The organism is Janthinobacterium sp. GW823-FHT06H09 (assembly GCF_058794735.1).
On the sequence record NZ_JBXAHC010000006.1, the window covers coordinates 1 to 56,292 of the forward strand.

The window sequence follows — 56,292 nt, forward strand, 5'->3', positions numbered from 1 at the left end:
CGGCTGTAGCTCAGCTGGATAGAGTACTTGGCTACGAACCAAGGGGTCGTGGGTTCAATTCCTGCCAGCCGCACCAGAATACTGAAAATCAGACTTTGCCTGGTTTTGTTGTAACAAGTTTCACCTCCATGTTGTTAGTGGAATGTTGTAGAAGTTTTGCGGCTGTAGCTCAGCTGGATAGAGTACTTGGCTACGAACCAAGGGGTCGTGGGTTCAATTCCTGCCAGCCGCACCAGTATTTCCAAAATGGAGTTCGCTTCGTTTTGATGAAGGTTTCAAGCTTCGCGCCGTTCGGCGAAGTGTGTCAGAGTTTGCGGCTGTAGCTCAGCTGGATAGAGTACTTGGCTACGAACCAAGGGGTCGTGGGTTCAATTCCTGCCAGCCGCACCAGTATTTCCAAAATGGAGTTCGCTTCGTTTTGATGAAGGTTTCAAGCTTCGCGCCGTTCGGCGAAGTGTGTCAGAGTTTGCGGCTGTAGCTCAGCTGGATAGAGTACTTGGCTACGAACCAAGGGGTCGTGGGTTCAATTCCTGCCAGCCGCACCAGTATAAGAAGTAGTAAAAAAACCCGGAAAGTTTGCTTTCCGGGTTTTTTTTCGTCCAGCGAAAGGCAAGCCTGCAGCGCGCCGCCCCCGTCGCGGCGCGCTGCAGTGGCCGGGCCCCGTCAATTCGGATAAGGCTGGCCCGACGACGCCTGGTTGCCCAGGACGATGGTGGTCACCCACAGTCCGCCGCTGGTCACGGGACCGGTGAACTTGAACAGCGAGGCGCCAGATTGCGCCGGGTCCGCCACGTTCGACGCCAGCGCATTGAGCCCCGAGGTCGTGAAGGTGCACGAGGTTTCCTGTCCAACCGCATTTTGCTCCGCGTTCAGCACCGGCGTGGCGCCATTGAACAAGTACAGGCCGCAATTATCCATTTTCGATCCGTAGGTGGCCGACTGCGTGTAGTTGAAGGTCACCGCGCCATCGAGCAGGGCGGCGGCCGGGATGGACGACAGTTTCGCCGGCGTGATGCTGGTGAGCGTGGCGAACAGGCTGGCCTGGTTGGCCTTGGCAAACGCTTTCGACAGGGGCACGGCATTGATCTGGAACGGGAAGGCGCTGACGGCGCCATTCGGCGTTTTCAGGGTCCACACGTAGATTTTTCCAGGCGCCACTTTCGTTTCGTCGATGCAAGCCGTACCCGCGCCCAGGCCCGGCGTATTGGCGGGCAGGCTGGCCAGGTCCTGGCAGCTCTGGATGGCTTCCGCGTTATTGTAGAAAGTGCTGGCGGCGCCATTGCTGTCGGCCACCCGCATGTGGGTGTAGCCGGTGGCCGGCAGGATCAGCTGCAGCTTGCTGCCGGCCGTGCCCGGTATCTGGAAGTCGCCGAACGTCGTCAGGCCCGGTCCCCGCACGTCGATCTTGTTGACGGCCGGATTTTCCTGCAGCACGGTGTCGAGCTCGACGTGGGCAGCCCATTCGCGCGCAAAGCTGGCCGTGCCCGCCGTATCGACGCTGCGCTGGATGCGCGCATTCATGTGCATGTCCAGGTGGCCGCTGCCGGCCAGCTTCCAGCCGCCGGCGCAGCCGCTGGTGTCGCTCGTCTTGACCAGCTTCCAGTTCAGCATGCCCGCATCTGTTCCTATGCGTAACTGTACCCATGCGCTGCTGGGCTTGCCTGAAGTAAAGGCGATGGCCGTCGCCCCGGCACCGAGGCGATTGCCGATGAAGTCGGCGACGCGCGTCGTCGAAGTGCTGCTCGCGGACGTCAGCGTGGCGATTTCATCGGTGCTCAAGGGCTGCATGCTGACGCTGGCCAGGCCCAGCGCCTCGATCGTCAGGCCCGCATGGGCAGCCTGGTCCGCGCTGATCAGGGCGGACACAATGTCGGCCTTGCCCACCGCCGCGCCCATGTTGAAGCTGCTGTCGATGAACGGCGACACGGCCGCCGCCGACGGCACGACGAAGCCCGTCTTCGGATACAGGGCGCTGAGCGAGGCCATGCAGGCGCGGATTTCCGGCAAGACACTGGCCGCAGCCGTCGCCTTGGCCAGGTCGGCGTCCGATGGCGGCGTCGCTGCCGGTATCGTCGGCGCGCCGCCGGCGGCGGCCGGCAGGGTCACGCTGCCCAGCGCGCTGTTGGTGGCAATCAGGGTGACGGTGGCCATGGCGCCCTGCGCTTCCGCGGGCGCGACGAGGATCTGGTCCAGCACGGCGTCCATGCCCGTGCCGTTGGCAACAAAGGCGCCCGTCAGCGGATTGGTATTGCCGGTATTAATCGGTTTGATCATGGCGACGACGGCGGCCACGGCCGCATCGAGCCGTTGCTGCGTCGCGGCATTGGCCAGGGCCGAGGTGCAGGCGGCCGATACCGTATTGGCGACGGGGGCGCAGACGGCGGCCAGGGCCGTGCCGCCGGGCTGGCCCGACGCCGTGGAGACGATCAGGTCGGTCAGCGGCGTGATGTTGACGGTTTGTCCAGCCGCGGTGGCGATGGAATTGAGCGTCACCTGCTTGCCGCCGGACGAGCCGGTGATGCTGAGGAAAAACGGCGCCGTCATGCCGGCCACGTCCACCGTAAATGCCCCGCCGGTGCCGGTATTGACCGCCGTGGAGACTTTGCCCTTGCTATCGATGGCCACCACGCTGCCCGAGATGGGCGCGCCGACGGCGGCAGTGCCGCTGAGCGTCGTTGCCGGCGGCGGCACGACGGGCGGAACCGGGTCGGCGGGGCTGCTGCTACTGCCGCCGCCACAGGCGGCAAGAAGGAGGGTGGCCGCGCAGGCGGCGGCCAGAGGCAATTTATGCAAGTTTATTTTCATGACATCCCCTTGGTATTTTTTTTGGAATTACTGCTAGTAAACATTCTCAAAGTTTTCCATGAATTGCAATTTATTTTTCTTGAATGCATTAATAATGGCCAATCAGTCATCAGCGTGTCGGTTTTGCGCCGCAATCAGAACATCAATGTGATCAAAAATGCAAGTGACGGGGCGGCCGGTGAAATACCGGGGAGGGCGTCAATTGTGAAATATCGCCGCCACGCCCTTTGCCATTCTGCAAAGCCCTGCTATAATCTTGTCTTAGGCGGCTGTAGCTCAGCTGGATAGAGTACTTGGCTACGAACCAAGGGGTCGTGGGTTCAATTCCTGCCAGCCGCACCAGAATATCGGGGATCAGATTGTAAAATCTGATCCCCTTTTTCGTTTCCGAACGGATTTACGATAGGTCTTTGACGCCGCGCCGGTATTGCAGGCGAAACGCGCGCGGCGTGACGTGCCTGGCGGCGCGGAACTGGCGGTTGAAATGCGCGAGGTTGCGGTAGCCCGCCTCTTGCGCGATGACGGCGATGGCGAGATCGCTCTCGATCAGCTGTTGGCAGGCGCGGCCGATGCGCAGCCGCGCCAGGTACTCGCCCGGCGTGCAATGCGCGTGGCGCTTGAAACAGCGGTGAAACGCGCCCAGCGACAGGGCCGCCCGCTGCGCCAGGGTTTCCAGCGCGATTTCTTCCCGGAAATGTGCGTGCATGAAATCGAACACGCCGGCCATGCGCTTTTGCTGCCCATCGGGCAGCGGCGCCTGCGCCGTCGAGGCCAGCGGCCGCGCGCCCGTATCGCCCGCCAGGTCCAGCAGCACGTCGAGCAGCAGCGGCAAGCGCTGCGGCACGGGCAGGGCGTTCAGTTGCAGCAGTTTATCAGCGCTGCGCGCGCTCGTCCGCGGCGAAAAATGCAGGGCCGGGCCGGCGCGGGCCGCCAGTTGCCGCACGCCGTGCAATTCCGGAAAGCAGGCCGCCAGCCGCTCCAGCCATTCCAATGAAAACCATACGACGACGGCTAGCATCGGCTGGCTGCTGTCGATGCGCTCGCTGGCCGACCATGTGTGCGGCAAGTTCGGCCCCAGCAGCACCAGATCGCCCGGTTCGAAGTCGCCGAGGTGGTCGCCGATGTAGCGCTGCCCCCGCGCATTGACCGTCAGGGTCAGCTCGAACTGCGGGTGGTAGTGCCAGATGAAGGGAATGGTGTCGAGTTCGCGCCACAGCAAGCCCCAGGAGTGGCCCGCCGGTATCGTGACTTGTTCGAATAAGGGCGTCATTGTGACGTTTGAAGCGTATGAATAGTCAGGATAGTATCAGTATTGGCCGCTTGGCGCGCATTTCAGCCTGCCATGCCATCGCACAATCTGTCTCACACCAACACAGGAGACAGCGATGCAAGAAGATCGATATCAATACGGCGAAGACCGTCCCGGCAACCCGTCCGTGGCCTACACGGAACAGACCCAGCTGCGCGACATACAAAAACAGCTGCCCCTGCGCGTGCTGTCCGACAGCGATTTCCTGCACTGGCAAACCTATGGTTATGTCATCGTCAAGGATGCGGTGGCGCCCGAACAGGTGCGGCGCACGACAGATTTCCTGTGGGAATTCCAGGGACTCGACCAGCATGACCCCGCCACCTGGAACCGGGAGCAATTGCGCGACCACGCGATGAAAGAGCTCAACGGCTCCGGCATGGTCGAGGCCTATCACAACCAGACCCTGTGGGATAACCGCCAGACCCAGCGCGTGTACGACGCCTTTGTCGACATCTGGGATCGTCAGGATTTGTGGGTGACGATCGACCGCGCCAACCTGAACACGCCCAACCATGGCAAGCGCAAGTTTGGCGGTTTCATCCACTGGGATGCCGACACCACGCTCGACCCGCTGCCCGTCAACGTGCAGGGCGTGCTGGCCCTGTCCGACACCTCGCCCGAGAGCGGCGGTTTCCAGTGCTATCCGGAGCTGTTCAACAACTTGCTCGCATGGCGCAAGACCGTGCCGGCGGATCGCAACCCGTGGCAGCCGGACCTGGCGACGGTGCCGTACCCGATGGAATTCATCGCCATGAAGAAGGGAGAACTGCTGATCTTCAACAGCCTGCTGGCGCATGGCATCCGCCCGAACACGTCGACGGACCAGGTGCGGCTGGCGCAATACATTTCCTTTACGCCCGCCCAGCAAGACAACCAGGCCTTGCGCGACTGGAGGGTGCAAAGCTGGTGCGAACGCAGCGCGCCGCAGGGCTACGCGTTTCCCGGCGACCCCGAGGACAAGGAAAAGCTGCGCTACCCGCAGGCGCGCCTGACTGCGCTGGGCGAGAAGATCCTCGGCGCGCGCGACTGGTAAGCGAAGCGCCATCCGGCAGGCTTGCCTGCCGGATAGACAATTACCGGTAAATGCACGATCATGGTCCGACTAGCCATCGACCGAGGAAACGCATGAGTATCATCACCTGCATCGAAGACTTGCGCGTGCTGGCCCAGAAACGGGTGCCACGCATGTTTTACGACTACGCCGATTCCGGCTCCTGGACGGAATCGACGTACCGCGCCAACAACAGCGATTTTGCCAAGATCAAATTCCGCCAGCGCGTGGCGGTCAACCTGGAAAACCGCAGCCTGGCCTCGACCATGGTGGGGCAGGCCGTCTCGATGCCGGTGGCCCTGTCGCCCACGGGTTTGACGGGCATGCAGCATGCGGATGGCGAAATCCTCGCGGCCCAGGCGGCCGAGCGCTTCGGCGTGCCGTTCACCCTGTCGACGATGAGCATTTGCTCGATCGAGGACGTGGCGGCGAACACGAGCAAACCGTTCTGGTTCCAGTTGTACGTGATGAAAGACCGCGAATTCATCAACCGCCTGATCGACCGCGCCAAGGCGGCCAAGTGCGGCGCGCTCGTGCTGACGCTGGACTTGCAGGTGCTGGGCCAGCGTCACAAGGACTTGCGCAACGGCCTGTCGGCGCCGCCGAAACTGACCATACCGAATATCCTCAACATGGCCACCAAGCCGCGCTGGGTGGCGGGCATGCTGGGCACGAAACGCCGCGGCTTCGGCAACATCGTCGGCCACGCCACGTCCGTGTCCGACATGTCGTCGCTGTCGGCCTGGACGCAGCAGCAGTTCGACCTGAGCCTGTCGTGGGCCGACGTGGAATGGATCAAGCAGCGCTGGGGCGGAAAACTGATCATCAAGGGCATCATGGACCCCGAAGACGCGCGCCTGGCCGTCAACAGCGGCGCCGACGCGCTGATCGTCTCGAACCATGGCGGGCGCCAGCTCGATGGCGCACAATCGTCGATCGAAGCCTTGCCCGCCATCGTCGACGCCGTCGGCAGCCAGATCGAAGTGCACATGGACGGCGGCATCCGCTCGGGCCAGGACGTGATCAAGGCCGTGGCCTTGGGCGCGAAAGGCGTCTACATCGGCCGCCCGTTTTTATACGGCCTGGGCGCCATGGGCGGCCCGGGCGTGACCAAATGCCTGGATATCATCCGCAATGAACTCGATCTGACGATGGCGTTTTGCGGCTTGCGCGATTTGCAGCAGGTGGATAAAAAAATCCTGCTGCCGGGGACGTTTTAAGCGGCAATCCGCACGATATCAAAGCCTTCCGAGGCGTCGGGCGGCGTGAAGTGGCGCGTGATTTCATCAAATTGCGCGTCGCTGGTGGAGAACGGGTGCAGTCCGCTGTCATTGCGCCGGTGCAAGCGCGCCTTGCATTCCTCATCCTTCACGTCGAGGTAGTGCAGCACGTGCGGCACGCCCGCCTGCTGGAGCAGCTCGCGCATCCAGGCGCGGCTGGCGGGCGTATTCGCGGGGAAATCGAGCACGACGGACACGCCCGCCCGCAGCATCTGCAGGGCAAGAGGCGCGATGGCCGCGCGCAGCCGCGCCGCGCAGGCCACATAGTCGGCCAGGCTGGCGATCTGGCCCGGATACAGCTGCGCCAGCAGGGTGTCTTCGCTGATGCGCACGGTATGCGGCGCTTGCGCAAGCTGGCTGGTCAAGGTGGATTTGCCCGAGGCAATCTTGCCGCACACGAGGTGCAAGGTGGGGATAACGGGGGTGCTGGAAGTGGTGTGCATGGTCGCTCGCTGAAAGTGAAAACAAAGCCTGCGAGACGTCTTGATTATTTGTTGCCGATCAAAGCCGCCTTGCAGGCGGCTTGGTCAATGTCATTCCTGTCCAGCCACCATTTGTGAAATGGCGGCAATAATCGATGGCAGGGGCGGGAATGGCGATGGCATGGCGCAACGATGCCATGCGATGGATGGCGTTGTCAATGCTTGGTCTTTACTCGAATAATTGCCGGTACTGCGCATACGGTTCCATGCCCATGCTGGCGCGGCGCTGCTCCAGGCGCTGCGGATCGTCGATGGGGAAGGGCACCGTCTTGCCGGTGCTATCCGTGCGGAACTGGCTGCCGTACAGCTGCGGCAGCTTGTCATTGCTCAAGTCGCGGTCGATCGCCAGTGCCAGCTTCGAGGGCGTGATCTCTCCCCTTGCCGCTGCTGCGCGCATCAGCACCAGGCTGCTTTTGAGGAAGGCACTGGAGCCATGCTGGGCGATCAGCCAGGCGCTGCCCGCCGCCTTGTAGCCGACCATCGTTTGCGTGGGCCAGCCCTTGCTGGCGATGATGTGCCGCAAGCGTTGCTCGCGTGCTTCATCCGTGGCCAGCATGCGCTGGCGCGTGGCCAGGTCCGGCCCCGTTGGCGGGAATCCCGCGCGCAGGGCCTGGTCTTCCTGTTCCATGGTCCGCAATTCGGCTGCCAGCGCCGCCTCGGGCACCGCGGCCGGATACAGCAGGAAGTCCAGCGCGCCCGCCGTGGCCACGCTGAAGATGAGCTTGGGTTCCGCTTCCCAGCCGGGCGATTGCAAAAGCAGTGCCAGTGTGCCGCCTTCCGGTACATCAATGCGGTAGCGGCCATTTTCGACCGTGCCATGTATCTGCGGCTCGCCGTGCATGCGCTCGGCAACGATGCTGATGGCTTGCGGCAGCGGCGGGCCGTTGCTGCGGATGGTGCCGCTCAGTTCGAAGGCGCCCGCATGGACGCTCCAGCACAGCAGGATGGCAAAGCTCAGGCGTGGCATGGGAGTCCGTTCATGCATGGTGGATGTCGAGTTTGCTCCATACATCTTGGAACGCGGTGTCATCGAGCAGCCGCGCATGCGGGTCGTCTGCCTGGAACAGGCCGCCGATCAGCATGTCCTGGATGGCACCCGTGAAACCGCCATACGGCGAGGCGCGTCCCCACTGACGGTGCGTATGGGCGAAGACGACGGCACCTTGCTGCGCGGCCAGTTGTGCCAGCGCTTGCCGCAAGGTGGCGGCCGCTTCCGGGCCCATGTCCGTGGCGATGGCGCACACCAGGCGCTGGGTGAACTGCAAGGGCTTGCCTGCCAGTCCCAGCAGCGATTCATTGGCCAGGGCCAGGAACACATCGGGCGCCTGGTCGTCCTTTTCGCAGACGGTCCAGGTGGGCGCCCATGCTTCCAGGCTCATGAAGCGCGCTTGCGTCGTGGCCGGCGTGTGCGTCCACTTCGCGTGCGATTTGGCGTCCCAGCCCAGGCGGCCAAAGGGAATCGGCTTGCCCTTGGGATTGTACTGATGGCTGCGCACGCCGGCCTTGCCCCGCGCCTGCGCCATCAGGCCGTCGAGGCTGGCGGCAAACGGCGTCCATTGCGCCGCATCCCATAGCGGTATGGCATCGGGCGCGGCCAGCAGCAGGAATACCTCGTAATCACGTGAAAAAAACGCCATGCACAGTCCTTATCGTTGCAGTTGAGATATGGCGGCCCGCTGGCTGGGGCGCAGCAGGTAGACGCCGTACAGGCACAGGGGCAGCACGGCCAGCAGGGCGATATACGGCAGGATCGATGCGCCGTCTTCGGCCGGGTGCGGCAAGGTGGCCGTCACGAGTGCGTAGTCCCACAGTCCATGTACGAGCACCATGGGCCAGATGGAGCGGGTGCGCAGGCGGATGGCCGCATAGCCGACGCCTTGCAGGGTGGCCGCGACGGCTTGCCACAGGGCGCCGCTGACGTCGCCCGTGGCCAGGCCGTTGGCCGTATGGGCCAGGCCGAACAGCGCCGAGGACATCAGGACGGCGGGCCAGACGGCGTAGCGGTCCAGCATTCCTTGCAGCAAGATGGCGCGGAACATCAGCTCTTCCGAGACGGCCACCAGCGCCGCATTGCAGGCGACGATCAGCAGCACGCGCGGTTGCGGCCAGCCGCCGGCCCAGGCCAGCAACAGCATCAGCAGCGCATACAGCAGGGGCGGCGAGGCGAGCCACACCGTTTTCCACGGCTGCGGCGCGCACAGGCCCGCTTCGCGGGGCCGGCTGGATGCCAGCAGCAGCGCCAGTGCGAACACGGCGGCCAGCGCCCACGACAGGCCGATACGGCCGGTGACGGCGGCGCCCGGCAAGGCGTAGCCGGCCGATTCCAGCCAGCGGCCGCCCATGCTCAAGCCCAGCCAGACGGACAGTGCGCCCAGGGCAAGCGGCATGGTGAGGTGGATTTTAGGGATGGACATGGTCGGCTTCGGTGTTGGCTGCGTGTTTTACTGCGTGCATGAGCGGATCATGAAGTTGCATCAATGATATGGTCGAAATATTGCCATATTACATTAAAAGCACCGTCACAAAATTGCCACTTCGTTATAGTTGCATGGAATAATAAGCATTCGTCCGTTTGCCGCCAGACTGGAGCGCCATGACTTACAGCAAGACCATCACCACCGAACGCCTGATCCTGCGCAAGCCGCAGCCATCCGATGAGGCGGCCCTGTTCGCCATGCATGCCGACCCTGAAGTGATGCGCTATTTCAGCGAGCCGCCCTGGGACGATGCCGGCCGCGCCGCGCGCCAGATCGCCGAGGACAGCGCCGCCTTCGAGAACGAAGAGTTCTTCCGCTTCGCCATCGAACTGCAGCAGACGGGCGAGTATGTGGGCAGCTGCACGCTGTTTTCCGTGCACCGACAGAACCGCCGCGCCGAGATCGGCTATGCGCTGGCGCGTCCGCACTGGGGCCGTGGCTATATGCATGAAGCGCTGTCGGCGCTGATCGAGTACGCCTTCGTCGAGCGCGACCTGAACCGCCTGGAAGCCGATATCGACCCGCTCAACGCCGGCTCGGCCAGCGCCCTCGAGCGCCAGGGTTTCAACAGGGAAGGCTTTTTGCCCGAACGCTGGATCGTTGGCGGCCACGTCAGCGATTCGGCACTGTACGGCTTGCTGCGGCGCGAATGGGAAGCGCGGCGCAAGGATGCCGCGTGAGCGGGCAAGCGATCGACGCGCTTGAACGCTGGCTGGGTGCCCCCTTGCCGGCGCATTACCTGCGTTTTTTGCAGGATGGGCAAGAGAGCATGCGCGGCGAACAGGTATTGCTGTACGGCGTGGACAGCTTACGGGAACGCAATGAAACGTATGAGACGCAGCAATTTTGCCCCGGCTACATGACCATCGGCGACGACAGCGGCGGGCGCGCCGTCATGCTGGCGCTCGATGGCGTTGACCGCGCCGTGTACCTGGTGGACCATGGCTCGATGCAGCGCGACGATTTCGAGCGGGCCGCCGATGATTTCGCCGCCTGGCTGGCCGCCGACTGCCCCGTCGATTGACTATTCCAGGAGCCAACGATGAAGCCGGCCGACTTGCCCCGTTCCACCCATCCCCTCGTGACCTTGCGCCCGCTGGAACGCAGCGACGCGCCCGCCTGGTATGCCTACCTGGCCGACCCTGTCGTCGTCGAACACACGAGCTGGGACGTGCGCGGCATCGACGATTTGCAAGCCAATTTCGATGACTATGCATCGGCCCAGCCGGCTTCGCCCATGCGCCTGGCCGTCGTGCTGCGCGACGGCGGCCAACTGGTGGGCACCATCGGCTTCAATGCGATTTCTCCGCAGCACCGCACGGCCGAAATCGCCTACGACCTGGCGCCCGCCGTGTGGGGGCAGGGCGTGGCCACGTCCATCGTGAATGCCGTCGTGGACTGGGGCTTTCAGCGCCTGGGCTTGCTGCGTATCCAGGCCACCGTGCTGGAAAGCAACGAGCGTTCGCTGCGCGTGCTCGAACGCTGCGCTTTCGAGCGGGAAGGCTATCTGCGCAGCTACCGGCAAATCCGCGGAAGATCGGGCAACTTCTGGCTGTATGCGCGCCTTGCCGGTATTCCATGAGCAAAGCGCCCTTGAACATCCTGCTGGTGGAAGACCACCTGGCCATCGCGCGCCAGGTATTGGATTTCCTCGACGGTCTGGGCTGGCAGACCGATCATGCGGGCACGGGCGCGCTCGGTGTCGCGCTGGCCACGCGCAACCCCTATGACGTGGTGCTGCTGGACCTGAACCTGCCCGATATCGATGGCTTGCAGGTGTGCCGCGCCATCAAGGCCAGTGCGCCCCGCAATGTGCCGATTCTGATGCTGACGGCACGCGACTCTTATGAAGACAAGGCACGCGGCTTTCGCGACGGCGCCGACGACTATCTGACCAAGCCCTTCGACTTGCGCGAGGTGGCCTTGCGCTGCGAGGCGCTGGCGCGCCGGCAGCAGCTGCACGTGCACCAGGAAATGCGCGTGGGCCCATTCACCTTGCAGACGCGCGCAGGACGCGCCCTGTACCGTGACGCAACGCTGCCGCTGACGCAGACGGGTTTTAAAATTTTGCTGCTGCTGTGCCGAGAACATCCGCACGCCGTGTCGCGCTCGGCCTTGCTGCAAGCCCTGTGGGGCAGCCAGCCGCCGGACAGCGACGCCCTCAAATCGCATATCTATGCGCTGCGCAAGCAGCTGGAACTGGTCGGCGGGGCTGGTGCGGCGGGCGTGCTCGTGACCATCCCGCAACTGGGCTACCGCCTGGCCTTCGAGGCGGCGGCCAGCGATGGTTAGGTCAATCCGGCAGCGCCTGTTTGCGGCCCTGGCCGGCTTCACCGTCCTGCTATGCCTGTGCTACACGGGCCTGGCGCTGGTGATCGCCTACGTGACGGAAGACATGCTGGTGCAGCGCCTGCTCGAGCGCGAAGCGGCGGTGGTCAGCCAGCGCTTGCGCCAGCACGGTGAGCTTACGCCGTCTGGCCGCGACCTCATCACGGTCTATGGCCGCTACCTTGATTTGCCTCAAGCGGTGCGCGCGAAAGTGCCAGCATCTGCCCCGCGCGGCGAAGTGTTTACCACGACGGGCCAGCATTATCACGTGCTGGCGCTGGACCTCGCTGCCGCCGGCCAGCCGCAGCGCGCGTATCTGCTGGCCGACGTGGCGCCCGTGCTGGTGGTGCAGCGCCTGGTGCGGGAGGTGGGCGGTGTCGTCGCTGGCGTGGCGCTGGCGCTGATCGCCCTGGCCTTGCTGCTGGCATACTGGCTGGCGCGGCGCCTCGTGCTGCCCTTGCAGAGATTGGCGCAGGAAGCGCGCCAGCTGGCGCCCGGCGGCGCCGTCCATTTCAGCGAGCGCGATCGCCCCGACGAGATCGGTTTCCTGGCGCGCCGTCTGGAAACCGCGTTTGCCGAACTGCAAACGGTGTTGCGGCGCGAACAGGCATTCGCCCGCGACGTCAGCCACGAACTGCGCACGCCGCTGACCTTGATGCACAACAGCCTGGCGCTGGCCGGCGCGCAGCCTTTGACGGCAGATGGGCAGGCGCAGCTGCGCCAGGGCGTCGATGAGATGCGCGCCACCATCGAGGTGCTGTTCGCGCTGGCGCGGGCCGAGCAACTGCCCGGCGACGTGATGGAGCTGCGCGCCTGCATCGAGCAATGCCTGCTGCGCCTGCTCGACGAACATCCGTGGGACGCCAGCCTGCTGACGCTGGACTTGCCCGAGCGCCTGGAGGTCGTCGGCAATCCTCAGCTGACGATGTTGCTCATCAATAACTGCCTGGCGAATGCCCTGTTCCATGGCGGCCCCGCTTGCCGCATCCGCATCGCGTATGCGCAAGGTTGCTTGAGCATCAGCAATACCGTGCCGGCGGGGCAGCCGCGGCGCATCCAGGGCTTTGCGCACGGACAAGGCTTGCTTGGGCGCATGGCGCAGGCCATGCGCTGGGATATCCGTTTCCATCCGGGCGAGGCGCACTATCGCGTCGACATCATTCCCCTCCAGATACGATAAAAAGCAGGGAGATTTCACCGCGATTTCACCGGCGCCTGCGTAAGCTGCAAGCTCTTGATGAATGGAGAAAACTGCATGAAACTTCTTATCAGCCTGCTGGTGCTGGCGTGCACCAGCATCCCGGTTCTGGCGCAAGTGAGCAGCCTCGTCCACAATGAGGAAAAGCGCCGCTACATCGTCTATACGCCGGAGGCTTATCAAAGCCAGCCCCAACAGACCTTTCCCGTCGTCTTCAATTTCCATGGCGGCGGCATGAGCATGGCGGAACAGATGCTGTACACGCAGATGAACAAGGCGGCCGAGCGGCACCAGTTCATCGTTGTGTATCCGCAAGGTATCAAGCAAGACTGGAACGTGGGCTTCGGCATGGATTACCTGGCGGGCAGCGATGACGTCGGTTTTACGCAGGCGATATTGAGTAAACTCAAGCAGGATTACCGCATCGATGACAAGCGCGTGTATGCGACGGGCCTGTCGCGCGGCGGTTTCTTTGCCCTGCGCCTGGCGGCGGAACTGCCTCAGCATTTCGCCGCCGTTGCCTCGGTGGGCGCTCCCATGCCGGAACCCGTGCTGCAGCATCACAAGCAGAAGGACAAGGTGGGCATGCTGCTGATACAGGGCATGGCCGACAAGGTCGTGCTGTTTGAGGGCAAGGCCGCCAGCTACCTGTCGGCCGAAGGCACGTACGATTACTGGCGCAAACACAACGGCATCGACGGCGCCACGCCGCAGCCGCGCCTGATTCCCGGGCCTGCGGGCGACGCCACGCAAGTGAGTTGGCTGGAGCAGGGTGCGGGCGGCGCCAAGGTGGCCTTGCTTGCCGTCAAGGACGGTGGCCACACGTGGCCCGGTGCCGACGCTTTCAATGTTGGCCTGCCCATCGGCAAGACCACGCGCGCCGTCGATGCGAATGAGGTGATGTGGGAATTTTTCAGCAAGCACCGGCGATAACGCTGCGGGGACGCGGGTGCCTGTGGCACACTCTTGTCATCTTGAATCTTGCACAAGGAAATGATGAACAGCCACCCCGTCGCCATCTTTTGCCGCTCGCTGGGTCAGTTGTCGGCCATGCTGGACAAGCTCGACGCCCAGCCGCAGATCCTGGCCGCGCGGTTGCACCCGGACATGCTGCCGTTTGCCCAGCAAGTGCGCGCGGCCGTGAGCTTTTCGCTGCGCGGCTGCTGCCCGCTGGCGGGGCTGGAGGTGGCCGATTTCAGCGATGCCGCCAGCCTCCAGGAACAGATCGCACAGACCATGCGTTATCTCCAGGACATTCCCGCGGAGCGCTTCGAGGGGCCGCTTGACCGCATCTGCCGCGACCGCGCCGGCTTTGCCGACATCGCGCTGCCGGCCGGCGAGTACTTGAATCTGTACATCCTGCCGAATTTCTACTTTCACTTCAGCATGGCATATGCGATTGCGCGCAGCGGCGGCGCGCCCATCGGCAAGGGCGATTTCGACGGCTATCACGCGTATGCGCCGGGGTTTTCATTTGAGCGTCCCGCCGCGCCGTAGGACCTACAGCCCAGCCTCCTTCCAGGCAGACAGCCCCAGCCGCTTCAGCAGCCGGCCCGACAGCCCGCAGCTCCAGCAACTGATCTGGATTTGCCGGTGCCGCCCCTGGTCCGCATGCCAGGCTCGCTCGGCGTAAGCAAGCAGGGCCTCGCTGAGCGGGGAATGGTCGGCCACGGGCGGCAAGCGCGACATCAGTTCGAACACGCCGTGCGGCCTATCTTTGATCTGCAGCAAACCGGCCAGCAGCGCGCGCAGCACGGCGCCGTCGATGGAAGCGCTCGCTTGCGTGAAACGCTGCTGCCAGCGTGGCTCGCGCTGCGGCCACAGGGCCAGCAGCGCGGGCACGTCGGCGGTCCGCAGCTGCCCGATCAGTTCGTCCGCCTCCTGGAACAGGTCGAGGCGGTCGTATTCGTCGCCGTCCAGCCCCAGCAGTTCATCGAGTTCGTGCAAGACGCTCATGCCACCACGTTCACGGGCGCACCGCGTTCGAACGCTTCGATATTGCCGATCAATATGTCGGCCAGTTTTTGCATGGCCTCGCCGCTGGCCCAGGCCGTGTGGGGCGTGAGGATGAAGTTGGGCAGGCGCAAGTTCAACAGCGGATTGTCGGGCGGCGGCGGTTCCTTCGACAGCACGTCGAAGCCGGCGCCGGCGATCACGCCACGGGTCAATGCGTCGGCCAGCGCCGCTTCATCGACGAGGCCGCCCCGCGCCGTGTTGATCAGCAGCGACGTGGGCTGCATGCGCGCCAGCTCTTGCTCTCCGATGATGTTGCGCGTCTTGTCCGTCAAGGGCAGGTGCAGACTGAGCACGTCGGAGGTGGCCAGCAGTTCGTCGAAGCTCACTTCCTTTACGCCGTCTTCCTGGATCGGGGAACGGTTGTGGACGATCACCTGCATGCCGAAGGCGCGTCCCAGCTGGGCCACGGACTTGCCCAGCGCGCCGTAGCCGAGCAAACCCAGGCGGCTGCCGGCCAGGTCGCGGATCGGGTGGCCGAACAGGCAGAAGCGGTCCGACGCCTGCCACAGGCCCGCTTCCACATCGGCGCGGTAGGCGATGAGCTGGCGGCGCAGGGCCAGCATCAGGGCCAGCGTGTGCTCGGGCACGGTGGCGCGCGCATAGTCGCGGATATTCGCGACGACGATGCCCCGTTCGCGGCAGGCGGCCAGGTCGAGGATGTCCGTGCCCGTGGCGGCCACGGCGATCATCTTCAGGTCGGGCAGTTGCGCCAGTTCGGCCGCGCGCAGCGGCACCTTGTTCGTGATGGCGATGGTGGCGCCTTGCAGGCGGGCTACCGTCTGCTCGCTGCCCTTGGTATGCGGATATTCTTCCCAGCCGTGGGCGAAGGCGGGCGGGCGCACGGTGGCGATCAGGCTGTCGCGGTCGAGAAAGACGATGCGGTGCGGGTGCGGCGGTGTGCTTGCTGCGGTCATGGCTGGGCCTCGGTCAGGGCGGCACGCGCGGGCAGGGTGCTCTTGCCCTTCAGTTGCGTGGCCGGGTGGTTGGTAAACATGTCGGCGACCCATTCGACAAACACGCGCACCTTGGCGGACAGGTGGCGGTTGGGCGGATAGATCACGTGGATGGGCAACGGGTCGGATTCCCAATCGCCCAGCAATTCCACCATTTTGCCCTGTTCCATCAGGGGCGCAAGCATGAAATGCGTCATTTGCACGATGCCCAGGCCCGCCAAGCCGGCCGCCGCGTAGGCGTTCGAGTCGTTCAGGGCGATATGGCTGGGCATGGACATCTGGATGCGTTCGCCCGCGCGCGTGAAATCCCATTCAAAGGTCTTGCCCGTCTTGGCGGAGAAAAAATTCACGCCCCGGTGCTGCGCCAGGTCGTTCGGGTGCAGCGGCGTGCCATAGCGCGCCAGGTAGCCGGGCGCAGCGCAGGTGATGAAATGCAGTACGCCGACCCGGCGCGCGATCAGGTTCAAATCGCCCAGTTCGCCGCCGCGCACGGCGCAGTCGACGCCTTCCTCGATCAGGTCGACGGGGCGGTCGCTGCAGCCGAGTTCCAGCGATATATCGGGGTAGCGGGCGAAGAAGTCGGGCAGGGCGGGGATGATCAGTTCGCTGGCCAGGGCCGTGGGCGCATCCACGCGCAGCCGTCCGCTGGGGCTCAAGCGCGTGCGCGACAGCGATTCCTCGGCTTCGCGCACGTCCGACAGGATGCGCACGCAGCGTTCGTAATAGGCGGCGCCGTCGGAGGTGATGCTGACATGGCGCGTGGTGCGGTTGAGCAACTTGACCGACAGGCTCGCTTCCAGCGACTGGATCAGGGTCGACACGGTGGCTTTGGGCAACTGCATGTTTTCCGCCGCGCGCGTAAAACCGCCCGCATCGACGACTTGGATGAAAACTTCCATGGCTTGCAGCTTGTTCACTTGATTTCCTATCACTTTCTGCGTGATTATTCAGAATCCTGAACAATCAATTCGGCATTGCACTCTTTATCAGATTGTAGATCAAGTCTATAGTTGTTGTACTGCAGCATAAATGTGATGCCGCAGGAAGTACAACAGGAGAAACATCATGGGTCATCGGAATGGAATCTTTGCAGTGCTCGCTCTCGCTATGAGCTCGCTTGCTCTGGCCGCGATGGTATCGACGGATGCCTACTCGCTGGCGGCGCAAAGCGAAGCCAGCGCTTATAGCGCCCTGACCCATGAAGTGGGCGGCGTCGCCCTGTTGTGCCTGAACGACGCGGTACGCGATGTGGCGGTGCAGCCGGTGGTGGCGCAATGAGTATTGCCGACACCACGGCCGAACTGGCACCTGGCCAGGCGCTGAAGATACGCGACATCCAGGTGCAGGGCGCGCAGGATGCGCTCGGCGCGCGCGTCTACACGGCCGGCGTGCCGGGCGCCAAGCAGCCGAACCTGATGGTCTTCTTCCATGGCGGCGGCTTTGTGGCCGGCGACCTGGACGACGCGGACGACTTCCTGCGCTGCCTCGTGCTGAGCAATCCCGACCACGTGGTGCTGGCCGCGAACTATACGCTGGCGAAGGTGCGGCCATTCCCCGCCGCCGTGGAAGACGCGCATGCCGTGCTGCTGTGGGCGAAAAAGAACAAGTCCAAGCTGGGCTGGACGGGCAAGCAGATGGTGGTGTCGGGCATCGAAGCGGGTGCCAACCTGGCTGCCGTGTGCGCCATGATGTCGCGCGACCGGGGCGGCCCGCCCCTTGCGGGCCAGGTGCTGATCATGCCCATGCTCGACCCCGGCCTGTCGACCTGTTCGATGCGCCACTTGCCGACCTGTCCGGACCTGGCCGAAGTGGCCGATCAATGCGCCGCCGCCTATCGCGGCTACCTGCCGAATGCCGCTGACCGCACCCACCCGTACGCGTCGCCATTGCAGTCGAGCCGCCTGAAGAACCTGCCGCCAGCCTTGATCTTGTCCAGCGAAGATGACCCATTGCGCGACGAGGCTGAACAATACGGCAGTAAATTGATCGCCTGCGGCATCAAGACCACCGTGCGGCGCATGGCCGCCGCGCCGCTGCAAGACACGACCGCCCGTAATGAATGCGCCTGCAAGGTGCAGGTATTGAGCGAAATTAGCAGTTTCGTCGCCGGACTGGGGCAGGAGCCCGAGTCATAAAGCCGCCATCTGCGGCACTGCAAAAAAACTTACACTAATCAGTTTACTTTTTGAGTTTTGGTTGCTACACTACGCAGTGTAGTTCCCTTCCTGTCTGCGTTGTGCGTTCGCACAGCCAGCTTCGTCGTCCCCGTCCGCTTTCAAGCAGCAGGCGGCCTGTTTACCTTTGATCGAGCGCCGTCGGGCGCCATGGCACCACCATTCACTTTTTCAGCTGGGTTGCTTCCTGCCGCCCATACCATTAGAAATTTTCATAAAACAGGGAAATAAAATGAAAAACGTTCAACAATTTTCCACCTTAGGTACACTCATCAAGCCTCTCGCTGCCTCGCTCGCGCTGGCGGGACTGGTGGCCGTGAGCCTGGCCGGCTGCGATTCGGCCAATAGCAAGGTGCCCGACGCGCCAGCGGCCGGCGGCCCGCCCATCTCGGCCGCCGCCGTCGTTGAAAAACAGATCACGGAAACGCAGGAATTCTCGGGCCGCCTGGAAGCGATCGAGCGCGTGGAAATCCGCTCGCGCGTCGGCGGTTTCATCACGGCCGTCAACTTCAAGCCGGGCAGCGAAGTGAAGAAGGGCGATGTGCTGTTCGTCATCGATCCGCGCCCTTTCCAGGCTGAAGTATCGCGCGCCGAAGGCACGGCCGCCTCGGCCCGCGCCAAGGCGGAACTGGCCAAGCTGGAACTGTCGCGCGCTGAAAAGCTGCTGGCCGAAAAAGCCATCGCCCAGCGCGAATTCGACGAAAAGGCCTCGGGCCTGAAAGAGCTGGACGCGAATGTCCGCTCGGCGCAAGCCGCGTATGAAGCGGCCAGGCTGAACCTGTCGTACACGCAGGTGCAGGCGCCGATCAGCGGCCGCGTCAGCAAGGCGGAAATCACCGTCGGCAACCTGATCGACGCTTCCGCCATTTTGACGTCGGTGGTGTCGACGGACCGCATCTACGCCAGCTTCGACGGCGATGAAGATACCTACCTGCGCGTGGCCGGCACGGCGCAAAAGGGCACGCCCGTCACCGTCAAGGTGGGCCTGGCCAATGAAACGGGCTTCCCGCACGAAGGCAAGCTGGAATTCGTCGACAACCAGCTCGACCCGGCCACGGGCAGCGTGCGCATGCGCGCCACCTTCGCCAACGCCGAGCGCCAGCTGGTACCGGGCCTGTTCGCGCGCATCCAGCTCGATGGCGGCAACGGCCCGCACGCGCAAAGCACGGCACTGCTGATCTCCGACCGCGCCGTCGGCACGGATCAAAGCCGTAAATATGTCTACGTGGTGGGCGCCGACAACAAGGCCGAATACCGTGCCGTCAAGCTGGGCCCGAACTCGGACGGCTTGCGCGTGGTGCGCGAAGGCTTGAAGGCGGGCGAAAAAATCGTCGTCAACGGCCTGCAGCGCGTGCGCCCCGGCGCGCCCGTGACGCCGCAGATGGTGGCGATGGATTTCGACCCGACCGCGCCCGTCGCTCCCGCAAAACCTGAAGTAAAAGACGCCAAGATCGCCGCGAAAGCAGCATCGACTTCCAAGGAATAAACATGAATTTTTCCCGCTTTTTCATCGACAAGCCGATTTTCGCGGCGGTGCTGTCGATCGTCATATTCGTGGCCGGGCTGCTGTCGATATTCGGCCTGCCCATCTCCGAATATCCCGACGTCGTGCCGCCATCGGTGGTGGTGCGCGCGCAATACCCGGGCGCCAATCCGAAAGTGATCGCCGAAACCGTGGCCGCGCCGCTCGAAGAGCAGATCAACGGCGTCGAGAACATGCTCTACATGTCCTCGCAAAACACGTCCGACGGCGCGATGATGCTGACCGTGACCTTCAAGATCGGCACCAACGTCGAGCAGGCCGAGACGCAGGTGCAGAACCGCGTGCAGCGCGCCTTGCCGCGCCTGCCCGAGGAAGTGCGCCAGATCGGCGTGACGACCGTCAAGTCCTCGCCCAACCTGACCATGGTGGTGCATCTGGTGTCGCCCAACAAGCGCTATGACGATATGTACCTGCGTAACTACGCGGTGCTGAACGTCAAGGATCAACTGGCCCGTTTGCCCGGCATGGGCGACATCCAGATCTTCGGCGCCGGCGACTATGCGATGCGCATCTGGCTCGACCCGCAAAAGGTAGCGGCGCGCGGCATGACGGCCAATGACGTCGTCGACGCGATCCGCGAGCAGAACGTGCAGGTGGCCGCCGGCGTGATCGGCGCCTCGCCAGCGAAGAACTCGGACTTCCAGCTGACCGTCAACACGCAGGGCCGCCTGCAGACGCCCGAGGAATTCGGCGCCATCATCGTGCGCACCAATGCCGACGGCGCCGTGACGCACCTGAAGGACGTGGCGCGCGTGGAAATGGGCGCAAACAGCTACTCGCTGCGTTCGCTGCTGAACAACAATCCTGCCGTCGGCATGGGTATTTTCGAAGCGCCGAACGCCAACGCGCTGCAATTGTCTTCCGACGTGCGCGCCAAGATGGACGAACTGAAAAAAGACTTCCCGCAAGGCGTGGAATACCGCATCGAGTACGACCCCACGCAGTTCGTGCGTTCGTCCATCGAAGCCGTAATCCACACACTGCTGGAAGCCATCGCCCTGGTGGTGCTGGTGGTGATCATCTTCCTGCAAACCTGGCGCGCATCGATCATCCCGCTGCTGGCCGTTCCCGTGTCGATCGTCGGTACCTTTGCCGTGATGCTGGGCTTTGGCTTCTCGATCAACACCCTGTCGCTGTTCGGCCTCGTGCTGGCCATCGGTATCGTCGTCGATGACGCCATCGTCGTGGTGGAAAACGTCGAGCGCAACATCGAGGAAGGCTTGTCGCCGCGCGACGCCACCATCCAGGCCATGAAAGAGGTGAGCGGTCCCATCGTCGCCATCGCCCTGGTGCTGTGCGCCGTGTTCGTGCCGATCGCCTTCGTGCCCGGCCTGTCGGGCGAGTTTTACCGCCAGTTCGCGCTGACGATCGCCATTTCGACCGTGATCTCCGCTTTCAGCTCGCTGACCCTGGCACCAGCCCTGTCGGCCGCGCTGCTGAAACCGCACGATGCGCCGAAAGACGCGCTGACGCGCGGCATGGACATGGTCTTCGGCCGCTTCTTCGCCTGGTTCAACCGCTTCTTCGGCCGCGCCTCGCACCGCTATGAAGCGGGCGTGAAGGGTGTATTGGGCCGCAAGAGCGCCTCGCTGGGCGTGTATGCGCTGCTGGTCGTTGCCGCCATCTTCACCTTCAAGTCCGTGCCGGCCGGCTTCGTGCCGGCGCAGGACAAGCAATACCTGGTGGGCTTTGCGCAATTGCCTGACGCCGCTTCGCTGGACCGCACGGAAGATGTCGTGCGCCGCATGTCCGACGTCATCAAGTCGGTGCCGGGCGTCGAATCGACCATCGCCTTCCCCGGCCTGTCGATCAACGACTTTACCAACGCGCCAAACGCCGGCATCGTCTTCGCCACCCTGAAGCCGTTCGACGAGCGTACGACCAAGGAGCTGTCCGGCGGCGCCATCGCGGCCGAGATCAACAAGCGCCTGGGCGGTATCCAGGACGCCTTCATCATGGTCTTCCCGCCACCGCCCGTCAACGGCCTCGGTACCATCGGCGGCTTCAAGATGATGATCGAAGACCGCGGCAACCTCGGTTACGACGCGCTGTACAACGCCACCCAGGCACTGGCCGCGAAAGCGTACCAGACGCCGGAACTGGCGGGCGTGTTCTCGGGTTACCAGATCAACGTGCCGCAGCTGTTCGCCGACGTCGACCGCGTGAAAGCCAAGCAGATGGGCGTGCAGCTGCAAACGATTTACCAGACCTTGCAGATCAACCTCGGTTCGCTGTACGTGAATGACTTCAACCAGTTTGGCCGCACCTACCAGGTGCGCGTGCAGGCCGATGCGGCATTCCGTTCGCATGCGCAGGATATCGCGCAGCTGAAGGTACGCAATGACAAGGGCGAAATGATCCCGCTGTCGTCGCTGATGCGCGTCAAGGATAGTTACGGTCCTGACCGCGTGCAGCGCTACAACGCGTATGCCGCAGCCGATTTCAACGGCGGCGCAGCCCCTGGCGTATCGAGCGGCCAGGCGCAAGTCGCGCTGGAACGCATCGCCAAGGAAGTGCTGCCGCAAGGGATTTCGTATGAGTGGACGGAGCTGACCTACCAGGACATCTTGTCGGGCAATACGATGATCTATGTCTTCCCGCTGTGCGTGCTGCTGGTGTTCCTGGTGCTCGCTGCCCAGTATGAAAGCTGGACCCTGCCGCTGGCCGTGATCCTGATTGTGCCGATGTCGATCCTGTGCGCGCTGTTGGGCGTCAAATTGACTGGTGGCGACAATAATGTGTTCACCCAGATCGCGCTGTTCGTGCTGGTGGGGCTGGCATCAAAAAATGCCATCCTGATCGTGGAATTTGCCCGCGAACTGGAAGAGCATGGCCGCACCGTCGTGCAAGCGGCGCTGGAAGCGTGCCGTCTGCGTCTGCGTCCGATCCTGATGACGTCGATCGCCTTCATCATGGGCGTGGTGCCCCTGGTGTTCTCGCACGGCGCCGGTTCGGAAATGCGCCATGCGATGGGCGTGGCGGTATTCGCCGGCATGCTGGGCGTGACCTTCTTCGGCCTGTTCCTGACGCCCGTGTTCTACGTACTGCTGCGCACCCTGGCGCAGCGTTTTGAGAAAAAACCAGCCGCCGCTGCCGCCAAGCCTGTCGCCGCGCCAGCGCTGGACCTGGAAGGAGATATATATTGAAAACCAATGCAATCATCCGGCGCGCGGCGCCCGTCTTGAGCGCCATGGCCGCCGCAGTCCTGCTGGCCGCCTGCGCGGCGCCCGAGTTCAAGCAGCCGCAGATCGAGACGCCGGCGGCGTTCAAGGAAGCACAAACCTTGCCTGCCGTGCAGACGGCAGCCGACGGCACGCGCTGGAAGCAGGGCGTGCCGGCCGAGCGCCAGGCGCGCGGCGAGTGGTGGCTGGCGTTCAATGATCCGGCTTTGACTGGCCTGATCAACGAGGCCACGCAGGCGAACGCCAACCTGGCGGTCGCCGCCGCCCGCGTCAAGCAGGCGAGGGCGATTGCCGGCATCGCCGAAGCGGACCGCATTCCGCAAGTGGGCGTGAACGTGGGCGGCCAGCGCAACCGCGCTTCCGCCGTGTCGCTCGGCTTGCCGAACGGCGCGCCGGTGGCGGCGACCAACGTCTACCAGGCCAACCTGACGGCCAGCTACGAAGTCGATCTGTTCGGCAGGGTGGCATCGAACGTCAGCGCCTCGCGCAGCGATGCGCTGGCCGTGGAAGCGACTTACCGCTCGGTGCTGCTGTCGCTGCAGGCCGACGTGGCGCAAACCTACTTCCAGCTGCGCGCCACGGACGCCGAACTGGCGACCCTGGAACAGACGGTGCGCCTGCGCGAGGAAAGCGTGCATGTGAACCAGCGCCGCTACGACCTGGGCGACATCGGCGAATTCGACTTGTCCCGTGCCCGCACGGAGCTGTCGACCGTGCGCGCCGAAGCCATCGGCCTGCAGCGCCAGCGCGCCACCAGCGAGCATGCGCTGGCCGTCCTGCTGGGCAAACCTGCCGCCAGCTTCACGGCGGGCGTCAACCCGCTGCAGGATAGCGGCTTCCTGCCCGTGATCCCGGCCGGCATGCCATCGTCCTTGCTGGAACGCCGTCCCGACATCGCGTCGGCGCAGCGCACCATGGAAGCGTCGAATGCGCGCATCGGCGTGGCCAAGTCGGCCATGTTCCCCGCCTTGAGCCTGAACGCTTCCGGAGGCGGCGCGTCCGATACCTTCTCGGACATCTTCAAGTGGAGCAGCCGCTCCTGGCTGCTGGGCGCCCTGATGTCGATGCCGATCATCGACGGTGGCCGCAACAAGGCGGCCGTGAGCCGCAGCGAAGCGCAGCTGGAAGAATCGGTGGCGACGTATCGCCAGAGCGTGCTGGTGGCCTTCGCCGAGGTGGAAGACAACCTGGCTGGCCTGCGCATCCTGTCGGGCCAGACGCAGCAGATCGACGAAGCCGTCGTCTCGGCGCGCCGCTCGGCCGACCTGGCGCAAAAGCTGTACGACGCGGGCCGTTCCAGCTACCTCGATCTGCTCGATGCGCAGCGCAACCTGGCGGCCATCGAGCGCAATGCCGTGCAGCTGCGCGGCAACCGCGCCGTCACCACGGTGGCGCTGATCCGCGCCCTGGGCGGCGGCTGGGGTGAGACGGAGCCGCAGGTCGCGGCCAACTAGTATCCCGGCGATAAGCCAGCCAAGAACGGCGTCGTGCATTGCACGGCGCCGTTTTTTTATATGCGCGGACGTTGACGCAGCGTAGGTCGACTTAGCGCGCAGCGCGTAAGCCGACAACACCTGCGCCCTCAATCCAGACAAGACCAGCAAAATCAGTTGAATCCGTTTGCGGACAGGCCGCGTAAATACTCCTGCAATCACGCAAACGCAGTCATTCAGGAGATATCATCATGCGCACCATCGTTCCCGCAGCACTGTTCATTACGTCCATGCTGGCCGCCAGCGCCCCCTTTGCCGCCGATATGACGACCATGGTCGGTGGCCAGAGCATGTATCCGTCCAGGGATATCGTCGACAACGCCGTCAATTCGGCCGACCACACGACCCTGGTCGCCGCCGTCAAGGCGGCCGGCCTGGTCGACACCCTGAAAGGCAAGGGACCGTTCACCGTGTTCGCGCCGACGAATGCGGCCTTCGGCAAGCTGCCGGCCGGCACCGTCGACACCCTGGTCAAGCCGGAAAACAAGGCGACCCTGACGAAAATCCTCACCTACCACGTGGTGCCCGGCAAATACGACTTCAAGGCGCTGGCGAAGGAAATCAAGATGCATGACGGTAAAGCCACCTTGCCCACGGCCAGCGGGGGCAAGCTGATGTTCGCCATGAACGGCATGCACAACATCGTGGTGATGGATGAAGGCGGCAACAGCGCCAACATCAGCACCTATGACGTGTACCAGTCGAATGGCGTGATCAATGTCATCGACACGGTGCTGATGCCACAATAAGCGGACGAAAAAAAAGACAGGGAAAACCCTGTCTTTTTGCTTGCTGCGGCCGTGATTACTTGGCTGGCGCTGGCGCTGCTGCTGGTGCGGAAGCTGCTGGTGCGGCCGGAGTTGCTGGCGTTGCCGGCGTTGCTGGTGCCGCTTTCTTCGCCTTGTGATGCTTGGCTTTCTTGTGCGTCGCTGGCTTGACGGCTGCTGCCGGTGCTTCGGCCTTGACGACAGGGGCGACGACAGGAATCGGTGCCACTGGAGCGACTGGCGCGACGGCTGGCGTCTGGGCGAAAGCGGCGGTGGCGAACAGGCTGGCGATCAGGGTGGCGATAACTTTTTTCATGATGAGATCCTTGGTGTTTTTTCGGGTGAATGCAGTGGGAAGAAATTACTTCGCTGGAGCCGCTTCAGCGGTGGCCGATGCCAGCTTTTCGTCAGCCTTGGCCTTGGTTTTCTTGGCTTTGTGGTGGGCTTTGGCCTTGGTGGTAGCCGCTTCCGCTTTGGCGCTGGCGACGTCCGTCTTGGCGGCGACGACGGCTTTCGCTTCTTTCGCGTCCGCTTTGACGACCGTTTGCGCTTCCTTGGCATCGGCTTTTACGACGGCCTTGGTGTGGGCCGCTTCCACTTTGGCGGGAACCGAGGCTGCCGGGGTGGCTGCAGGAGCTGCAGGCGTCTGGGCAAAGGCAGCGGTTGCGAACAGGCCGGCGATCAGGGTAGCGCTCAGGTTGAAAATGCGTTTTTTCATGGTGCAGTCCTCAGTGGTGGTTTGTCTGGTAAGTCTGTTGGTGCCGGGATGATTCCCGTGTCACTGAGCATAAAACGCGGCCCCGGACGCTTACGTTGACGGTCATTACAAACGCTTACATCTGCGTGGCATCCGCTTTCAGGATGGCCTTCAGGATGTCTTCCGAACGGCGCTGTCCGTGCGCCTTGCCGTAGGCGCTGGATGCCACGCTCACCACCATGCGGCGCGTGGGAATCACATAGATCTTGTTGCCCCCATTGCCCGAGGCGAAATACACGGCGATTTGCTGTCCCCCGATATCCTGCGTCTTCGCGTACCAGAAATAGCCGTAGCTGTCGGCGTAGCGGTCGACGGCGCCGATGGCCACGCGCGGCGCCAGCGCCGCGTGCAGCCAGGCGGCGTCGATGACCCTCTTGCCGCCAACTACGCCATCGTCGAGCACCATCTGGCCGATCTTTGCCGTGTCGCGCGCCCGCAGCGACAGATTGCCCTGTCCCTTCGGATGGTTGGCCACGTCGCGGCCCCAGCTCCAGCGCCTGATGCCCAGTGGCGCGAACAGCACCTTGGCGGCGTAGTCTTCCAGGTCGGCGCCGCTGGCGTTTTCCACCACCCTGCCGGCGATGTACGCCCCCAGCGAGTTGTAGCGGTAGGCGCTGCCCGGCTTTGTTGCGGCCGGCACGCCGCGCACGAAGGCGGCGGGGTCGGGCGCGGCATCGAGCTTGTCTTCATTGCCGGGCGACTGTTCGTCTTCATCGAAGGCGGCCAGGCCCGAACGCATGGTCAGCACGTCGTCGAGGACGACCTTGCCCGCCGGGCTGCCGGCCACTTCGGGCCAGTAGTCGCCCACGGTTTTTGTCGTCGCCAGCTGGCCGCGCGCCACGGCCGCACCGGCCAGCAGGGCGGTGATGCTCTTGCCGGCCGAGCGGATGTCGTGCAGGGTATCGGCCGTCTCTCCGTTGTAATAGCGTTCGGCGACGATGGCGCCGTCGCGCAGCACGACGACGGCGCGCAGGTCGCCATGGCTGTCGCGGTCCTGGGCTTGCAGGACTTGCGCGATGGCGGCGGGGGCGCTGTCCTGCGCCAGGGCGGCGCAGGACAGGAGGAGGGTAGTCAGCAAGGATAAGGACAGGCGGCGCATGGACAGCTTTCGTGGCGATGGTCGGATCGCCAGTGTCGCCCAGTTGCGCCGTTTTGTGGCGTTTTACTGCGCCTGCTTGCTGAAGTTGGCATGCAGCGGCGCCGGCGCCTTGCCGGTCTGCGCCGCGCGGGCACGGCGTTTTCTGAACCAGATGATCAGGCCCGTTGCGCTCAGCATGGCCACCACCAGGCCCATGGCGGAAATCAGGATACGCCCGGGCAGGCCCAGGATGCGGCCCGAATGCAGGGGGAATTGCGCCTGCAGGAAGATGTCGCCGGCGCTGCCCGTGCCGGGCACCACGCCGCCGGCCGGCTTGCCGTCGCGCCCGTCGAAGTACAGCCATGCATTGCCCAGGCCGCCGTCGCCATGGTCGTTGTCCGCCGCGAAGAAACCGACGCCATACAGGCCGTAGGCGGAAGAATAAAACACGCCGCCGGCCGGCAGCGTCCAGCCCCGCCTTGCCGCTTCCGTCTTCGCCAGCGCCACCGCCTCTTCGCGCGTCAGCAGCGGTTCGATTGGATGCCCGGGCGGCTGCGGCGTGCGGCTGTCGAAGGCGTTCGGGCTGAGCGTGGACAACTTCGCCACCAGCGGACGCATCACCTGGGTTTGCAGATTCATCGACACGGACGTGACGGCCAGCACCAGCAGCAGCAACCAGACCCACACGCCGCCCGAGCGGTGCAAGTCGAAGTTCAGCCTGTGGCCCCCTTCGCGCCAGCGGAAGGCCAGCGACTTGCGCCAGCTGCGCCAGTTCGGAAACGACAGATACAGGGCGATGCCGCAGTCAAGGACCCACACGATGCCGATGATGCCCATGAACCACACGCCCAGTTCGATGCCCCAGCCATCGGGAATGTGCATGGTGTAGTGCAGTTTATACAGGAAGGGCAGCAGGTTTTCGCGCGTCAGCGAGACCGCGCCCCACTGGCGCGTGCCTTGGATGGCGCCCGTGGCCGGGTCGACGGCCACCTGGTTGAAGCCCGGCTCGAACGGCTTGCCGGTGGCCGGGTCGGGCCGGCCTTCCACCGCGATCAGCGCCGTGTGGCCAGGCTCGATCGCCGTGAGCGCGTAGTTCACGCGCAGGCGCCGGTCCTGCGCCTCGAGCTGGCGCGCCAGCTCCAGTCCCGATTTTGCGGGACTGGCATTGGCGGCGCTTGCGGCGCGGAACAGCTGCGGATTGAGCCAGGCATCGAGCTCGTGATCCCACGAGATCACGGCGCCCGTCAGGCCGGAAATGAACAGGAAGAGCGCCACCGCCAGGCCGAACCAGCGGTGCAGAACAACCATGGGAGGACGCAGTCGCATGGCGGCTCCCTAGTACTTCCAGCTCAGGGTGGCGCTGCCATTGCGGCCTGCCGCGTACAGCGACTGGGTCCAGTACAGGCTGGTCAGGTGCTTCTTGTCCGTCACATTGTTCAGGTTCAGCGACAGGCTGACGTTGCGGCTGATGGCATAGCTGGCCATCAGTCCCAGTTGCGCGTAGGCGCCCTGGTGCAGGGTGGTGCTGTCATCGACCTTGTTGTAGATGGCGTCCTGCCAGGTCAGGCTGGCGCCCAGCTTCAGCGCCGGCACGGCCGGCACGTGATAGGTGGTGGCCAGGTGGAAGCGCTTGCGCGGGATGAAGGTGCGCGCATCCTGGCCGTCTTCGCCTTCGATGCGCAGCTGCGCATAGCCGGCGTTCGCCTGCCAGCCTTTCGCCAGTTCGCCCGAGGCGTCGAGTTCAAAACCCTGCGACTCCGAATCGACGCCCTTGTAGAAGGTCTTGAGGTCGGGCGTGGTGCCGGCCGCTTCGGCCACGTTCTTCTGGCGCGTCTTGAACAGGGTGCCGGACAGGTTCAGGCGGCCGTCGAACCAGTCGCTTTTCAAGCCTGCTTCCAGGCTCTTGCCGGTGGCCGCCGCCAGGGTCTGGCCCGTGCGGTCGATGCTGCTTTGCGGGTTGAAGATTTCCGTATAGCTGCCGTAGGCCGACACATGGCGGCCGATGTCGTACACCAGGCCGAGATAGGGCGTGGTGTCGCTCTGCGACTTGGCCTGGCTGACGCCATACGCGCTGCCCGTGCTGTCGGCCTTGACGGTGTTCACGCCCGCCAGCAGCTTGGCGTTGTCGGCCAGGTTGAAGCGGGCTGCCAGGTAGGCATTCTTGCGTTCGTCCTTGTAGGCGCTGCCATCGGTGGAGGCGTCGAAGAGCGGTTCCGGGTAGGAGCCGTCGAAGGCCGTGCCGTTCGGCAGGGCCGTGCCGATGCCGCGGCCATAATACGACACGTCGTCGAGCGTGGATTTCGACCAGGCCAGGCCCATGCTGAGGTCATGCCGGCGCCCGGCCAGCGTGAATGTGCCCGTGGCGGCGACATCGAGCAGGCGCTGCTTGTTGGCCGAGGCATAGCGCGAAGGGTAGCTGAACAAGCCGTTGCCCGTGGCCTTGTCCGGCGTGCCGTAGACGTAGAACAGTTTGGAATCCGAGGTGGAGCGGTTGTAGGTGGCCGTGGCCGTCACGCGCCAGTCGGCATTGAACTGGTGCGCCAGTTCGGCGAAGGTGCTGTTGTTGAGGATGCTCCAGCGCGACCAGTCGGCCGACGTCGAGGCGGAAACCGGGTAGTCGGTGGGCGTGCCGTCCGTGTAGGCGACGGGCAGGGCGCCCCACATGCCGCCCCTGGCCAGGTTGTTCTGGTAGCTGTGGCCCACGGCCAGGCGGGTGTCCGGCGTCAGTTTCGCTTCGACGATGGCGTAGGCGACATCCTTGCGCGGCGAGTAGCGGTCCAGGTGGGAATCGCCTTCCTCGTGCGCGGCGACGAAGCGGGCCGCCACCTTGCCGTCGCTGCCGAGCGGCGTCGAGACGTCGGCATCGACGCGGCGCGTGTTCCAGGAGCCCAGCGTGACGCCGGCAGCAGCGGCCAGGCCCTGGGTCGGGCGCTTGCGCACGAAGTTGACGGTGGCCGACGGATTGCCGGTCGAGGAAATCAGGCCATTCGCGCCGCGCACGATGTCGACGCGCTCGAACAGCGCCGTATCGAGGTCGCCCATCACATTGCCGAAGACGAAAGGAATGCCGACGCCGTCGAACTGGAAGTTGGTGATGTCGTAGCCGCGCGCCGTGTAATAGGTGCGGTCCGTTTCTACCGCTTCCACCGTCACGCCCGTCGTTTGCGCCAGCACCTTGCTGGCGTTATCGAGCCTGAAATCGTCCATTTGCGCGCGCGTGACCACGGAAACGGCCTGCGGCGTCTCGCGCAGCGACAGGTCGAACTTGCTGGCCGAGGCGCTTTTGCGCGCCGTGTAGGCGTTCGCGTCGCTGCTGCCCGTGACGGTAATGGTTTGCATCACGGGCGTATCTTCGCCAGCATCATCGGCGGGGGCGCCGTCGGCGCCATGCGCCATGCCGGCGCCGAGCGCCAGTGAAATGGCCAGGGCCAGCGGGCGCAACGACAGCGCGGCGGGGGAGGATGGGGTGGACGGTGCGGCGGAAGGGGTGATGCGACCTGGCATTGAAACGGCTCCTGAATCAAGGATGAGAATGAGAATAATTCTCAATTCTATTTGATGAGGGGCCGGAATAGGGACTTTTTGTGACTGAAAAGCGTTGTTTTTTTACATCTTTACACGGTTTTACGTGGAAAGCTCCTGCTCCCGAGCGTAAGTATCGGTCATGCGCAGCCGATGCCAGCCGCGAAAAAAAAGACAGCCGAAGCTGTCTTTGATACTGCGGGCGAAGCCGCCACGGAAGCGCAGACCCGGCGGACGCGCTGCCGTGGCGATTGCCGCGATTACTTCGCTGGCGCAGGTGCTGCCGGTACGGTTTCTGCCGCTTTCGTTGCATCCGCTTTTACCTTGGCTTTGCTGGCTTTGTGATGGGCCTTGGCCTTGCTGACCTTGGCGTCGGCCTTGGCGCTGGCCACGTCGGCTTTCGCATCGGCGACGACGGCCGCTTCTTTCGCATCGGCTTTCACGACGGCCTTGGTTTCCTTGGCTTCCGCTTTTGCTACGGCTTTCGTGTGGGCCGCTTCCGCCTTGGCTGGAACCGGTGCTGCGGGGGCGGCAGGGGTTTGGGCGAAGGCGGCGGTAGCGAACAGGCTGGCGACGAGGGTGGCGATAACTTTTTTCATTGTATTGTCCTGGAGAGTGGTAAGCGATTGTCTGGGTGATTACTTGGCTGCTGCCGGTGCTGCTTCAGCGGTGGCCGAAGCCAGCTTTGCATCGGCCTTGGCTTTCGTGTGCTTGGCCTTGTGATGGGCCTTGGCCTTGGTGGTGGCCGCTTCCGCTTTGGCGCTGGCGACTTCCGTTTTCGCGGCGACGACGGCTTTCGCTTCTTTGGCGTCCGCTTTCACGACCGTTTGCGCTTCCTTGGCATCGGCTTTTACGACGGCCTTGGTGTGGGCCGCTTCGACTTTGGCGGGCACTGCCGGAGCTGCTGGGGCTGCGGGCGTCTGGGCAAAGGCAGCGGTTGCGAACAGGCCGGCGATCAGGGTAGCGCTCAGGTTGAAAATGCGTTTTTTCATGGTGCAGTCCTCAGTGGTGGTTTGTCTGGTAAGTCTGTTGGTGCCGGGATGATTCCCGTGTCACTGAGCATAAAACGCGCCCCGGAAGCTTACCGTTGACCTTGTTTACACTTTCTTACAATCAGGTGTTTTATAGGATGTTGCTGCATGATGCTGGCATGAAAATGAAAAAAGACAGCCGAAGCTGTCTTTTTGTGTGGCGCAAAAAATGCGCTGTGGGGATTACTTGGCTGCTGCTGCGGTCGCTTCAGTTTTGGCTTCGTCAGCCTTGGCCTTGGCTTTTTTCGCTTTTTTGTGGGCTTTGGCTTTGGTGACGGCGGCATCGGCCTTGGCGCTGGCGACATCGGCTTTCGCATCGGCGGCAACGGCGGCTTCTTTCGCATCGGCTTTCACGACGGCCTTGGTTTCTTTGGCTTCTGCTTTAGCCACTTCCTTGGTGTGCTTGGCTTCGGCCTTGGCCGGCGCTGCTGGTGCTGGGGTTTGAGCAAAGGCTGCGGTAGCGAACAAGCCGGCGATCAGAGTAGCGACAATGTTGACAGTGCGTTTTTTCATGATGCAGTTCCTCGAGAAGTGGGGTTGTAGTTCAGGAGATGCATTTCCCCTGTCACTGAGCCAAAAACGCGCCGTGCGGCAATTGCGTTGACACGTTTTCTCTCAATTACAAACACTTACATTTGCCGGGGCAGGCGCTCTGTTAGCTGGCGTACCGCGCCTTGGCCCCTGGCGGCCTAGACTCGATGCCATCGTCACCGCATGGGTCCGCCATGAAAGCCGCCTTGAAAACCTATCAAGCCAAGCGCAACTTCGCCGTCACGCCCGAGCCTGCGGAGGGCGGCGAGGCGGCGGGCGGCGGGCTTACCTTCGTCATCCAGAAGCATTGGGCCAGCCGCCTGCACTATGACTTTCGCCTGGAACTGGACGGCACGATGAAAAGCTGGGCCGTGCCGAAAGGCCCCAGCTACGACCCGCGCGACAAGCGCATGGCCGTGCAAGTGGAAAACCACCCGATTGCCTACGCCAGCTTTGAAGGCACGATCCCCGAAAAACAGTATGGCGCGGGCAAGGTCATCATCTGGGACAAGGGCACGTGGCAGCCCCAGCCGGCCACGCCCGATGCGCGCAAGGCGCTGGCGGCCGGCGAGCTGAAATTCACCGTACATGGCCACAAGATGCACGGCAAGTGGGTGCTCGTGCGCATGAAGGGCAAGGGCGAAAAGCAGCCCGCCTGGCTGCTGATCAAGGAAAAAGATGAATATGCCCGGCCGGCGCTGGAATTTTCTGTCGTCGACGAATTCCCCGACAGCGTCAAGCACAAGGCCATGCCCAGGCGCAAACACAGCGCGGAGCAGGCGGCTGCGCCAGCCGCGAAGCTGCCAGCCGCCCTGTCGCCGCAGCTGGCCACGCTCGTCGATGCGCCGCCGCCAGACGCGCAAGACTGGATGTTCGAGGTGAAATTCGACGGTTACCGCATCCTCGCGCGTTGCGATGGCGAACGGGTCAGTTTGATCACGCGCAATGGCAACGACTGGACGGCGAAACTGCCGAAGCTGCGCCAGGCGCTGGAAAAGCTGGGCTTGCCGCCTGGCTGGTATGACGGTGAAATCGTCGTCAACGACGCCAGCGGCCACCCGGATTTTGGCGCCTTGCAGCGCGCCTTCGAGGCGGACACCACCAGCGAGATTGTGTATTACCTGTTCGACGTGCCGTTTTTCGACGGCCACGATCTGCGCGGCCAGCCCGTCGAAGCGCGCCGGGCCTTGCTGGAACAGCTGCTGCAGCGCTTGCCCGCTTCGCCGCTGCTGCGCTTCAGCGAAGCGCTCGACGCCAAGCCCCGGCAATTGCTGGCCCACGCCTGCCGCCTGGGGCTGGAAGGGGTGATTGGCAAGCGGCGCGGCTCGCCCTACGTCACGCGGCGTTCCGGCGACTGGATCAAGCTCAAATGCGGGCTGCGCCAGGAATTCGTCATCGGCGGCTATACGGCGCCGCAAGGCGCGCGCGAAGGCATCGGTTCGCTGCTGCTGGGCGTACACGATGACCAGGGCAAGCTGCGCTATGCGGGCAATGTGGGCAGCGGCTTTGACGATGCGGCCTTGCGCGACTTGCGGCGCCGCCTCGACGCCCTGACCATCGAGACGAGTCCGTTCGCGGGCAAGGCGGGCGGCGTGCGCCAGCCCATCTGGGTCAAGCCGGCGCTGGTGGCCGAGGTCGGTTTTGCGCAATGGACCAGCGGCGGCGCCGTGCGCCACGCCGTGTTTCACGGCTTGCGTGCGGATAAACAGCCGGCCGCCATCGTGCGCGAGCGGCCACAGCGAATCGACAGGGAGAAGACGATGCCAAACCAATCCAGGCCGGACAGCGTCTTGCCGGCCAGTTTCAAGGTCAGCCATGCGGACAGGGTGATCGACAAGGACAGCGGTGCCAGGAAGATCGACCTGGTGCGCTACTACGCGCTCGTGGGCAAGCTGATGCTCGTGCATTTGCGGGGCCGGCCCGTGTCGCTGGTGCGCGCGCCGTCCGGCGTGGGCGGCGAGCTGTTTTTCCAGAAGCATGCGGACACGTCCGCCATGCCCGGCGTCAAACAGCTCGACCCCGGCCTCGATCCCGAGCATGCCAGCATGCTGGAAGTGGCCAGCGTACAGGGCCTGTTGTCGGCGGCGCAGTGGAACGTGGTGGAATTTCACACGCAAAATGCACTGGCCAGCGCCTACGACACGCCGAACCGCCTGGTGTTCGACCTGGACCCGGGCAAGGGCGTGGCCTGGCCCGCCATCCGCGAAGCGGCCGTGCTGCTGCGCGCCTTTTTGACGGAACTGGGCTTGCCCGCCTGGCTGAAAACCAGCGGCGGCAAGGGCTTGCACGTGGTCGTGCCGATCCGCCCGAAACACGACTGGGATACCGTCAAGGCGTTTTCGCAAGCCATCGTGGCGCACATGGCGCAGCTCATTCCCCAGCGTTTTGTCCTGAAAAGCGGACCGTCCAACCGGGTCGGCAAGATCTTCATCGATTATTTGCGCAATGGCCGGGGCGCCACCACCGTGTGCGCGTGGTCGGCCCGCACGCGTTCGGGGCTGGGCATTTCCGTGCCGCTGGCCTGGGAGGAGCTCGACCAGCTGAAGGCGGGCGACCAATGGAACGTGGGCAATGTCCACAGCCGTCTCGACGTGGGCAACGCGCCGTGGACTGGCTATGCGCGCAGCGCGAAAGGGCTCGATGCGGCGATGAAAAAGCTGGCCTTTACGCCTCCGGCTTGAATGTCACGGTGGCGCGCGCCAGCTGCAGGGCTTCGTCGATGGCGGCGTTGAGCTGGGGAATCTCGACGGGTTTGGTCAGGTAGCGGAAAAAGCCCGCGGCCAGGCCATGCCGGATGTCGCCCTTCATGGCGTTGGCCGTCAGGGCGATGACGGGAATGTGCGCCGTGCGCGGATCGTTGCGCAGAATGCGTTGCGCCTGGTTGCCGTTCATGCCGGGCAGGTTGATATCCATCAGGATGACATCGGGCTGGCGTTCCAGCGCCAGCGCGATGCCCTGGCGCGCATCGGTGGCCGAGATCATGCGCAGATGCGGCAGGAAACTGACGATGTCTTCCACCAGGCGCAGGCTGGCCGGATTGTCTTCCACGTACAGCAGCAGCGCCTGGCCGCTGGCGTCGTCCCCGGCGTCGCCGGCAGGCTCGGATAACCCCTCCGTGTCCAGAGGCATGCTGTCGGGCGGCGCGGCCATGGTGTCGAGTTCGATCCAGAACACGCTGCCCTCGCCAAGGCAGCTGTGCACGCCCATGCGTCCGCCCATCAGTTCGACCAGGCGCTTGGTGACGACCAGGCCGATGCCCGTGCCTTCTTCGCTGCCGGCCTCCTGCCCCAGGCGGTTAAACGGCTGGAACAGTTCGGCCATCTGCGCGTCGTCCAGCCCCTTGCCCGTGTCGCGGATGGCGATGCGCACGCACAGCGCATCGGGCTGCGAAATTTCCAGCTCCACCTTGCCGGCCGGGCGGTTGTACTTGATGGCGTTCGACAGCAGGTTCAGCAGCACTTGCTTGAGGCGCGTATGGTCGGCCCTGAGCGTCAGCGCTTCGCAGGCGGGAAAGATCAGGTGGATCTGGCGCTGCTGCGCCTGTTCTTCCACCATCACGCGCACTTCCTCGATCAGCGCGGGCAGCGTCACCGCTTCCATCGACAGGCTCAGGCTGCCTGATTCGATCTTCGCCAGGTCGAGGATTTCATTGATCAGGGTGAGCAGGTGGCGTCCCGAGGTGACGATGTTTTGCACGAAGGTGCGTTTTTGCAGCACGGTGGCGGGCAAGGCTTCGTTGGCCAGCAGCTGGGCAAAGCCGAGGATGGCGTTCAGCGGTGTGCGCAGCTCGTGCGACATGCTGGTGAGAAAACGGTCCTTCGCCTGGCTGGCCCGCTCGAGTTCGACTTTCTGCTCGTTGAGCGTGCGTTCGATGCGCTTGCGCTCGGAGATGTCGCGGATGGCCGACGACACGAGCACGCCTTCGTCTGTTTCCAGCGGCGACAGGCTGATTTCGACGGGAAATTCGGTACCGTCGCGGCGCAAGCCGTACAGTTCCAGCCCTGCGCCCATGGAGCGGGCGCGCGGCGCCGTGGAAAACGCATGGCGGTGGCGCGGATGGTCCATCGCGTAGCGGGCCGGGATCAGCACTTCCACATTGCGCCCGAGCAACTCCGCGCGCGAGTAGCCGAACAGGCGTTCCGTCTGCGAGTTGACGAGCACGATCTCGCCATCGCCGTTGACGATGACGATGGCGTCCGGCGCCGATTCGAGCAGGCCGCGGAACTTCTGCTCGGCGCGGCGGCGGTCGCTGACGTCGCGGATGGCGCTGATGACGAAGGTGCCGATCTCCGTCTGGATGGGCGACAGGCTGATTTCGACGGGAAACTCGATGTTGTCCTTGCGCAGGCCCAGCAACTCCAGGTCGGCGCCCATGGTGCGCGTGCGGGGCTGATCGAAATAGCGCGCGCGGTGCGCCACGTGCGAATGGCGCAGCCGTTGCGGCAGCAGACTATCGATTTGCCTGCCGTTCAATTCGCCTTCCGCGTAGCCGAACAGGCGCTGCGCCTGCTGGTTGGCCAGCACGATGGCGCCCGTGGCATTGACCATGATGACGCTGTCCGGCGTCGATTCGAACAGCACGCGGTAGCGCACCTCGACGAACTGGGCGTCGCGTGCCGCCTTCAGCAAGGTCGTGTCTTTCATGGTGGAAATCAGGTAGCGGGGGGCATCCGCCCCGGCCTGTGCGACCTGGCATGCGACATCGACGTGGATGAGTTCGCCATCCTTGCGCCGCCGCAGCGATTCGCGGTCGTAGCTGCCATGCAGGGTCAGCTGTTCGTCGATCAGCTGTGCCGCCTCGGCTTGTCCGGGCAAGGAGATCAGCTCCCACAGCGTGCGGCCCAGCGCTTCGTCGCTGCCATAGCCGAAGATGCGCTGGGCACCCACCGTCCAGCGCACGACGGCGTGCTCTTCGTTCGTGATGACAACGCCGCCAGGGGCGCCGCTGAGGATAAGCTGATCTAACTCGGCATCCATTTTTTTCCGCACGCGAGACAGGGCTTGCCGGCTGGCAGGCCTGTGCATAACGTAGCGAGAAGCTTGATCAAAGTCAATGCATTTATAGTATTGACTATTCTCGGTGGCGTGGGGCGTACCTCAGGCCGCCTTGCGCCTGGCGGACGCCGTTTTGCGCGCGGGGGACGCGGCCGTCCGCTTGCGGACCGGCGCCGCGGACGCCTTCTTGCCCAGGCTTTGCTGCAGCAGGGCGACCAGGTCGATCACATTGCTGGCGTGTTCCTCTTCCGGTTCGGGGGCGGGCGGCGTGATGGTCTTGGTCTGTTTCGCCTTGATTTTCTTCTTGACCAGCGCCAGCACGTCTTCGCGGTAGCTGTCGTGGTATTGCTCCGGTTCCCACGCTTCGCTCATGCCTTCCACGAGCGACAGGGCCATCTTGAGTTCCTTGTCGGAAATGCCGGCCGCCTTCAGGGTGCTGGCGGGCAAGTCCAGGTCATCCGTGGGGCGGATTTCATCAGCGTAGCGCAGGGTGTTGAGCACGATGGCGTCGCCCACGCAGACGAGCGCGCACAAATGCTGCTTGGTGCGCATGACTACGCTAGCGATACTCACTTTGTTAGCTTTGCGCAAGGTTTCGCGCAGCAGCGCATAGACTTTCTCGCCGCCCTTGGCGGGCAGCAGGTAATACGGGTGCTCGTAAAAGGTCAGCGGCACTTCCGCCGCATCGACAAAGGTCAAAATGTCGATGGTTTGCGTGGCCTTCACGTTCGCCTGCCTTAAATCCTCGTCGGACAGTACCACGTACTCGTCCGTCTTGTATTCATAGCCCTTGACGATGTCGTCCCACTCGACTTCCTTGCCCGTCTGCTTGTTGTAGCGCTTGTAGCCGATGGGCGCGAAGTCGCGCCGGTCCAGCATGGACAAGTCCAGCTCGTGGTCGAGGCTGGCAGAAATCAGCTCGACGGGAATGTGCACGAGCCCGAAGCTGATGGCGCCTTTCCAGAGTGCGCGCGCCATCGGCTAGTCTCCCACGCTGCCGGTGACGGGCAGGACGATGCCGCTGATGTAGCTGGAACAGGCGGGCGAGGCCAGGAAGACGTAGGCGGGCGACAGTTCCTCGGGCTGGGCCGGGCGGCGCATGTCCGTGTCCTGGCCGAATTTCTCGATCTCCTCGGGCGACTTGTCGGCCGGATTGAGCGGCGTCCACACGGGGCCGGGTGCGATGGCGTTCACGCGGATGCCCTTGTCGAGCAGGTTGCCGGCCAGCGCCATGGTGAACGCATGGATGGCGCCCTTGGTGGTGGAATAGTCGAGCAGGTGCTTGGAACCCTGCAAACCCGTCACGGAACCCGTGTTGATGATGGACGCGCCCCGCTGCAAGTGGGGCAGCACGGCCTTGGCCATGTGAAAGTAGCCGTAGACATTCGTTTTCATGGTCAGGTCGAAGCGTTCTTCGCTCAGGTCCAGCAAGGATTCGGCGTGCTCCTGGAAGGCGGCGTTGTTCACCAGCACATCGATGTGCGTGAAGCGTTCCAGCACCTGGCTGATGGCTTGCTGGCAAAAGCCCTGGTCGCGCACGTCGCCGGGGATCAAAAGACAGCTTTGGCCTTCCGCTTCCACGTAGCGCTTCGTTTCGTTGGCGTCCGCGTGTTCGTTCAGGTAAATGATGGCGACATCGGCCCCTTCGCGCGCGTACAGCACGGCCACGGCGCGCCCGATGCCCGAATCGCCGCCCGTGATGACGGCCACCATGCCGGCCAGCTTGCCGCTGCCGCAGTAATCGGGCGCCAGGAAGCGCGGTTTCAACTGCATTTGCCCCTCGATGCCCGGTTTGTCCAGGTGCTGGGCGGGCAGGGGTGTGCCTGGCTGGCTGCGGCTGCCCGTCTGTACGGGCTGCTTGCTGTCCTGTTTGCCTTTTGCTACGGCATCACGGCCATCCTGCTCCTGCTGGATGGCGCGCTGCAAGTTGCCGGCGGACTGGTCTTTGTTTTCGTTCATGCTGGCCTCCCTGGAAACGAAGACCCAGTATCGGCGCGGCGCCGGCATCAAACGGTGCGCTTGCTAACAGAGTGGCGCAAACGGGCGTAAAGTTATATGATGATTGACATAAATGTAGGAGGGAAGCATGAAAGTGAGCAGGGAGCAGGCGGCGCTGAACCGCGAGCGCATCGTCGACGTGGCGGCAAGATTGTTCCGCGAAAAGGGCTATGACGGCATCGGCGTGGCCGACCTGATGAAGAACGCGGGCCTCACGCATGGCGGCTTCTACGGCCATTTCGCGTCCAAGGAAGACTTGATGATCGAGGCGTGCCAGCATGCCTTGAACAAGTCGCTGGAAGGCTGGCGGGCGAAGGTCGCCAGCGACCCGCAGCGGGCGCTGCCGGCCATCATCGACAGTTATCTGACCACCCGGCACCGCGACCAGCCGGGCGGCGGCTGCCCGGCGGCGGCCATGGGCGTCGACGTGGCGCGCATGTCTCCCGGCGCGCGCCCCGTGTTTACGCAAGCCACGCGGCAGCAGTTCGCGCTGCTGGAAGGCTTGCTGCCCGGCGGCGCGCCCGATGGTGCGCCGGAGCGGCGGCGCCAGCAGGCCATTGCCACGTTTGCCGCCATGGTGGGCGCCATGGTGCTGGCCCGTTCCGTCGATGACGAAGCGCTGTCGGCGGAAATCCTCGATGCCGTGAAGGCGCAATTGCTGCCAGACTGATCGCGTTCCCCCTGTCAGCCGGCCTCGTCGCATGATAGGCTTCGGTTTTCAGATTTTGGGATCATCCATGCTGCTCTGGCTCAGGCAATACCGGCGTCCTCTGTTGGCCGGAGACATCACCGCCGGTATCGTTGTCGCCATGATGATGGTGCCGCAAGGCATGGCTTACGCCTTGGTGGCCGGTTTGCCGCCCGTCGTGGGCATTTACGCCAGCATCTTGCCGCCCGTGCTGTACGCCTTGTTCGGCAGCAGCATGACGCAATCGGTGGGCCCCATGGCCATCGTCTCGCTGATGACGGCCGCGGCCCTGGCGCCGCTGGCCGACCCCGGCTCCTCGCTGTACATCGTGCTGGCCGCCCAGCTGGCCTTCATCAGCGGCCTGGTACTGTTGCTGTGCGGCGTGCTGCGCCTGGGCTTCATGGCCAGCTTTTTGTCGCGTCCCGTGATCAGCGGTTTCAGCAATGGCGCCGCCATCCTGATCATCTGGGGCCAGATCACGCCCCTGCTGGGGGCCACCTGGCCACACTGGCACACGCCCAGCCTCGTGCTGGGGCTGTCCGGCCTGCTGTTCCTGTGGCTGGCCAAGCGCTACGCATCGCGCCTGTTGCAGCGCTGCGGCTTGAATAAAGTCGCCGCCGACGTGGGCGCGCGCCTGGCGCCGATGGCGCTGGTGCTGGCCGGCATCGCACTCGTCGCCTATGGCGGCCTGGAAGCGATGGGCGTGCAGACGACGGGCCACGTGCCCAGCGGCTTGCCGGGGCTGAATCTGGCCACCTCGGGCGCCCATTGGCGCACCTTGCTGTCGCCGGCGTTGCTGATCGCCTTCATCATCTTCCTGATGAGCATGTCCGCCGCCCAGACCCTGGCGCAAAAGCGCGGTGAAAAACTGCAGACGAACCGGGAACTGCTGGGCCTGGGCGCGGCCAACGTGGCCAGTGCGCTGTCGGGCGGCTTTCCCGTCACGGGCTCGATTTCGCGTTCGGCCGTCAATTTCCAGGCGGGCGCCAACACGCCCCTGGCCAGCATCATCACGGCGGGGCTACTCGCGCTGGCGCTGGTGGCGCCCACGGGCTGGCTGGCCCTGCTGCCGCTGCCCGTGCTGGCTGCCACCATCATCTTTGCCGTCAGCAGCCTGCTGGACTGGGATACCTTGAAATTGTCGTGGCGCTACGACCGCAGCGATGCGCTGGCCCTGCTGGCGACGACGGCCGGCGTGCTGGTGCTGGGCGTGGAAGCGGGCGTGGTGATCGGCGTGCTGTTGTCGATGGGCACCCTGATCTGGCGCGCCAGCCGCCCGCATATCGCGGTGCTGGGGCGCATCCCGAACAGTGAGCACTTCCGCAACGTGGAGCGCTACGAGGCGCAGACCTTGCCCGACGTCTTGCTGCTGCGCATCGATGCGGGCCTGTTCTTTGGCAATGTGGAAGCCGTCACGGAGCGCGTGGAAGACGAGTTGCGCGGCCACCCGACGGCGCGCCACCTGGTGCTGGTGCTGTCGGCCGTCAACCAGATCGACAGCACGGCCTTGCTGGGCTTGATCGAGCTCAACAGCACGCTGGCCAAGCGCGGCATCAGCCTGAACCTGGCCGAGGTGAAGGGCCCCGTGATGGACCGTTTGCGCCAGAGCAGTTTATTGAAGGACCTCAGCGGCAAGCTGTACCTGAGCACGGCGCTGGCGACGAACGATTTGAGCGGGAGCACAGCATGACAATGGAATTGAATCTGCATGGCGAGCCGCGTGCGATCGGCAGCGTGCTTGCGCTGGAACAAGCGCTGCAGGAAGCGCGCGCCCTGGCCCAGTGCGAGCTGTGGCTGACCATGGCGAGCGATGCGGAGCAGGGCCCGGCCCTGTGCATGCTGCGCAATGGCGGCAACGCCTGGCTGATGTATCTGTCGGGCCAGGATGACCTGAGTTTTCACTCGCTGGGCGACGAGGAGGCAGACGGCGTTTGCAGCTATCTGCTGGCCAATGGCCAGGTGGATGAGTATCCGGAAGCGTGGTGCATTGATGTGGAACACTGCCAGCGCGCCTTCGTCGATTTTTTCAGGACGGGCGGCGCGCGGCCGGCCGCCATCGCGTGGGAGGCGGATTGACATGCCGCACACCATCATCGCCGACATCGACAGAGACTTGCTGGCCGCACTCGACGCCAGGGCAGGTTTATTGACGCTGCGCGCCATCCTGCTGCGCTACAAGGCCAGCGGTGTGACGGCGGCACAAGTGGCCGGCTTGCTGCAGGAATTGCGCGCGTCTGTGCAGGACGGCGTGCAGGATGAGGCGCGGGAAGACGTGATACTGGACGCCCTCGACATGGTGACGGGCTGGTGCGCGCCGCATCTGCGGGTATGGGACGAGGCAGGGGAAAACCGTGCATCCTGAAAAGTTCAAGCAGGTGATGGGCCAGCCGTCCGCCGAACGCCATGGCTATTTTGTGCGCAAGGTAGCTGATACGCAAGAAGTGTGGGGCTTGTACCACGACGGCTGGGCCACGGCGCACGCCGACGGCAGGGTGGCGATACCGTTCTGGCCGGAAGCGGCATACGCGCAAGCGTGCGCCAGCGGCGAGTGGGAACATTTCCAGCCGCGCGCCATCGCACTCGACGTTTTTTTGACCAGGTGGCTGCCGGGCATGGCAGGCAACGGCCAGCTGGCTTCCGTGTTCCCCGTGCCGCAAGGACCGGGCGCCATCGCGGCGCCGGTTGATCTATTGATGGATTTGCAACGTGAGGCAGAACAATATGAGTGAGGGCAAGGATGAACGCCTGGACGCTTGGTACGACGGCTCGGCCATCTGCCTGATCGCCGTCGGTGCGCACGGCGATCCGCTGGACCTGGGCGACGACGAAGTGCGCGCCCTGATCGCCAAGCTGCAGCAATGCCTGGCCGAGTCCGAGGCAGGCGCGGTGCCTGACTGAAAATTCAGGCGGCCGCCAGCGCTTTTTCCATCGCCACGCTGGCCAGGCTGATGCCGCTCGGGTGCGCATAGGCTTCCGCGCGCAAGGCAACAAAACCGGCGGCCCGGTAAAACGGCTCCGCATTGAGCGAGGCGGACAGGTGTAAATGGGCAATGCCGCGCTGGCGCGCCAGCTGCTCCAGCGCCGCCAGCAGGCGCTTGCCGATACCGAGTCCCGCGCGCGCGGGATCGACGAAGACGGCATCGACTTCCTGCTTGTCCGCATCGAGCATGGCGTAGCCGGCGATGGCCTCGTCCTGCATCGCCACGATGCCGCCACCGGCAGCCAGCATGGCGCCATACGATGCCGGCACGGCCGAGGCGGTCCAAACAGCAATTTGTTCCGGCGCATAGTGCGTGGCGCAACTGACGCGCACGGCCACCGTGCGCAGGGCCCACAGGGCGTCGATGTCGGAGGGCAGGGCGGGGCGCAGGGTAATGGGCATGGGGGCTTTCCGGGCAAAAGGAGTATGCTAGCGCAATGCTGCCATATGTGCCAGCATGCTTTCTTGTTACTGCGCGGGCTTATCTGAATCGATATAGTAGGAACCGTGTGGTGCTCCTGGTACCTTGACGCGGAACTTCAAGCCAGATAGCAGTTGGTCCCACAAGGCGATAGCTTCATCATCAGTGAGTGATGCGGCCTTAGCTGCGCCTACTGTGTTGTAGGCAACCTTGGTGTACATATGCGCCTCCAGCACAGATGGATTCGCGACATCACGCGGCTTGCCGACCAAGGCCCATTCAAAATCGTGTACGCCATCGGCTCGACGTATTAGCGACTCCTCACCCTGCCAATGTTGCACTTGTCGTTTGCCTTCACGCAGCAAGGTGCGGCTGGGATAGTTCTTGCCTTGTCTTTTCTTTGCTATATCAATACGTCCCAGTAGTGATAGTTCAGTGTGCATTTTTTCATACAACTCATCCGAATAATCCATATATGCATTTTTATTTGAGCTTACTGAAAATGTGACATCAGGGAAACTGGGAAAATGCAGGCCTGCACCAACTATTTCTTGTTCGTCATAGCTATTTCCCTTAATGAAACCGTAAGGGATGCAATTTCCCGGTTCTGCCGGCATGTCAGAGTCTTCACGTAATCGCAAATTATTTGCGCGAGCTATTTGTTCGATAGTGGTATCTATTTTTGTTTTTCCTTCCTGGGTCGAATCTCCTATGGTAAAGGTTATATTTCCTTTGGTAATGTATGTGTTGAAATATACATTCCCTGCATCTTTGGTATATTTATCATCAAAATATTGAACCTGCCAGCTGTCTTCGATTGGGAATTTTCCACTGTAGATAATTTCAGAAGTTGGATTTTTGAATTTTATTCTTTCAATATCCTCTGAAACCTGTTTATCACGCCCTGCCAATCCATCGGTTCTTATTTCAATCGTCGATGGTAGTGATGTTTCCCCAAAAATCAATTCTGTCTCTTGCGGTATACGCAGAGTATAGCGTCCAAAACATACCAATTTCGTTTTCAGAAAGAGCACTTCAAGACGTTTGGTAAGAGCGATATTTTCTGACACGGCTTTCTCCTCGATTTCACTTCGTGCTTTGCAAGGTTGAAATAATCCAAACACTAAAATGATGGTGAAAAGAAATAATATTTCCTTTTTTTTACTAATCATGGTCAAGTCCATTTTGCAGTTTTTGCGATTTGTATAATGGAATAAAGCATTGAGGCAAGTACCTTGGGATCTGAATAACTATCTTGGTGTCCGTAATCAGTTCCATCTTTCACTCCATGAATAAATAATCTTTCCTTTTTAAAACACTTCTCTAGATTTTTTGCGGGGACTGTGTCATCGCCAGCAGCATTGGCTGGCATCAGCTTCAATCGTAGTTTTTGAGAGCCAGCTTGAACAACAAGCTCATTTTTGGCGTTGTCTCCGTGTAGTATCCATTTCTCGGGAAAGAGTGACTTGGTTTTTCCTTTGTCGTCTGCTATCCCGCTGTTAAGGCCATCGATTACTTTGAATGTGACATTGCCATAACTTAAGCGTTTCGGTGACGCGCAATAGCTTGCATAAGTAAGAGGGTGAAAGGTATCTTTTATTGATTCCAAAAATTCAAACGCGTTTTTAAGTCTGCCATTAACTCTCATCAAACCACCACCATTTTTTTCCTCTATCTTTGCCGGATTTATCCATTCCGGATTTATCAGCCTCCACCACGCATTAGGAGGCTGCAAATAAATAGCATCCAATGCTGTAGCACCTTCGCGCGGCCAGCTCCACAGTTCTTTGTCTTGCTGATCTACCACCCTGAGCCACTTTTCACCGTAGACGATGCCAGGCATCATCTCCAGTGGCGCCGGGGCATTTGCCAGAATGGCGGTCGCATGGATGCCGTTGATACCAAGTACCTCAGCTTCGTATTCACCCGCAGTAGTGTCTTTTTCCTGAAAGCCGAAGCGCATGCGTTTATATGCTCCGGCGGCGCCGATGGCGGGCATAACACTGTGATAAATGCCAAGTATTGTCAGGTCATTGTCATTGACTATTTTTCCATAGTCGGGATGTATCAAGGCGCGGGCCAGCAGGCCACCCATGCTGTGCGTGACCAGAATGACTTCATGACATTTGAAGCCTCGCTCACGATAATTTTTGACCACGGCTCTTAGGCGTTTGGCAATTGTCACGGCAGTGACACCATTGCTCTGCACAAAGTTGTAGCCCATGGCGTGAACTGGATACCAGCATGCCGCGATTCGTTTCAAGTCTTCTTCAGTTATGGGATTGCCTGATACGCCACCAAACGTAGAAGGGTCTTTCATCACCGATGCACTCAAGCCACTTGTCCCGCGCCAGACTGGATGCAGCTTTCCGCCCAACACTAAATTGTTCATGTGTTTTTCAGTGTGTTGGAGCATGGAGCCATAAGCTCCATCAAACAGTACTTCGCTCCAGCCGCGCCATCGAGCCACCTGCGCTGGAGCTGCGGACGCTTGTGGTTTCCCTTGTACAGGACGATTGCCGGGGTTAATTCTGTTCGAGCCCATCAAAGGTGGAATGGCGGTCAAACTATCGGGAACATTTTGATGGCGTATATCGGATGCCATTGTTTCTGGTCCCTCCGCGTCAAAACGATCATTCTTCTCTGTGTAGTGGTAATATTCGACTTCAGTTTCGCTGGGGTCAAACACCAATTGACGTTGTTGAGGCGTAGCCTCTCTGAACCATCCGCCCAAACCAGTTCCAGCGGCAACATCTGCCATTCCACCGACCCCCATCAAGTCGTCAGGTCGCCACGCTCGATTATCCGGGCGCTCCAATCGTTTTTGTCGCGCCTTGGACATACGTAAGTTGCTGCCCATGACACCTGGCAGAAAAATGATCGGTATCACTTTGCCGGGTGGCTTGGCGACTTCATGGCGTGCTGTATCGCTGGTTATGGTCATCAGCACTGGATACTCAGCCCATCCGCCCACACCCTGTGTAAATTGCCTTGAATGATTACCTCGTTTGTTCAGCTCATCATTGTCACTCATGGCAGTTCTCCCTTATAGCGAATGGTGTAGCTATCCATGCCGGTGGATTTTTGTAGTTGCGTGGAACCGTCTTCCGCGCTTTTGCCGGCCATGTTGCCGTCATCGCGCAGGATTTCAAAAGCAAGGCCAACGGCCGGTGTATCGTCGACATTCACCAGCAACACTTCCTGGTCAAAACTGCTGTGTGGCCGTTCATTAAATTCCTGCGACACGCTCTTCGGCGCCAGGGTCTCCAGGTTGCCGTTGAAGAGCACGGGGGAGGAGGTGAAGAACTGCACCTTGTCGCTGATTTCCAGCATGTGGTTGGCGCCGTGCAGGCGCACGCCTTTCTTGCCCTTGATGTTGACCCAGTCCGCTTCGCTGATCAGCGACAGCACTTTCCTCGCAATGACTTCGACCTCGTCGCTGTGCGCTTCGATGGACACCTTGCCGCTGGCGGCGATCAGCTTCATGCCGGCCTTGTGCACGAACAGGCTGAAGCTCCTGGCGATGCTGGCAAACATGCTGTCGCCGCTGGCGAGTGAAATATGCTTGCTGCTGCTGAGTGCCACATGCTCGCTGGCGGCCAGGTGGATGGACTGGGCCGTGCTCAGTTCGATGCCGGCCGGGCTGGCCAGCACCAGATGTGGTTCCGATAATTCCGGGAAATCGCCGCCGCTGCCCTTGATGGCGGCGTTTTGCCGTTGGATGGCGTCGGCCACGGCGCCTTGCTGTGCGGTACTGTCCTGCGCGCCCGCATCGACGGCCATGCCGGCCAGTCCCTCATGCAGTTGGCGTGCCTGCGCCAGACGGGACTGTGTTTCGTCGAGCTGTTTGACCGATCCCGTTCCTGCTGATGTTTCCGTGGTGATCAGCATGCCTTTGGCGGCGCGCAGGGCGCCCCAGGCATTGCTGGCCAATTCAAAGCCCGCGCCGCGCGCTTCCTTGCGGCCGGCATTGTCGTCGATGCGGGTGATGTTGCCCAATGAAAGCCTGCTGTCCTGGTGCTCGCTGCGCAGCTGTGCCTGGATCGCGCCCTTGGTGTCGTCGAGCACCAGGTGGTTGGCGCTGCGAGCGCCCAGTTCACGGCTGCGCACGCCGGACAGCGCGCGTTGCTGCGGCAATTGCCATGGCGGTGGATTGGCGCTGTTGTAGACCACGCCGATGACGATGGGATGGTCGATATTGCCGTCCTGGAATTGCACGACCACTTCCTGACCCACGCGCGGCAAGGCGATGTGTCCCATTTGCGCTCCCGCCATCGGCATCATGACCCTTATCCACGGCGAGCTGCGCTCATCGAATTTGCCCAGGCGGTCCCAGTGAAATTGCAGGCGGATGCGTCCCAGGGCATCGGTATGGATGTCTTCCCCGGCCGGCCCGACCACCAGTGCCGTCTGCACGCCGGCAACCACGCACGGTGTGCTGTTGTAGCCACGGCCCGGGCGCCAGCGGATGTCCCGCCGCACGCACACCAGCGTGTTCGCATAATCCGATGGCGCGCTGGGGCCCGCTTGATAATTGTTGCTGGCGATATGCTCGGCTGACAGGATCAGATACTCGCGTTCGGCAATACTGTCCGGGCGTTCCTGGCCAGGCTGATAGCGCTTTTCCTCGGCGCTGAAATGTCCATCGAGACGGAAACAAAGGCCGGGCTGCGCGCCACGGTGATTGCCTGCCGCCTCGAAATACTGGCGCAGATGGTCGCTTTCTTCCATGCGGCGCTGTGCCAGGGACTCTCCATCATCGACATTGCTGTAGCCATAGGCGCCCGTATCTTCATACAACTCGTGGGCAAATACGTCGCCCTGGCGATTCAGCGAGTAGCCGCTGGCAAGGCGTGGCTGCGGATTTTTATAGTCGAAACTGGCCAAGGTCAGCTGCCCGGAGCCGATCCTGCGCACGGCTTGCCATTGTTGCAGGCCATCGTCTTCCAGGGAACCCGACTCGGCGTGAAAGCGCATGGCGCCGTCGCCGGATGCCGTGGCGATCATGTCCGCCAGGGTGCTGTTGTCCGCGAGCCACAAGGTGTGGCCATCGGCGCGGTGCTCGTACCAGTAATGCCAGCCGAGGGCTTCCCAGCGCCGGTGCAGGTGGTTGTAATCGGTTTCATTGTGCTGGTTGGCGCAGGTAATCTGTGGATCGTCGCCATGGATGCTGGTTTTCCAGTCGCGCTGCCCGTAGTGCGCGAACGTGGTTTCGGTCAGCTGCATCACGCTTTGGCCATGAAAGGAGACGTTGTCCTGGCGCAACCGGGCAAAGGCCAGCCACGGTTGCAGCACCATGCGGTACCAGGCAAAGCCGCCGTCGGCGCGCAGCAGGCAGAATTCGCCCACATAGCCGTTAAAGTGGCGCAGCGTGCCATCGTCGCGCACCATGGAAATGGTGACCATGCGGCCCATCATGGCCTTGAGCGCGATGTGCGCGTCGTCCGACAGCAACTCGGTTTCGAAACGGAAATCGCGCGATACTTCTTCCCTGGCGGTCAGCGAATTGACCAGCAGGATGGCGCCGGCCGGTCCATCGTCATGGGGGAAATCGATCTTCAGCAGGCGCCGCTCTTGCGCGGCGAGGTCGAAGGCCGATAGCGCCGCTTGTATGCTTGCATGCATGGCCTGCCTCCCTTATAGCGATGTGATCAGGCGGGCGCCGCAGGCGGTGGCGTCGCCGTCATAGGCGTACGGCTTGCCCATGTGCTTTGCGCCGGCGCCGTCTGGCGTGATGGGAAAGCTGCCCTTGCACTTGGGGCAGAAAGTCATGTCGTCGGCCAGCGCCGCCGTCTTCCCCATCACGGTGCTGCCCGACGATGCACTGGTGACCTTGCCGCCGTGATCGGTTGCGTCTCCTAGCCGGATGACGCCGCGTCCCGCATGTTTCATGCTTGCCTCGCTTTCAGGGATAAACTGCTCAAGCCAGTTGCAGCAAATAACGCACCTGCGCGCCGCGTACCTTGCCTTGCGCCGTCTGCAGGAACGTCGTCCAGCCAAGGCGCCTTCTTTCCGAAGGCTTGGAACTCAGGAGCAGGGGCCGGATGCACGGCGGACTCAGTATCAGCCGCACTTCGTATTGCACATCCGGCACGCCAAACAGCGCCAGCATCTTTGCCAGTGCCGCCGCACCTGCGCTGTGCGGCAGGAAGCGTTGCAGGCCGGCAGTATCCAGCGGGCCGATATGCAGGCAGACGCGCATGTCCTGGCGCCACAGCCGCAGGCCAAGCGTTGCGCCGCGCGCCAGAACGAAGTTGACACTGCCCAGCAGGCTGCGCCGGTTTTTTTCCAGATAGTCCCAGCCTCCGACAAATTGTTGCAGGGTGACGGGTACGCCGCAGTATTCGGCCAGCACGGGGCCGATCGCCTGAGCTGAAACGGGGCGGCAGCGCAGCAGGCCAGCGTACCAGGCTGCGACGTCCTGCGTCACGGCGCCGGCCTCGCCGTTCGATGGCAGCGCATCGCGCGGTACGCCAGCGAGCGCCGTCAGCAAGGGCAGTTGCGCATCTTTTGCATGGGTCTCGCGTGCGGACTCCAGGCGATATTTTTCCCATGCCTGGCAATACAGCGAGACCATGCGGTGTGAAAAGATGTCGAGGAAGGCCGAGACGCCGGCGTCCTTGCTCGACAGGCGGCAGGCGGCGATGCGTTCCGAGTGATGCAAGGGTAAGGTGCCGCTGGCGCCCAGAAAACGCATGAAAGTCGGTGTCAGGATCAGTTGTTCATGCTCGTCGAGCGAGAGCTGCTCGATTTCGCTGGCTGGAAAGTTCAAGGACAGGCTGTTCTTGAAGCGCAGCACCTGGCTGAAGGCTTGTGCATGGGACACGTTCTGCTGACGTAGCCAGCACAGCAGAATACGCACCGCCTGCACGAACTGGTAGCGGCAAGGCTCGGCGAGCAAGTGTTGCATTACACCAGATTCTGCAATCCGCTTCTTGGTTTGCATCGGATCAGCTCCTCTCCGCTTTGCAGTGACAGCACCACCAGTTCGATGAAACTGTTGATTTGCACATACAGTCCAAGAAAGTGGTCGATCACCTGTACAAACAGGTGCATGCCGCTGCCGATAAAGGCTTCCTCGTCCAGCGTGATGCGCACTTCCACGCCATGCGCCAGCGAGGTGCCGCGCCGGTGCCGCAGCCATGTCGTGGTTGGCGAGTGCGCCAGCGCGACGATGCCGCCTATCTGGCGTTGCGAACTTGCCGATTGGGACAGGTCGTACAGCGTCAGCATTTCGCGCAGCGCCGGCAGTCCCTCCTGGACCAGTGCGTGATGATTCAGCGCCAGATGCGAAATCAGGCGCCAGTGCAGACCTGCGCCTGGCGAAAAGCGTCGCGGCTGGCTGGGGCGTCGCAGCATGTGCAGCGCGGGTCCGCCAGCGCACGGTTGCAAGTCTCCTTGCGGCTGGCCGTATTTGAGTGCAAGGGGAAGATCGCGGTTGCTGCATGTCAGCGACAGCGACAAGCTGGCCTTTTCATGGATCAGGGGATTGAAGTCGCTGTCGATCAGCGTGATTTTCTTTTCATGACCCGGGCTTTTGATGGCCAACGCCGTATCGTGGCGCATGATCCAGTAATGGCCCTGTTGAGACGTACCCTCGCCATGCCGCAGGCTGTACAGCGGGCGGAATTCGGTCAGCGTGCTTTCGCCGCCGCGTTGGCGCAGCAAACGCACGGAGTCGATGGAGACGACTTCGTAACCATGCGCATGGGTGGCATGGGCCAGCACGGGATAGTCGGTTTTCTGCCGGGTGACGGAGATCGGTACGCCTTCCTGGCGGAAGAGATTGACCGCCGGACTGCAGCCCAGCTTCAAGTTTTCGCTGGAAATGCTGGACAACATGCGCGCCGTCGCGGAATCGGGTCGCAAACCGGCCATGCACAGATGGAGGGTGAAGCGCTGGCAAGCAAGCGGCAAGGCGGCACTCAGCGCCGCGATATCGATATCAAAGAAATTGAATTTTTCCGGATACGCAAAATACTCGCTCAGGATGCGGTATGCCGGCTGCGAACGAGCACCGAACGGTATCAAGGCATCCGCGTCGGCGAAGCCGACGGGGGTCAAAGGGACGGCGGGCAAGGCTGTCCATTGTGCCGCGTCGGCCGACACAAAAGCACAGACGGTATGCATGAACAAGGCATCGCGCAATGCGGCGGAAAAAGAAGCCTCGCCATCGATGAAAACGCGCAGCGACTCGGGCGCCGCACCGGGATGCCGGATGCCGATGTTCAGCGAGGCGCTGGCCGATGCTGGCAGGCGTACGCCCGGTGGCGCCTTGATCATCGCATCGAAAACGGCGCTGTCCAATACCGATGCGCCGGTCGTCATATCGTAGGCCGTCTTGAAGCGGCAGCGCACGCCGCGCACGGGCGCTGTATCCATTTCACTGCCGGCAGGCAGGTGCAAAGCACCCGCTCCGGCCGCCGGGGCGCACTGGCGCACGATGCTGCAGGATGGAAAGGGACGCAGGTAGTGCGGGAACAGGGCTTCGAACAAGGCTTCGGTAAATTGCGGATAGTCGTCATCGAGCCGTTTTGAGATGCGTGCCGCCAGCATGGCCACCGATTCGATCAAATGTTCCACATGCGGATCTTCGCAAGATTCGCCGGACATATGCAATTTGCCGGCGATTCTCGGATAGCGCTCGGAGAATTCACGGCAATGTCGCCGCAGCATCACCAGTTCGCGTTCGAAATACGGCAGCAAGTCTTCCATCTTTCTTTTCCTGTGTCTTCGCGGCGGAATGGCCAGTATCCGAGCGTTTGCTCCAAGGAAAATTGCGTTTGCGCAAATAATTGAACAGGGTTACTGCGCAACATCAAGGACTTCCACGCTGGCAACCTCAGACTGGCAAAGCAGAAAGATTCCAACGGTCAACACGGAGAACGCAATGACATTGCCATCCAAATTACTTTGGTCCGAAGGCCTGGCCATCGGTCCCCAGCAATTCCAGCAGCTGGACCGCTACCATGAAGCGCGCCTGCAACGCCTGGCCTCACTCATCAATCCACATTTATGGGGCGTGCACGGCGTCAGCTGGAATGCGGATGCACTGGCCAACAATAGCCTGCGGGCAGATGCCATGTCGCTCGTCTTTCAGGACGGAGAACTGTTTGAAGCGCCGCTGGGCGACGTGTTGCCCAGTGCGGTTGACCTGTCCAAACTCCCTTCCAGCGAACATAGTTTTACTTTTTATGCCGCGCTGCCCGCGCTGCAGGCACATGGCGGCAATGTGAGCTCTGCCGGTGCGCGCTATGTCCAGGCGGATATCGAAACACCGGATCTGTACAGCGAGGCGGTCAGCATAGACGTGGCTTACCTGAAGAAACGCGTGTATCTGCTGTCCCAACTGGACCCTCTGAATGATTACCTTGCCATCCCGGTGATCCGTTTGTACCGCGCCGGCAATGGCGGCTTTGACATCGATGCCTCCTTCATCCCACCTGGCCTGACCATCAGTGCAGAGTCCTCGCTGCAGAAAATGCTCGATTCGCTGATCGATCGCATGGGGGCGAAAATTGAGGCGCTGTACAGCCGCCACCGTCAGCCTGGTAACAATACGGTGGAATTTCATGGCGGAGATGTTGCCTCGTTCTGGATGCTCCATACTTTGAGCATGGCCAGCGCCACGCTCAGTCATTGCGCCAGTTACCGGCGCCACCATCCCGTGTATTTGTTTGAAAAATTGATGGCGTTGGCCGGTGGCTTGATGACGTTTTCGAAGAAATACACACTGAGCGACTTGCCCGCTTATTGTCACGATGACGCGGCTGCCGGCTTCGGCAAGCTCGATGGCATCATTCGTGACCTGATCGATACTGTGCTCCTGTCGCGCTATTTCCCGATCGCGCTATCGAACGACGCGCAACAGAACACCCACTATTACGGCTTGCTCGATGCCAAGCGGATTGACCGTCAGACCGAACTCTGTCTTGCGGTAAACGCCGATATGCCGGCGCTGGAACTGGTCGCCACGGTGCCGTTGCAGTTCAAGATTTCATCTCCGGACAATATCGAACTGCTACTGGGCAGGGCGCTGCCGGGTGCCGAGTTGCGCCATATGGCCCAGGTTCCCGCCGAGGTGCCAGTACGGCCCAATACGTATTACTTTTCGATCGATAACAAGGGCAGTATCTATGACAGCATGATCAAGGCCCAGGCGATTGCGATTTATGTGCCGTCTGGCATAAAAGGGCTGAAGCTGGAATTGTTCGGTATCAGTAGCGCCGCCGCGTAACGATGCTTGGCCTGACGCGCCGGGGTATTGTCAAAAGATTGCCCTAAGGAATAGACTTGCCCCGGCAGTTGACGTTATCATGTTTTTGTAAGTGTCGGTGGCTGAATGGCCGGCGCATAGTTGAAACATGGTGACAGGCGAGGGTGAGCATGGGCATGGCGAATGATGCGTGATGTGCCTGGCGGCGGGATGGGCAGGGCAGCGGTGTACCGCTGCGGCCGCGCATTGCTGCTGGCATTCTGTGTCGCCGCGGCCCCGGCCGCCGTGCCGGCAGCGGCGCCAGCCGCTGCGCCGCCGCACCAGGGCCAGCGCGTGCTGGTCCTCAACGCCTACGATTACGGCCGCGCCGGCGTGGAATCGTACACGCGCACCTACGTGGCCGCCATGGCCGCCGCGGGCCTGGCCAGCGAAGACATCATGGTCGAGCACCTGAACCTCAATACTCAGGGCGACCCGGCGCTGCGCAACGAGATGCGTGATTTGTTGCTTTTAAGATACACCCAGATGATGGGGCGCAAGGCCGACCTGATCATCGCCATGCAGCAGCCGGCGCTCGATTTTTTGTTGTCCGACCTGGCGCCGCTGGCGCGCGGCGTGCCCGTGCTGGCGATTAACACCTCGGGCAAGGCCTTGCCGGCCGGCAGTCCGCTGGCCATCTGGCAGCAAAAGGCGAACGTCGATTTGCCCGGCACCCTGGCGCAAGCGATGGCGCTGTTCCCGGAGACCAAAACCATCGTCATGGCCGTTGGCGTCAGCGAGGCCGACCAGGCCTTGAAGCGCAGCATGCAGCAGGCGGCGCAGGCGTGGCAGGGCAGGGTTTACATCGAGTATCTCGACGGCCTGACCCTGGCGCAGATGCGCGTGAAGGTGGCGCACCTGCCCGCCGATACGTTGCTGGTGGCGGGCAATGTCAACCGCGACGTGGCCGGCGCCATCGCCACACCCGTGCAGTTTGCCGGCGAACTGGCGCGGCTGGCGAACGTGCCCGCCTTCGGCATGTACAACACGAACGTGGGCAAGGGCATCCTGGGCGGCTCCCTCCTGCACATCGAAGGGGCCGCGCAGCAGGTGGCGCAGATGTCGCTGGCCGTGTTGGCCGGCAAGGCGCCAGCCGCGCCGGGCGCCTTGCTGCCGCCGGTCCGCCCCGTGCCCATGTACGACTGGGAGCAGCTGCAGCGCTGGGATGCCGACATCAGCCAGCTGCCGCCGGACACGCTGTTCTTCAACCGTCCGCCGCAGCTGTGGCACGAACACCGCGCCGCCGTGCTGCTGGCGGCCGGCGTCTTCATCGTGATGGCCGGCTTGCTGAGCGCCCTGCTGCTGCAGCGGCGGCGTTTGCGCCGCGCAGAGAGCGAGGCGCGCGAAAGCGAGCAGCGCTTCCGCATCCTCGTCGAGCATGCGCCTGAAGCGATCGTCGTGTATGACCTGGATCAGGACCGCTTCATCGACGCCAACAGCAGCGCGCAGCGCATGCTGGGCATGTCGCGCGAAGCGCTGCTGGCGCGCGGGCCGTTCGACCTGTACAGCACGGAGCAGCCCGACGGCATGCCTTTGGGCCTGATGATGGAAGAGCATCTGCGCCGCGCCATGCTCGGTGAACCCATCCTGGTCGAGCGCCATGTGCGGCGCGCCGACGGCAGCGTCTTTCCCTGCGAAGTGCGGCTGGTGCGCTTGCCGATGGAGGGGCGGCGCCTGGTGCGCAGCGGCATCGTCGACATTTCCGAGCGCAAGCAAAGCGAGCAGGAGCTGCTCGGCTACCGCGACCACCTGGAAGAACTGGTGCAGCAGCGCACGGCCGCCCTGTCGGTGGCCGTCACCGAGGCCGAATCGGCGAACCGCGCGAAAAGCGTTTTTCTCGCCAACATGAGCCACGAGTTGCGCACGCCCTTGAATTCCGTGATCGGCTTTTCGCAGATGATGGCCGATTCGAGCAGCATGTTCGAGGAAGAAAAACACAACCTGGCCATCATCAACCGCGCCGGCCACCATTTGCTGACCTTGATCAACGATATCCTGGAATTGTCGAAAATCGAGGCGGGCCGCATGCAGCTGCAGGCGGGGCCCGTGGACTTGAACGGCTTGCTCGACGAGGTGCTGGAGATGGTGCGCATGCGTTCGGGCGACCAGGGCATCGCGCTGCGGCTCGAACGCGACGGCGTGCCCCCGCTGGTGCGCCTCGACGGCGCCAAGCTGCGCCAGGTGCTGCTCAATTTGCTGTCGAACGCGCTCAAGTTCATCGAGCAGGGCAGCGTGACCCTGTCGCTGAGCTGCCAGGCGGACGGCGACGGGCAAATGGCGCTGGCGTTTGCCGTGCGCGATACGGGCAGCGGCATCGCGGAAGAGGACCTGGAACGCATCTTTGAACCGTTCGTGCAGGCCGACAGCGCCGTGGCGCAGGCGGGCACGGGACTGGGGCTGACCATTTCGCGCGAATTCGTGCGCCTGATGGGCGGCGAGCTGCGCGTCGAATCGACCTTGGGCGCCGGTTCCCGCTTCAGTTTCGAGCTGCACGCGCCCGCGCTGCGGCAGCCGGCCCTCGCGGCGCAGGCGCCGGGCCGCGTGGCGCGCCTGCCGCCGTCCCAGCGCGGGCGCATGGTGCTGCTGGTCGACGATGACGACAACTGCCGCAAGCTGCTGGCCGGCTTGCTGGCGCCGCTGGGCTTTCAGCTCCAGGAAGCGGCGGGCGGCGTGCAGGCGCAAGCGATGCTGGCGGCACAGCGCTACGACATCGTGCTCAGCGACTGGCGCATGCCGGACCTGGACGGTTTGGCGCTGACGCGCTGGCTGCGCGCGCAGCCGGCGCTGGTGCAGCCGCGCCTGGTGATCATGACCGCCTCAGCCTTCGAGGAAGAAAAGCAGGAGGCGCTGGCGGCCGGCGCCGACGGCTTCCTGCGCAAACCGATCGAGCAGGAACACCTGTTCGCCATGCTGGAGCAGCAACTGGGCCTGCGCTTCCAGCGCACTGCCGCCCAAGCGCCGCGCGTGCCGGCCGC

General features: G+C 62.9%; 51 protein-coding genes and 4 tRNA genes (1 of these 55 only partly in view). 28 read left to right on the forward strand and 27 right to left on the reverse strand.

Annotated elements, in window-relative coordinates:
- Positions 1-158: 158 nt before the first annotated feature.
- From AC1Q6X_RS11105 to AC1Q6X_RS11115, 3 genes are all read left to right on the forward strand, one after another.
- Positions 159-235 (forward strand) — tRNA-Arg (locus tag AC1Q6X_RS11105).
- Positions 236-313: 78 nt separating this feature from the next.
- Positions 314-390 (forward strand) — tRNA-Arg (locus AC1Q6X_RS11110).
- 78 nt (positions 391-468) lie between these two features.
- A tRNA-Arg gene (locus tag AC1Q6X_RS11115) sits at positions 469-545 on the forward strand.
- 118 nt (positions 546-663) lie between these two features.
- Here the strand turns inward: AC1Q6X_RS11115 and AC1Q6X_RS11120 are convergent.
- Positions 664-2,793, reverse strand: coding sequence for a hypothetical protein (locus AC1Q6X_RS11120; RefSeq protein WP_492496958.1), 2,130 nt, complete (start codon positions 2,791-2,793; stop codon positions 664-666).
- A gap of 277 nt (positions 2,794-3,070) precedes the next feature.
- Here AC1Q6X_RS11120 and AC1Q6X_RS11125 point away from each other — a divergent pair.
- Positions 3,071-3,147: transfer RNA gene (locus AC1Q6X_RS11125), tRNA-Arg, on the forward strand.
- A gap of 55 nt (positions 3,148-3,202) precedes the next feature.
- Here the strand turns inward: AC1Q6X_RS11125 and AC1Q6X_RS11130 are convergent.
- A complete protein-coding gene (locus AC1Q6X_RS11130; RefSeq protein ID WP_492496960.1) occupies positions 3,203-4,075 on the reverse strand; it encodes a helix-turn-helix domain-containing protein in 873 nt (290 codons plus the stop codon).
- Between the two features lie 115 nt (positions 4,076-4,190).
- On the opposite strand from AC1Q6X_RS11130, the gene AC1Q6X_RS11135 reads away from it, so the two are divergent.
- Both AC1Q6X_RS11135 and AC1Q6X_RS11140 read left to right on the forward strand, forming a co-directional pair.
- Entirely contained in the window at positions 4,191-5,150 is a 960-nt protein-coding gene (locus AC1Q6X_RS11135) for a phytanoyl-CoA dioxygenase family protein (RefSeq protein WP_492496962.1), read from the forward strand.
- 92 nt (positions 5,151-5,242) lie between these two features.
- Positions 5,243-6,388 carry an alpha-hydroxy acid oxidase gene (locus tag AC1Q6X_RS11140; protein WP_070289276.1) on the forward strand — a complete coding sequence of 382 codons (1,146 nt, stop codon included), beginning with the start codon at positions 5,243-5,245 and terminating at the stop codon, positions 6,386-6,388.
- Here the strand turns inward: AC1Q6X_RS11140 and AC1Q6X_RS11145 are convergent.
- The 4 genes from AC1Q6X_RS11145 to AC1Q6X_RS11160 all read right to left on the reverse strand — a co-directional run bounded on the left by AC1Q6X_RS11145 (position 6,385) and on the right by AC1Q6X_RS11160 (position 9,344).
- Positions 6,385-6,891: a P-loop nucleotide/nucleoside kinase family protein gene (locus tag AC1Q6X_RS11145; RefSeq protein WP_492496964.1), complete on the reverse strand. Its 507-nt coding sequence runs from the start codon at positions 6,889-6,891 to the stop codon at positions 6,385-6,387. The two genes, AC1Q6X_RS11140 and AC1Q6X_RS11145, sit on opposite strands and share 4 nt — an antisense overlap.
- 208 nt (positions 6,892-7,099) lie before the next feature.
- Complete coding sequence (locus AC1Q6X_RS11150; RefSeq protein WP_492496966.1) at positions 7,100-7,897, reverse strand: DUF6624 domain-containing protein; 798 nt, start codon at positions 7,895-7,897, stop codon at positions 7,100-7,102.
- 10 nt (positions 7,898-7,907) lie between these two features.
- Positions 7,908-8,567, reverse strand: a complete 660-nt coding sequence (locus AC1Q6X_RS11155) for a hypothetical protein (RefSeq protein WP_492415927.1) — start codon at positions 8,565-8,567, stop codon at positions 7,908-7,910.
- Positions 8,568-8,576: 9 nt separating this feature from the next.
- A complete protein-coding gene (locus tag AC1Q6X_RS11160; RefSeq protein ID WP_230504636.1) occupies positions 8,577-9,344 on the reverse strand; it encodes a CPBP family intramembrane glutamic endopeptidase in 768 nt (255 codons plus the stop codon).
- A gap of 179 nt (positions 9,345-9,523) precedes the next feature.
- Between AC1Q6X_RS11160 and AC1Q6X_RS11165 the strand changes: the two genes are divergently transcribed.
- The 7 genes from AC1Q6X_RS11165 to AC1Q6X_RS11195 all read left to right on the forward strand — a co-directional run bounded on the left by AC1Q6X_RS11165 (position 9,524) and on the right by AC1Q6X_RS11195 (position 14,430).
- Positions 9,524-10,087 (forward strand): GNAT family N-acetyltransferase, encoded by a 564-nt coding sequence (locus AC1Q6X_RS11165; RefSeq protein WP_070313431.1) that lies wholly within the window; start codon positions 9,524-9,526, stop codon positions 10,085-10,087.
- Complete coding sequence (locus AC1Q6X_RS11170; RefSeq protein ID WP_175444700.1) at positions 10,084-10,431, forward strand: SMI1/KNR4 family protein; 348 nt, start codon at positions 10,084-10,086, stop codon at positions 10,429-10,431. Before AC1Q6X_RS11165 ends, AC1Q6X_RS11170 begins: the two co-directional genes overlap by 4 nt.
- Before the next feature lie 18 nt (positions 10,432-10,449).
- Positions 10,450-10,989: a GNAT family N-acetyltransferase gene (locus AC1Q6X_RS11175; RefSeq protein WP_492496969.1), complete on the forward strand. Its 540-nt coding sequence runs from the start codon at positions 10,450-10,452 to the stop codon at positions 10,987-10,989.
- Positions 10,986-11,699 (forward strand): response regulator transcription factor, encoded by a 714-nt coding sequence (locus tag AC1Q6X_RS11180; RefSeq protein ID WP_230504640.1) that lies wholly within the window; start codon positions 10,986-10,988, stop codon positions 11,697-11,699. The genes AC1Q6X_RS11175 and AC1Q6X_RS11180 overlap by 4 nt, the downstream gene beginning before the upstream one ends.
- Positions 11,692-12,915 (forward strand): sensor histidine kinase, encoded by a 1,224-nt coding sequence (locus tag AC1Q6X_RS11185; RefSeq protein ID WP_492496972.1) that lies wholly within the window; start codon positions 11,692-11,694, stop codon positions 12,913-12,915. Before AC1Q6X_RS11180 ends, AC1Q6X_RS11185 begins: the two co-directional genes overlap by 8 nt.
- Positions 12,916-12,990: 75 nt before the next feature.
- The gene (locus AC1Q6X_RS11190) at positions 12,991-13,866 is read left to right on the forward strand and encodes an extracellular catalytic domain type 1 short-chain-length polyhydroxyalkanoate depolymerase (RefSeq protein WP_492496973.1); all 876 of its coding nucleotides are present in this window, start codon (positions 12,991-12,993) and stop codon (positions 13,864-13,866) included.
- 60 nt (positions 13,867-13,926) lie between these two features.
- The gene (locus tag AC1Q6X_RS11195) at positions 13,927-14,430 is read left to right on the forward strand and encodes a DUF1993 family protein (RefSeq protein WP_492496975.1); all 504 of its coding nucleotides are present in this window, start codon (positions 13,927-13,929) and stop codon (positions 14,428-14,430) included.
- Positions 14,431-14,433: 3 nt separating this feature from the next.
- Here AC1Q6X_RS11195 and AC1Q6X_RS11200 read toward each other — a convergent pair whose 3' ends face one another.
- Genes AC1Q6X_RS11200 through AC1Q6X_RS11210 form a run of 3 tightly spaced genes read right to left on the reverse strand, consistent with a single transcriptional unit; the run spans position 14,434 to position 16,819 of the window.
- Positions 14,434-14,889 carry a hypothetical protein gene (locus tag AC1Q6X_RS11200; RefSeq protein WP_492496977.1) on the reverse strand — a complete coding sequence of 152 codons (456 nt, stop codon included), beginning with the start codon at positions 14,887-14,889 and terminating at the stop codon, positions 14,434-14,436.
- Positions 14,886-15,863 (reverse strand): D-2-hydroxyacid dehydrogenase, encoded by a 978-nt coding sequence (locus tag AC1Q6X_RS11205; protein ID WP_492496978.1) that lies wholly within the window; start codon positions 15,861-15,863, stop codon positions 14,886-14,888. Before AC1Q6X_RS11205 ends, AC1Q6X_RS11200 begins: the two co-directional genes overlap by 4 nt.
- Complete coding sequence (locus AC1Q6X_RS11210; RefSeq protein WP_070219497.1) at positions 15,860-16,819, reverse strand: LysR family transcriptional regulator; 960 nt, start codon at positions 16,817-16,819, stop codon at positions 15,860-15,862. Before AC1Q6X_RS11210 ends, AC1Q6X_RS11205 begins: the two co-directional genes overlap by 4 nt.
- A gap of 190 nt (positions 16,820-17,009) precedes the next feature.
- Between AC1Q6X_RS11210 and AC1Q6X_RS11215 the strand changes: the two genes are divergently transcribed.
- From AC1Q6X_RS11215 to AC1Q6X_RS11240, 6 genes are all read left to right on the forward strand, one after another.
- A complete protein-coding gene (locus tag AC1Q6X_RS11215; RefSeq protein WP_166674734.1) occupies positions 17,010-17,180 on the forward strand; it encodes a hypothetical protein in 171 nt (56 codons plus the stop codon).
- Entirely contained in the window at positions 17,177-18,037 is an 861-nt protein-coding gene (locus tag AC1Q6X_RS11220) for an alpha/beta hydrolase (RefSeq protein WP_492496981.1), read from the forward strand. Before AC1Q6X_RS11215 ends, AC1Q6X_RS11220 begins: the two co-directional genes overlap by 4 nt.
- 271 nt (positions 18,038-18,308) lie before the next feature.
- Positions 18,309-19,562, forward strand: coding sequence for an efflux RND transporter periplasmic adaptor subunit (locus AC1Q6X_RS11225; RefSeq protein WP_070219499.1), 1,254 nt, complete (start codon positions 18,309-18,311; stop codon positions 19,560-19,562).
- A 2-nt stretch (positions 19,563-19,564) separates the two neighbouring features.
- Positions 19,565-22,765: an efflux RND transporter permease subunit gene (locus tag AC1Q6X_RS11230; protein WP_070219500.1), complete on the forward strand. Its 3,201-nt coding sequence runs from the start codon at positions 19,565-19,567 to the stop codon at positions 22,763-22,765.
- Between the two features lie 44 nt (positions 22,766-22,809).
- Complete coding sequence (locus AC1Q6X_RS11235; protein ID WP_070219510.1) at positions 22,810-24,255, forward strand: efflux transporter outer membrane subunit; 1,446 nt, start codon at positions 22,810-22,812, stop codon at positions 24,253-24,255.
- 230 nt (positions 24,256-24,485) lie between these two features.
- Positions 24,486-25,043, forward strand: coding sequence for a fasciclin domain-containing protein (locus AC1Q6X_RS11240; RefSeq protein WP_492496984.1), 558 nt, complete (start codon positions 24,486-24,488; stop codon positions 25,041-25,043).
- Positions 25,044-25,098: 55 nt separating this feature from the next.
- Here the strand turns inward: AC1Q6X_RS11240 and AC1Q6X_RS11245 are convergent, their stop codons facing one another.
- The 8 genes from AC1Q6X_RS11245 to AC1Q6X_RS11280 all read right to left on the reverse strand — a co-directional run bounded on the left by AC1Q6X_RS11245 (position 25,099) and on the right by AC1Q6X_RS11280 (position 31,962).
- Entirely contained in the window at positions 25,099-25,377 is a 279-nt protein-coding gene (locus AC1Q6X_RS11245; RefSeq protein WP_492496986.1) for a hypothetical protein, read from the reverse strand.
- A 45-nt stretch (positions 25,378-25,422) separates the two neighbouring features.
- Complete coding sequence (locus AC1Q6X_RS11250; protein WP_121669925.1) at positions 25,423-25,779, reverse strand: hypothetical protein; 357 nt, start codon at positions 25,777-25,779, stop codon at positions 25,423-25,425.
- Between the two features lie 115 nt (positions 25,780-25,894).
- A complete protein-coding gene (locus tag AC1Q6X_RS11255; protein WP_492496988.1) occupies positions 25,895-26,917 on the reverse strand; it encodes a serine hydrolase domain-containing protein in 1,023 nt (340 codons plus the stop codon).
- A gap of 63 nt (positions 26,918-26,980) precedes the next feature.
- On the reverse strand, positions 26,981-28,216 hold the full coding sequence (locus AC1Q6X_RS11260) for a PepSY-associated TM helix domain-containing protein (protein WP_492497445.1): 1,236 nt from the start codon (positions 28,214-28,216) through the stop codon (positions 26,981-26,983).
- Between the two features lie 15 nt (positions 28,217-28,231).
- Entirely contained in the window at positions 28,232-30,400 is a 2,169-nt protein-coding gene (locus AC1Q6X_RS11265; protein WP_492496990.1) for a TonB-dependent siderophore receptor, read from the reverse strand.
- Positions 30,401-30,678: 278 nt separating this feature from the next.
- Complete coding sequence (locus AC1Q6X_RS11270) at positions 30,679-31,017, reverse strand: hypothetical protein (protein WP_492496992.1); 339 nt, start codon at positions 31,015-31,017, stop codon at positions 30,679-30,681.
- A 39-nt stretch (positions 31,018-31,056) separates the two neighbouring features.
- Positions 31,057-31,410, reverse strand: coding sequence for a hypothetical protein (locus AC1Q6X_RS11275; protein WP_492496994.1), 354 nt, complete (start codon positions 31,408-31,410; stop codon positions 31,057-31,059).
- 222 nt (positions 31,411-31,632) lie between these two features.
- Entirely contained in the window at positions 31,633-31,962 is a 330-nt protein-coding gene (locus AC1Q6X_RS11280) for a hypothetical protein (RefSeq protein ID WP_070289293.1), read from the reverse strand.
- A 212-nt stretch (positions 31,963-32,174) separates the two neighbouring features.
- On the opposite strand from AC1Q6X_RS11280, the gene ligD reads away from it, so the two are divergent.
- The gene (ligD, locus tag AC1Q6X_RS11285) at positions 32,175-34,661 is read left to right on the forward strand and encodes a DNA ligase D (protein ID WP_492496996.1); all 2,487 of its coding nucleotides are present in this window, start codon (positions 32,175-32,177) and stop codon (positions 34,659-34,661) included.
- On the opposite strand, the gene AC1Q6X_RS11290 is transcribed toward ligD, so the two are convergent.
- The 3 genes from AC1Q6X_RS11290 to AC1Q6X_RS11300 all read right to left on the reverse strand — a co-directional run bounded on the left by AC1Q6X_RS11290 (position 34,645) and on the right by AC1Q6X_RS11300 (position 38,934).
- Positions 34,645-36,957 carry a PAS domain S-box protein gene (locus AC1Q6X_RS11290; RefSeq protein ID WP_230504673.1) on the reverse strand — a complete coding sequence of 771 codons (2,313 nt, stop codon included), beginning with the start codon at positions 36,955-36,957 and terminating at the stop codon, positions 34,645-34,647. The genes ligD and AC1Q6X_RS11290 overlap by 17 nt on opposite strands.
- Before the next feature lie 120 nt (positions 36,958-37,077).
- Positions 37,078-37,953: a non-homologous end joining protein Ku gene (gene ku, locus AC1Q6X_RS11295; protein ID WP_492496998.1), complete on the reverse strand. Its 876-nt coding sequence runs from the start codon at positions 37,951-37,953 to the stop codon at positions 37,078-37,080.
- A 3-nt stretch (positions 37,954-37,956) separates the two neighbouring features.
- Positions 37,957-38,934, reverse strand: a complete 978-nt coding sequence (locus AC1Q6X_RS11300; RefSeq protein WP_492497000.1) for an SDR family oxidoreductase — start codon at positions 38,932-38,934, stop codon at positions 37,957-37,959.
- A gap of 127 nt (positions 38,935-39,061) precedes the next feature.
- Here AC1Q6X_RS11300 and AC1Q6X_RS11305 point away from each other — a divergent pair, with 127 nt between their 5' ends.
- The 6 genes from AC1Q6X_RS11305 (at position 39,062) to AC1Q6X_RS11330 (ending at position 42,559) form a co-directional block, all read left to right on the forward strand.
- Positions 39,062-39,643: a TetR/AcrR family transcriptional regulator gene (locus AC1Q6X_RS11305; RefSeq protein ID WP_492497002.1), complete on the forward strand. Its 582-nt coding sequence runs from the start codon at positions 39,062-39,064 to the stop codon at positions 39,641-39,643.
- A gap of 67 nt (positions 39,644-39,710) precedes the next feature.
- Positions 39,711-41,351, forward strand: a complete 1,641-nt coding sequence (locus AC1Q6X_RS11310; RefSeq protein ID WP_492497004.1) for a SulP family inorganic anion transporter — start codon at positions 39,711-39,713, stop codon at positions 41,349-41,351.
- Positions 41,348-41,737, forward strand: a complete 390-nt coding sequence (locus tag AC1Q6X_RS11315; protein WP_492497006.1) for an Imm1 family immunity protein — start codon at positions 41,348-41,350, stop codon at positions 41,735-41,737. The genes AC1Q6X_RS11310 and AC1Q6X_RS11315 overlap by 4 nt, the downstream gene beginning before the upstream one ends.
- 1 nt (position 41,738) lies before the next feature.
- Positions 41,739-42,023 (forward strand): hypothetical protein, encoded by a 285-nt coding sequence (locus tag AC1Q6X_RS11320; protein ID WP_492497008.1) that lies wholly within the window; start codon positions 41,739-41,741, stop codon positions 42,021-42,023.
- Entirely contained in the window at positions 42,013-42,390 is a 378-nt protein-coding gene (locus AC1Q6X_RS11325; protein WP_492497010.1) for a DUF2750 domain-containing protein, read from the forward strand. Before AC1Q6X_RS11320 ends, AC1Q6X_RS11325 begins: the two co-directional genes overlap by 11 nt.
- Positions 42,383-42,559, forward strand: a complete 177-nt coding sequence (locus AC1Q6X_RS11330) for a hypothetical protein (protein ID WP_492402623.1) — start codon at positions 42,383-42,385, stop codon at positions 42,557-42,559. The genes AC1Q6X_RS11325 and AC1Q6X_RS11330 overlap by 8 nt, the downstream gene beginning before the upstream one ends.
- A gap of 4 nt (positions 42,560-42,563) precedes the next feature.
- Here AC1Q6X_RS11330 and AC1Q6X_RS11335 read toward each other — a convergent pair whose 3' ends face one another.
- From AC1Q6X_RS11335 to tssF, 7 genes are all read right to left on the reverse strand, one after another.
- Entirely contained in the window at positions 42,564-43,043 is a 480-nt protein-coding gene (locus AC1Q6X_RS11335; protein WP_492497012.1) for a GNAT family N-acetyltransferase, read from the reverse strand.
- Between the two features lie 66 nt (positions 43,044-43,109).
- Complete coding sequence (locus AC1Q6X_RS11340; RefSeq protein WP_492497014.1) at positions 43,110-44,234, reverse strand: T6SS immunity protein Tli4 family protein; 1,125 nt, start codon at positions 44,232-44,234, stop codon at positions 43,110-43,112.
- A gap of 2 nt (positions 44,235-44,236) precedes the next feature.
- Entirely contained in the window at positions 44,237-46,096 is a 1,860-nt protein-coding gene (locus AC1Q6X_RS11345; protein ID WP_492497016.1) for an esterase/lipase family protein, read from the reverse strand.
- Complete coding sequence (locus AC1Q6X_RS11350; protein WP_492497018.1) at positions 46,093-48,687, reverse strand: type VI secretion system Vgr family protein; 2,595 nt, start codon at positions 48,685-48,687, stop codon at positions 46,093-46,095. Before AC1Q6X_RS11350 ends, AC1Q6X_RS11345 begins: the two co-directional genes overlap by 4 nt.
- 12 nt (positions 48,688-48,699) lie before the next feature.
- Positions 48,700-48,954 carry a PAAR domain-containing protein gene (locus AC1Q6X_RS11355; RefSeq protein WP_070219429.1) on the reverse strand — a complete coding sequence of 85 codons (255 nt, stop codon included), beginning with the start codon at positions 48,952-48,954 and terminating at the stop codon, positions 48,700-48,702.
- 28 nt (positions 48,955-48,982) lie between these two features.
- Positions 48,983-49,972 (reverse strand): type VI secretion system baseplate subunit TssG, encoded by a 990-nt coding sequence (tssG, locus tag AC1Q6X_RS11360; RefSeq protein ID WP_492497021.1) that lies wholly within the window; start codon positions 49,970-49,972, stop codon positions 48,983-48,985.
- Positions 49,972-51,777 carry a type VI secretion system baseplate subunit TssF gene (gene tssF / locus AC1Q6X_RS11365; protein ID WP_492497023.1) on the reverse strand — a complete coding sequence of 602 codons (1,806 nt, stop codon included), beginning with the start codon at positions 51,775-51,777 and terminating at the stop codon, positions 49,972-49,974. Before tssF ends, tssG begins: the two co-directional genes overlap by 1 nt.
- 175 nt (positions 51,778-51,952) lie before the next feature.
- Between tssF and tssK the strand changes: the two genes are divergently transcribed.
- Both tssK and AC1Q6X_RS11375 read left to right on the forward strand, forming a co-directional pair.
- Positions 51,953-53,299 carry a type VI secretion system baseplate subunit TssK gene (gene tssK / locus AC1Q6X_RS11370; protein WP_099411592.1) on the forward strand — a complete coding sequence of 449 codons (1,347 nt, stop codon included), beginning with the start codon at positions 51,953-51,955 and terminating at the stop codon, positions 53,297-53,299.
- Between the two features lie 189 nt (positions 53,300-53,488).
- Positions 53,489-56,292, forward strand: the 5' portion of a protein-coding gene (locus tag AC1Q6X_RS11375; protein WP_492497025.1) for a sensor histidine kinase. 235 nt of this gene lie beyond the right edge of the window; the window shows 2,804 of its 3,039 coding nt (coding positions 1-2,804); its start codon is at positions 53,489-53,491; the stop codon falls past the right edge of the window.

Coding starts and splice junctions, on each gene's coding strand:
- AC1Q6X_RS11130 (WP_492496960.1), bottom strand. CDS start 4,075: ATGACGCCCTTATTCGAACAAGTCACGATACCGGCGGGCCACTCCTGG.
- AC1Q6X_RS11135 (WP_492496962.1), top strand. CDS start 4,191: ATGCAAGAAGATCGATATCAATACGGCGAAGACCGTCCCGGCAACCCG.
- AC1Q6X_RS11140 (WP_070289276.1), top strand. CDS start 5,243: ATGAGTATCATCACCTGCATCGAAGACTTGCGCGTGCTGGCCCAGAAA.
- AC1Q6X_RS11145 (WP_492496964.1), bottom strand. CDS start 6,891: ATGCACACCACTTCCAGCACCCCCGTTATCCCCACCTTGCACCTCGTG.
- AC1Q6X_RS11150 (WP_492496966.1), bottom strand. CDS start 7,897: ATGCCACGCCTGAGCTTTGCCATCCTGCTGTGCTGGAGCGTCCATGCG.
- AC1Q6X_RS11155 (WP_492415927.1), bottom strand. CDS start 8,567: ATGGCGTTTTTTTCACGTGATTACGAGGTATTCCTGCTGCTGGCCGCG.
- AC1Q6X_RS11160 (WP_230504636.1), bottom strand. CDS start 9,344: ATGTCCATCCCTAAAATCCACCTCACCATGCCGCTTGCCCTGGGCGCA.
- AC1Q6X_RS11165 (WP_070313431.1), top strand. CDS start 9,524: ATGACTTACAGCAAGACCATCACCACCGAACGCCTGATCCTGCGCAAG.
- AC1Q6X_RS11175 (WP_492496969.1), top strand. CDS start 10,450: ATGAAGCCGGCCGACTTGCCCCGTTCCACCCATCCCCTCGTGACCTTG.
- AC1Q6X_RS11180 (WP_230504640.1), top strand. CDS start 10,986: ATGAGCAAAGCGCCCTTGAACATCCTGCTGGTGGAAGACCACCTGGCC.
- AC1Q6X_RS11185 (WP_492496972.1), top strand. CDS start 11,692: ATGGTTAGGTCAATCCGGCAGCGCCTGTTTGCGGCCCTGGCCGGCTTC.
- AC1Q6X_RS11190 (WP_492496973.1), top strand. CDS start 12,991: ATGAAACTTCTTATCAGCCTGCTGGTGCTGGCGTGCACCAGCATCCCG.
- AC1Q6X_RS11195 (WP_492496975.1), top strand. CDS start 13,927: ATGATGAACAGCCACCCCGTCGCCATCTTTTGCCGCTCGCTGGGTCAG.
- AC1Q6X_RS11200 (WP_492496977.1), bottom strand. CDS start 14,889: ATGAGCGTCTTGCACGAACTCGATGAACTGCTGGGGCTGGACGGCGAC.
- AC1Q6X_RS11205 (WP_492496978.1), bottom strand. CDS start 15,863: ATGACCGCAGCAAGCACACCGCCGCACCCGCACCGCATCGTCTTTCTC.
- AC1Q6X_RS11215 (WP_166674734.1), top strand. CDS start 17,010: ATGAGCTCGCTTGCTCTGGCCGCGATGGTATCGACGGATGCCTACTCG.
- AC1Q6X_RS11220 (WP_492496981.1), top strand. CDS start 17,177: ATGAGTATTGCCGACACCACGGCCGAACTGGCACCTGGCCAGGCGCTG.
- AC1Q6X_RS11225 (WP_070219499.1), top strand. CDS start 18,309: ATGAAAAACGTTCAACAATTTTCCACCTTAGGTACACTCATCAAGCCT.
- AC1Q6X_RS11230 (WP_070219500.1), top strand. CDS start 19,565: ATGAATTTTTCCCGCTTTTTCATCGACAAGCCGATTTTCGCGGCGGTG.
- AC1Q6X_RS11235 (WP_070219510.1), top strand. CDS start 22,810: ATGGCCGCCGCAGTCCTGCTGGCCGCCTGCGCGGCGCCCGAGTTCAAG.
- AC1Q6X_RS11240 (WP_492496984.1), top strand. CDS start 24,486: ATGCGCACCATCGTTCCCGCAGCACTGTTCATTACGTCCATGCTGGCC.
- AC1Q6X_RS11245 (WP_492496986.1), bottom strand. CDS start 25,377: ATGAAAAAAGTTATCGCCACCCTGATCGCCAGCCTGTTCGCCACCGCC.
- AC1Q6X_RS11250 (WP_121669925.1), bottom strand. CDS start 25,779: ATGAAAAAACGCATTTTCAACCTGAGCGCTACCCTGATCGCCGGCCTG.
- AC1Q6X_RS11255 (WP_492496988.1), bottom strand. CDS start 26,917: ATGCGCCGCCTGTCCTTATCCTTGCTGACTACCCTCCTCCTGTCCTGC.
- AC1Q6X_RS11265 (WP_492496990.1), bottom strand. CDS start 30,400: ATGCCAGGTCGCATCACCCCTTCCGCCGCACCGTCCACCCCATCCTCC.
- AC1Q6X_RS11270 (WP_492496992.1), bottom strand. CDS start 31,017: ATGAAAAAAGTTATCGCCACCCTCGTCGCCAGCCTGTTCGCTACCGCC.
- AC1Q6X_RS11275 (WP_492496994.1), bottom strand. CDS start 31,410: ATGAAAAAACGCATTTTCAACCTGAGCGCTACCCTGATCGCCGGCCTG.
- AC1Q6X_RS11280 (WP_070289293.1), bottom strand. CDS start 31,962: ATGAAAAAACGCACTGTCAACATTGTCGCTACTCTGATCGCCGGCTTG.
- ligD (WP_492496996.1), top strand. CDS start 32,175: ATGAAAGCCGCCTTGAAAACCTATCAAGCCAAGCGCAACTTCGCCGTC.
- AC1Q6X_RS11290 (WP_230504673.1), bottom strand. CDS start 36,957: ATGGATGCCGAGTTAGATCAGCTTATCCTCAGCGGCGCCCCTGGCGGC.
- ku (WP_492496998.1), bottom strand. CDS start 37,953: ATGGCGCGCGCACTCTGGAAAGGCGCCATCAGCTTCGGGCTCGTGCAC.
- AC1Q6X_RS11300 (WP_492497000.1), bottom strand. CDS start 38,934: ATGAACGAAAACAAAGACCAGTCCGCCGGCAACTTGCAGCGCGCCATC.
- AC1Q6X_RS11305 (WP_492497002.1), top strand. CDS start 39,062: ATGAAAGTGAGCAGGGAGCAGGCGGCGCTGAACCGCGAGCGCATCGTC.
- AC1Q6X_RS11310 (WP_492497004.1), top strand. CDS start 39,711: ATGCTGCTCTGGCTCAGGCAATACCGGCGTCCTCTGTTGGCCGGAGAC.
- AC1Q6X_RS11315 (WP_492497006.1), top strand. CDS start 41,348: ATGACAATGGAATTGAATCTGCATGGCGAGCCGCGTGCGATCGGCAGC.
- AC1Q6X_RS11320 (WP_492497008.1), top strand. CDS start 41,739: ATGCCGCACACCATCATCGCCGACATCGACAGAGACTTGCTGGCCGCA.
- AC1Q6X_RS11330 (WP_492402623.1), top strand. CDS start 42,383: ATGAGTGAGGGCAAGGATGAACGCCTGGACGCTTGGTACGACGGCTCG.
- AC1Q6X_RS11335 (WP_492497012.1), bottom strand. CDS start 43,043: ATGCCCATTACCCTGCGCCCCGCCCTGCCCTCCGACATCGACGCCCTG.
- AC1Q6X_RS11340 (WP_492497014.1), bottom strand. CDS start 44,234: ATGATTAGTAAAAAAAAGGAAATATTATTTCTTTTCACCATCATTTTA.
- AC1Q6X_RS11345 (WP_492497016.1), bottom strand. CDS start 46,096: ATGAGTGACAATGATGAGCTGAACAAACGAGGTAATCATTCAAGGCAA.
- AC1Q6X_RS11350 (WP_492497018.1), bottom strand. CDS start 48,687: ATGCATGCAAGCATACAAGCGGCGCTATCGGCCTTCGACCTCGCCGCG.
- AC1Q6X_RS11355 (WP_070219429.1), bottom strand. CDS start 48,954: ATGAAACATGCGGGACGCGGCGTCATCCGGCTAGGAGACGCAACCGAT.
- tssG (WP_492497021.1), bottom strand. CDS start 49,972: ATGCAACACTTGCTCGCCGAGCCTTGCCGCTACCAGTTCGTGCAGGCG.
- tssF (WP_492497023.1), bottom strand. CDS start 51,777: ATGGAAGACTTGCTGCCGTATTTCGAACGCGAACTGGTGATGCTGCGG.
- tssK (WP_099411592.1), top strand. CDS start 51,953: ATGACATTGCCATCCAAATTACTTTGGTCCGAAGGCCTGGCCATCGGT.